This is a genomic window from Flavobacterium sp. B114r (assembly GCF_056824125.1).
Map to the genome: position 1 here is coordinate 3,460,285 of NZ_CP124858.1, position 57,671 is coordinate 3,517,955.

At 35.1% G+C, this 57,671-nt stretch carries 45 protein-coding genes (2 of these 45 only partly in view); 18 read left to right on the forward strand and 27 right to left on the reverse strand.

The window, feature by feature from the left end:
- The 4 genes from QLQ94_RS14850 to QLQ94_RS14865 all read left to right on the forward strand — a co-directional run.
- Nucleotides 1–127 carry the 3' portion of a RagB/SusD family nutrient uptake outer membrane protein gene (locus QLQ94_RS14850; RefSeq protein WP_427402818.1) on the forward strand. The gene continues 1,403 nt to the left of window position 1, outside the view, so the window shows 127 of its 1,530 coding nt (coding positions 1,404–1,530); its start codon lies off the left edge, out of view; its stop codon occupies nucleotides 125–127.
- Between the two features lie 195 nt (nucleotides 128–322).
- A complete protein-coding gene (locus tag QLQ94_RS14855; RefSeq protein WP_427402817.1) occupies nucleotides 323–3,262 on the forward strand; it encodes a discoidin domain-containing protein in 2,940 nt (979 codons plus the stop codon).
- 129 nt (nucleotides 3,263–3,391) lie between these two features.
- Complete coding sequence (locus QLQ94_RS14860) at nucleotides 3,392–5,731, forward strand: glycoside hydrolase family 95 protein (RefSeq protein ID WP_427402816.1); 2,340 nt, start codon at nucleotides 3,392–3,394, stop codon at nucleotides 5,729–5,731.
- 201 nt (nucleotides 5,732–5,932) lie between these two features.
- Nucleotides 5,933–8,200 carry a GH92 family glycosyl hydrolase gene (locus QLQ94_RS14865; protein WP_482497608.1) on the forward strand — a complete coding sequence of 756 codons (2,268 nt, stop codon included), beginning with the start codon at nucleotides 5,933–5,935 and terminating at the stop codon, nucleotides 8,198–8,200.
- 760 nt (nucleotides 8,201–8,960) lie between these two features.
- Here the strand turns inward: QLQ94_RS14865 and QLQ94_RS14870 are convergent.
- The 3 genes from QLQ94_RS14870 to QLQ94_RS14880 all read right to left on the reverse strand — a co-directional run bounded on the left by QLQ94_RS14870 (nucleotide 8,961) and on the right by QLQ94_RS14880 (nucleotide 14,758).
- Nucleotides 8,961–12,272: a DUF5107 domain-containing protein gene (locus QLQ94_RS14870; RefSeq protein WP_271337130.1), complete on the reverse strand. Its 3,312-nt coding sequence runs from the start codon at nucleotides 12,270–12,272 to the stop codon at nucleotides 8,961–8,963.
- A gap of 18 nt (nucleotides 12,273–12,290) precedes the next feature.
- Nucleotides 12,291–13,700: a sugar porter family MFS transporter gene (locus QLQ94_RS14875; protein ID WP_271337129.1), complete on the reverse strand. Its 1,410-nt coding sequence runs from the start codon at nucleotides 13,698–13,700 to the stop codon at nucleotides 12,291–12,293.
- 128 nt (nucleotides 13,701–13,828) lie between these two features.
- Complete coding sequence (locus tag QLQ94_RS14880; protein ID WP_271337128.1) at nucleotides 13,829–14,758, reverse strand: AraC family transcriptional regulator; 930 nt, start codon at nucleotides 14,756–14,758, stop codon at nucleotides 13,829–13,831.
- 319 nt (nucleotides 14,759–15,077) lie between these two features.
- Here QLQ94_RS14880 and QLQ94_RS14885 point away from each other — a divergent pair, with 319 nt between their 5' ends.
- Nucleotides 15,078–16,100: an aldose epimerase family protein gene (locus QLQ94_RS14885; protein ID WP_271337127.1), complete on the forward strand. Its 1,023-nt coding sequence runs from the start codon at nucleotides 15,078–15,080 to the stop codon at nucleotides 16,098–16,100.
- Between the two features lie 153 nt (nucleotides 16,101–16,253).
- Nucleotides 16,254–18,185 carry a glycoside hydrolase family 97 protein gene (locus QLQ94_RS14890; RefSeq protein WP_482497611.1) on the forward strand — a complete coding sequence of 644 codons (1,932 nt, stop codon included), beginning with the start codon at nucleotides 16,254–16,256 and terminating at the stop codon, nucleotides 18,183–18,185.
- A gap of 130 nt (nucleotides 18,186–18,315) precedes the next feature.
- Here the strand turns inward: QLQ94_RS14890 and QLQ94_RS14895 are convergent, their stop codons facing one another.
- The 5 genes from QLQ94_RS14895 to QLQ94_RS14915 form a co-directional block, all read right to left on the reverse strand.
- Nucleotides 18,316–19,680 (reverse strand): DUF3526 domain-containing protein, encoded by a 1,365-nt coding sequence (locus QLQ94_RS14895; RefSeq protein ID WP_482497613.1) that lies wholly within the window; start codon nucleotides 19,678–19,680, stop codon nucleotides 18,316–18,318.
- A gap of 1 nt (nucleotide 19,681) precedes the next feature.
- Entirely contained in the window at nucleotides 19,682–21,133 is a 1,452-nt protein-coding gene (locus tag QLQ94_RS14900) for an ABC transporter permease (RefSeq protein ID WP_482497615.1), read from the reverse strand.
- A 5-nt stretch (nucleotides 21,134–21,138) separates the two neighbouring features.
- Nucleotides 21,139–23,433, reverse strand: a complete 2,295-nt coding sequence (locus tag QLQ94_RS14905) for a TonB-dependent siderophore receptor (protein WP_271337123.1) — start codon at nucleotides 23,431–23,433, stop codon at nucleotides 21,139–21,141.
- Nucleotides 23,434–23,461: 28 nt separating this feature from the next.
- On the reverse strand, nucleotides 23,462–24,157 hold the full coding sequence (locus tag QLQ94_RS14910) for an ABC transporter ATP-binding protein (RefSeq protein ID WP_271337122.1): 696 nt from the start codon (nucleotides 24,155–24,157) through the stop codon (nucleotides 23,462–23,464).
- Between the two features lie 291 nt (nucleotides 24,158–24,448).
- Nucleotides 24,449–24,799 (reverse strand): hypothetical protein, encoded by a 351-nt coding sequence (locus tag QLQ94_RS14915; RefSeq protein WP_482497618.1) that lies wholly within the window; start codon nucleotides 24,797–24,799, stop codon nucleotides 24,449–24,451.
- 469 nt (nucleotides 24,800–25,268) lie between these two features.
- Here QLQ94_RS14915 and QLQ94_RS14920 point away from each other — a divergent pair, with 469 nt between their 5' ends.
- From QLQ94_RS14920 to QLQ94_RS14930, 3 genes are all read left to right on the forward strand, one after another.
- Nucleotides 25,269–26,018, forward strand: coding sequence for a 4-hydroxy-tetrahydrodipicolinate reductase (locus tag QLQ94_RS14920; protein WP_271337120.1), 750 nt, complete (start codon nucleotides 25,269–25,271; stop codon nucleotides 26,016–26,018).
- 253 nt (nucleotides 26,019–26,271) lie between these two features.
- A complete protein-coding gene (locus tag QLQ94_RS14925) occupies nucleotides 26,272–26,712 on the forward strand; it encodes a MarR family winged helix-turn-helix transcriptional regulator (RefSeq protein ID WP_271337119.1) in 441 nt (146 codons plus the stop codon).
- A 2-nt stretch (nucleotides 26,713–26,714) separates the two neighbouring features.
- Nucleotides 26,715–28,040, forward strand: a complete 1,326-nt coding sequence (locus QLQ94_RS14930) for a S41 family peptidase (protein ID WP_427402809.1) — start codon at nucleotides 26,715–26,717, stop codon at nucleotides 28,038–28,040.
- Between the two features lie 174 nt (nucleotides 28,041–28,214).
- Here the strand turns inward: QLQ94_RS14930 and QLQ94_RS14935 are convergent, their stop codons facing one another.
- The 3 genes from QLQ94_RS14935 to QLQ94_RS14945 all read right to left on the reverse strand — a co-directional run bounded on the left by QLQ94_RS14935 (nucleotide 28,215) and on the right by QLQ94_RS14945 (nucleotide 31,562).
- Nucleotides 28,215–28,961, reverse strand: a complete 747-nt coding sequence (locus QLQ94_RS14935; RefSeq protein ID WP_271337117.1) for a succinate dehydrogenase/fumarate reductase iron-sulfur subunit — start codon at nucleotides 28,959–28,961, stop codon at nucleotides 28,215–28,217.
- Nucleotides 28,962–28,977: 16 nt separating this feature from the next.
- Nucleotides 28,978–30,888 (reverse strand): fumarate reductase/succinate dehydrogenase flavoprotein subunit, encoded by a 1,911-nt coding sequence (locus QLQ94_RS14940; RefSeq protein ID WP_271337116.1) that lies wholly within the window; start codon nucleotides 30,886–30,888, stop codon nucleotides 28,978–28,980.
- Nucleotides 30,889–31,187: 299 nt separating this feature from the next.
- On the reverse strand, nucleotides 31,188–31,562 hold the full coding sequence (locus tag QLQ94_RS14945) for a winged helix-turn-helix transcriptional regulator (RefSeq protein WP_271337115.1): 375 nt from the start codon (nucleotides 31,560–31,562) through the stop codon (nucleotides 31,188–31,190).
- A gap of 176 nt (nucleotides 31,563–31,738) precedes the next feature.
- Here QLQ94_RS14945 and QLQ94_RS14950 point away from each other — a divergent pair, with 176 nt between their 5' ends.
- Nucleotides 31,739–32,350 (forward strand): FMN-dependent NADH-azoreductase, encoded by a 612-nt coding sequence (locus QLQ94_RS14950; protein ID WP_482497621.1) that lies wholly within the window; start codon nucleotides 31,739–31,741, stop codon nucleotides 32,348–32,350.
- Nucleotides 32,351–32,809: 459 nt separating this feature from the next.
- Here QLQ94_RS14950 and QLQ94_RS14955 read toward each other — a convergent pair whose 3' ends face one another.
- On the reverse strand, nucleotides 32,810–34,090 hold the full coding sequence (locus QLQ94_RS14955) for an acetyl-CoA C-acetyltransferase (RefSeq protein WP_271337113.1): 1,281 nt from the start codon (nucleotides 34,088–34,090) through the stop codon (nucleotides 32,810–32,812).
- A 201-nt stretch (nucleotides 34,091–34,291) separates the two neighbouring features.
- Between QLQ94_RS14955 and QLQ94_RS14960 the strand changes: the two genes are divergently transcribed.
- Nucleotides 34,292–36,706: a TonB-dependent siderophore receptor gene (locus tag QLQ94_RS14960; protein ID WP_482497623.1), complete on the forward strand. Its 2,415-nt coding sequence runs from the start codon at nucleotides 34,292–34,294 to the stop codon at nucleotides 36,704–36,706.
- Between the two features lie 257 nt (nucleotides 36,707–36,963).
- Here the strand turns inward: QLQ94_RS14960 and QLQ94_RS14965 are convergent, their stop codons facing one another.
- Both QLQ94_RS14965 and QLQ94_RS14970 read right to left on the reverse strand, forming a co-directional pair.
- A complete protein-coding gene (locus QLQ94_RS14965; RefSeq protein WP_271337146.1) occupies nucleotides 36,964–37,986 on the reverse strand; it encodes an LLM class flavin-dependent oxidoreductase in 1,023 nt (340 codons plus the stop codon).
- A gap of 74 nt (nucleotides 37,987–38,060) precedes the next feature.
- On the reverse strand, nucleotides 38,061–39,581 hold the full coding sequence (locus QLQ94_RS14970; protein ID WP_482497625.1) for an MBL fold metallo-hydrolase: 1,521 nt from the start codon (nucleotides 39,579–39,581) through the stop codon (nucleotides 38,061–38,063).
- A gap of 224 nt (nucleotides 39,582–39,805) precedes the next feature.
- Here QLQ94_RS14970 and QLQ94_RS14975 point away from each other — a divergent pair, with 224 nt between their 5' ends.
- Together QLQ94_RS14975 and QLQ94_RS14980 are read left to right on the forward strand one after the other, a co-directional pair.
- Complete coding sequence (locus tag QLQ94_RS14975; RefSeq protein ID WP_271337110.1) at nucleotides 39,806–40,198, forward strand: hypothetical protein; 393 nt, start codon at nucleotides 39,806–39,808, stop codon at nucleotides 40,196–40,198.
- A gap of 63 nt (nucleotides 40,199–40,261) precedes the next feature.
- Nucleotides 40,262–41,677 (forward strand): aminotransferase-like domain-containing protein, encoded by a 1,416-nt coding sequence (locus QLQ94_RS14980; protein ID WP_427402946.1) that lies wholly within the window; start codon nucleotides 40,262–40,264, stop codon nucleotides 41,675–41,677.
- 144 nt (nucleotides 41,678–41,821) lie between these two features.
- On the opposite strand, the gene QLQ94_RS14985 is transcribed toward QLQ94_RS14980, so the two are convergent.
- Together QLQ94_RS14985 and QLQ94_RS14990 are read right to left on the reverse strand one after the other, a co-directional pair.
- The gene (locus QLQ94_RS14985; RefSeq protein WP_271337108.1) at nucleotides 41,822–42,211 is read right to left on the reverse strand and encodes a DUF1634 domain-containing protein; all 390 of its coding nucleotides are present in this window, start codon (nucleotides 42,209–42,211) and stop codon (nucleotides 41,822–41,824) included.
- A 4-nt stretch (nucleotides 42,212–42,215) separates the two neighbouring features.
- The gene (locus tag QLQ94_RS14990; RefSeq protein WP_213301320.1) at nucleotides 42,216–43,052 is read right to left on the reverse strand and encodes a sulfite exporter TauE/SafE family protein; all 837 of its coding nucleotides are present in this window, start codon (nucleotides 43,050–43,052) and stop codon (nucleotides 42,216–42,218) included.
- Nucleotides 43,053–43,573: 521 nt separating this feature from the next.
- Between QLQ94_RS14990 and QLQ94_RS14995 the strand changes: the two genes are divergently transcribed.
- Nucleotides 43,574–45,286, forward strand: coding sequence for an IS1182 family transposase (locus tag QLQ94_RS14995; protein ID WP_482497628.1), 1,713 nt, complete (start codon nucleotides 43,574–43,576; stop codon nucleotides 45,284–45,286).
- 14 nt (nucleotides 45,287–45,300) lie between these two features.
- On the opposite strand, the gene QLQ94_RS15000 is transcribed toward QLQ94_RS14995, so the two are convergent.
- Both QLQ94_RS15000 and QLQ94_RS15005 read right to left on the reverse strand, forming a co-directional pair.
- Nucleotides 45,301–45,516, reverse strand: a complete 216-nt coding sequence (locus QLQ94_RS15000; RefSeq protein WP_271338453.1) for a hypothetical protein — start codon at nucleotides 45,514–45,516, stop codon at nucleotides 45,301–45,303.
- 169 nt (nucleotides 45,517–45,685) lie between these two features.
- Entirely contained in the window at nucleotides 45,686–46,117 is a 432-nt protein-coding gene (locus tag QLQ94_RS15005) for a DoxX family protein (RefSeq protein ID WP_271338454.1), read from the reverse strand.
- 77 nt (nucleotides 46,118–46,194) lie between these two features.
- On the opposite strand from QLQ94_RS15005, the gene pdxR reads away from it, so the two are divergent.
- Both pdxR and QLQ94_RS15015 read left to right on the forward strand, forming a co-directional pair.
- Nucleotides 46,195–47,664 carry a MocR-like pyridoxine biosynthesis transcription factor PdxR gene (pdxR, locus tag QLQ94_RS15010; protein WP_271338455.1) on the forward strand — a complete coding sequence of 490 codons (1,470 nt, stop codon included), beginning with the start codon at nucleotides 46,195–46,197 and terminating at the stop codon, nucleotides 47,662–47,664.
- 81 nt (nucleotides 47,665–47,745) lie between these two features.
- Nucleotides 47,746–48,183, forward strand: coding sequence for a GNAT family N-acetyltransferase (locus tag QLQ94_RS15015; protein ID WP_271338456.1), 438 nt, complete (start codon nucleotides 47,746–47,748; stop codon nucleotides 48,181–48,183).
- A gap of 65 nt (nucleotides 48,184–48,248) precedes the next feature.
- On the opposite strand, the gene QLQ94_RS15020 is transcribed toward QLQ94_RS15015, so the two are convergent.
- Complete coding sequence (locus QLQ94_RS15020; protein WP_271338457.1) at nucleotides 48,249–48,890, reverse strand: FMN-dependent NADH-azoreductase; 642 nt, start codon at nucleotides 48,888–48,890, stop codon at nucleotides 48,249–48,251.
- Between the two features lie 133 nt (nucleotides 48,891–49,023).
- Nucleotides 49,024–49,392, reverse strand: a complete 369-nt coding sequence (locus QLQ94_RS15025; RefSeq protein ID WP_271338458.1) for a winged helix-turn-helix transcriptional regulator — start codon at nucleotides 49,390–49,392, stop codon at nucleotides 49,024–49,026.
- Nucleotides 49,393–49,474: 82 nt separating this feature from the next.
- Between QLQ94_RS15025 and QLQ94_RS15030 the strand changes: the two genes are divergently transcribed.
- Both QLQ94_RS15030 and QLQ94_RS15035 read left to right on the forward strand, forming a co-directional pair.
- Nucleotides 49,475–50,353 (forward strand): NmrA family NAD(P)-binding protein, encoded by an 879-nt coding sequence (locus QLQ94_RS15030; protein ID WP_271338459.1) that lies wholly within the window; start codon nucleotides 49,475–49,477, stop codon nucleotides 50,351–50,353.
- 152 nt (nucleotides 50,354–50,505) lie between these two features.
- The gene (locus QLQ94_RS15035; protein ID WP_271338460.1) at nucleotides 50,506–51,519 is read left to right on the forward strand and encodes a zinc-binding alcohol dehydrogenase family protein; all 1,014 of its coding nucleotides are present in this window, start codon (nucleotides 50,506–50,508) and stop codon (nucleotides 51,517–51,519) included.
- Nucleotides 51,520–51,601: 82 nt separating this feature from the next.
- Here QLQ94_RS15035 and QLQ94_RS15040 read toward each other — a convergent pair whose 3' ends face one another.
- The 7 genes from QLQ94_RS15040 to QLQ94_RS15070 all read right to left on the reverse strand — a co-directional run.
- Nucleotides 51,602–52,003 (reverse strand): response regulator, encoded by a 402-nt coding sequence (locus tag QLQ94_RS15040; RefSeq protein WP_271338461.1) that lies wholly within the window; start codon nucleotides 52,001–52,003, stop codon nucleotides 51,602–51,604.
- Nucleotides 52,004–52,005: 2 nt separating this feature from the next.
- Nucleotides 52,006–53,262, reverse strand: a complete 1,257-nt coding sequence (locus QLQ94_RS15045) for a sensor histidine kinase (protein ID WP_271338462.1) — start codon at nucleotides 53,260–53,262, stop codon at nucleotides 52,006–52,008.
- Nucleotide 53,263: 1 nt separating this feature from the next.
- Entirely contained in the window at nucleotides 53,264–53,563 is a 300-nt protein-coding gene (locus QLQ94_RS15050; protein WP_271338463.1) for a circadian clock KaiB family protein, read from the reverse strand.
- 4 nt (nucleotides 53,564–53,567) lie between these two features.
- Nucleotides 53,568–53,864 carry a circadian clock KaiB family protein gene (locus tag QLQ94_RS15055; protein ID WP_072953993.1) on the reverse strand — a complete coding sequence of 99 codons (297 nt, stop codon included), beginning with the start codon at nucleotides 53,862–53,864 and terminating at the stop codon, nucleotides 53,568–53,570.
- A 1-nt stretch (nucleotide 53,865) separates the two neighbouring features.
- Entirely contained in the window at nucleotides 53,866–55,542 is a 1,677-nt protein-coding gene (gene kaiC / locus QLQ94_RS15060) for a circadian clock protein KaiC (RefSeq protein WP_271338464.1), read from the reverse strand.
- Nucleotides 55,543–55,955: 413 nt separating this feature from the next.
- Nucleotides 55,956–56,714 (reverse strand): LytR/AlgR family response regulator transcription factor, encoded by a 759-nt coding sequence (locus QLQ94_RS15065; protein ID WP_427402949.1) that lies wholly within the window; start codon nucleotides 56,712–56,714, stop codon nucleotides 55,956–55,958.
- A 59-nt stretch (nucleotides 56,715–56,773) separates the two neighbouring features.
- Nucleotides 56,774–57,671, reverse strand: the 3' portion of a protein-coding gene (locus tag QLQ94_RS15070; RefSeq protein ID WP_271338466.1) for a RagB/SusD family nutrient uptake outer membrane protein. It continues 422 nt past the right edge of the window; the window shows 898 of its 1,320 coding nt (coding positions 423–1,320); its start codon lies beyond the right edge, outside the window; its stop codon occupies nucleotides 56,774–56,776.

Below are 57,671 nucleotides of genomic sequence, written 5' to 3' on the forward strand. Positions count from 1 at the left end.
AGCACGCAACAAATGGACTGCTGAAAGCGGTACCATTGCAGAATTCCACAATAGATATCCAATTCCTTTGGTAGAGATTCAGCTAAACGATGACATAAGCGATGCTGATCAGAATCCAGGTTATTAATATCAATTAAGACAGTTTTAATGTAATTTTTTATTTTTTGGTCTTGTGATTTTGGTTAGTCACAGTTTTGATTTGTAATGCCATTTTGGATTTAGGTAATAACAGTACTTAGGGAGTTTTCTGTTAGAAAAAACTTATTCCAAAATGGCATTCATTTTTTAATGTTTACAATTCGTAAACCAAGCAAGTAACAATATGAAGTTTAACACTATTCAGATTTATATATTTTTATTGGTTTTTACTATTTTATCATTTAGTATTTATGCTCAAAACAAAGTGAGTCTAAACTCTACTGATATTGTTTGGAAAGTCAAACCACAAGTAGAAGTAGGGCAGGACAGTCTTAAAATGCTTACATCAAATTATGCAGCTACAAATTGGGTAAATGCTGTTGTTCCCGGTACAATTTTTAATTCATATGTAGTAAGCGGATTAGAGAAAGATCCCAACTTTGGAGATAATATCTATCAGGTTGATAAAGCAAAATACGATCGCAGTTTTTGGTATCGCACGGAATTTAGCATTCCTGAAAATTTTACGAAAGATATTATCTGGCTTAATTTTGAAGGAATCAATCGTGAAGGAGATATTTACCTTAACGGAAAAAAGCTGGCGACTTTAAGCGGCATGATGCAACGTGGGAAATTTGATATTACCAAATTGATACATCGCAAAGAAAAAAACGTATTGGCAGTTTTGGTAAGTATTCCAAAAACACCTTTGAATAATTACGGAAGTCCAACTTATATTTCAAGCGCAGGCTGGGATTGGATGCCTTATGTACCGGGATTAAATTCAGGAATTACAGATGATGTTTATCTTACTAATACAAACAAAATAACCATTGCAGATCCTTGGATTCATACTAATCTGCCTTCAAACGCACGTGCCGATTTGGAAGTAAAAGTAGATCTTAAAAACTCATCTGCACAAAATCAGGAAGGAGTCCTAACAGGCGTTATAATGCCGGGAAACATTACTTTTTCTAAAAAAATCAATTTAGAGGCTAATGGGATTACCAGTATAAATTTAAGCAAAGAACAGTTTCCTGAACTTTCGATTCAGAACCCTAAATTATGGTGGCCAAATGGCTACGGAGATCCTAATTTATATACCTGTCAGTTTACTTTTAAAATAGGCGATGTCGTTTCAGATGCTCAAAAAATAACCTTCGGAATCAAAAAATACACTTACGATACGGAAGGCGGCGTTTTGCATGTTTCGATCAACGGAAAACGCGTTTTTCTTAAAGGAGGAAACTGGGGAATGAGCGAATATATGCTTCGTTGCAGAGGAGATGAATACGATCTTAAAGTGAAGCTCCATAAAGAAATGAATTATAATATCATCCGTAACTGGTTAGGTTCTACTACAGATGATGAATTTTACCAGGCTTGCGATAAATACGGTATTATGGTTTGGGATGATTTTTGGCTCAATGCAAATCCTAACTTACCCTTAGATATTCACGTTTTTAACAGCAATGTTATTGAGAAAATAAAACGTGTTAGAAATCACGCCAGTATAGCAGTTTGGTGTGGTAATAACGAAGGTTTGCCACAGCCTCCGCTTAACGGCTGGATCGCTGAAAATATCAAAACTTTTGATAATGATGATCGTTATTACCAGCCTTGTTCCAACACAGGAAACCTAAGCGGTAGCGGACTTTGGGGGAATAAAGATCCGAGGTTTTATTTTACAAAATATCCTGCAGCTTACGTGGGCACGGGAGATGGACCAAGTTGGGGTTTAAGAACCGAAATTGGTACAGCCGTTTTTCCAAACATCGAAAGTTTTAAGAAATTTATTCCTGAAAAAGACTGGTGGCCAAGAAACGAGATGTGGGACAAACATTTCTTTGGAGAAAAAGCCTTTAATGCTTCGCCGGATAATTATGATAAAAGTATCAATGAACGTTACGGAAAACCAAATAATCTCGAAGAATATACCTCAAAAGCCCAATTACTAAATATCGAAACCAACAAAGCCATGTACGAAGGCTGGTTGGATCATATGTGGGAGGATGCTTCAGGGATTATGATCTGGATGAGTCAGTCTTCATACCCTAGTATGGTTTGGCAGACGTATGATTATTATTACGACTTGACAGGAGCGTATTGGGGCGTAAAATCAGCTTGTGAGCCCATGCACATTCAATGGAATTCGGTAAATAATTCGGTTAAAGTAATCAATACAACAGGAACTGATTTCAAGAATTTAAAAGCTGAGGCCGAAGTTTATAATATGGATGGAAAACCGGTATCAAAATTCAAACAAAATGCGATTGTAGATTCGTATTCGAATACTGCGACAGAAAGTTTTGTGATTCCGTTTTATTCAAATCAAAAAAATCTTGCTTTTCAGAAAAATACGACAGCTTCTTCGACAGATGGAGGAAATACGAGAGACATTACAGACGGAGATTCTAATAGCCGCTGGGCAAGTAAAGCAACAGATGACGAATGGGTTTACGTAGATCTTGAAAATGAATACACCGTAAATCGAGTAGTTTTGAATTGGGAAAATGCATATGGGAAAGAATATAAAATTCAGGTAAGCACAGACGCTAAAAACTGGATAGATGCAAGTGTGATAAAAGAAGGAAAGCAAGGACTGGAAACCATTTCTTTTGATGAAGTAAAAGCACGTTATGTTAGAATGTTAGGTATAAAACGCGGTTCAGGCTGGGGATATTCACTGTATGATTTCAAGGTTTTTGGTGCTGATGCCAACACATCAGATTTGAGTCCGGTACATTTTATCAGATTAAAATTAAAAGACGCCCAAAACAAATTAGTGAGTGAAAACTTTTATTGGAGAGGAATCAACATGAAAAATTTTACGGATTTGAATAAACTCCCAAAAGCAAACGTAAATGTTTCAAATAAAGTGGTAAAACAAAATGGGAAATATGTTATAAAATCAAAAGTTTCAAGTCCGTCAGGGATTGCTTTTGGAGTTCACATACAAGTATTGAATGATAAAACCGAAGCCCAGATTTTGCCGGCAATTATAAGCGATAGTTATTTTACTTTACTAAAAGGAGAAAGCAAAGAAGTAACTGTAGAATTTGATGAAACACTTTTGAAAAATGGTGAAAAACCAGTTATAAAAGCAATTCCATACAATAAATAATAAGATTTGTATCCTAACAGGTTTCCAAAACCTGTTAGGTATGATTATGAAGACTTAAGAACATAATTTTAAACCTACAAGGTTTTGAAAACCTTACAGGATGCATAAAAACAATAAAAAACGACAATTATGAATATCAGAAAATTAAAAACACTGCTTTTTATACTATTGCCTCTCTTAGGCTATTCGCAAACCAATCCGTTAGAATTGTGGTACAACAAACCCGCCTCACAATGGGAAGAAACATTGCCACTAGGAAATGGACGTCTAGGTATCATGCCTGATGGCGGGGTTACAACCGAAAAATTAGTTCTGAACGAAATTACCTTGTGGAGCGGATCTTCGCAAGATGCCAACAATTATAAAGCCTATTCTTTTTTACCTCAGATCAGAGAATTGTTATTAGCCAATAAAAACAAAGAAGCCCAAAAACTGATCGATGAGCATTTTATATGCACAGGAGCTGGTTCAGGAAGCGGAAATGGAGCTGATGTACCATTTGGAGCATATCAGGTTTTGGGAAATATGACACTGAAATTTGATTACAAAACCCAATCAAAACCGGTAAATTACAGCAGGAATCTGGATATTCAAACCGCAGTTGCCGGAACTCAGTTTACGATTGACGGCGTAACGTATAAACGTGAATATTTTACAGGATTTGGAGATGATGCAGGTTTTGTAAGATTGACAGCAAGCAAAAAAGGAAAATTGAATTTCACTGTTCAATTAGACCGTCCGGAGCGTTTTAAAACCGTAAACGGTACCGATAATTCTCTTGTAATGACAGGACAGTTAAACAACGGAACTGACGGAAAAGGAATGAAATATAAAGCTAAGATAAAATCGCAGCTAATTGATGGAAATGCATCCTATACCAATAACGCAATTGAAATAAAAAACGCAACCGAAGTAATATTGTTTATCTCTGCCGGAACAGATTATAAAGATAAAAACTTCGAATCATCTGTAGATAAAATTCTGGATGCAGCAATGCAGAAAAAGTATGCCGATCAGAAGAAAAAACATATTGAAAATTATCAAAAGCTGTTCAATCGTGTGGTGCTGAACATCGGAAAAACGGCAAAAAACACATTGCCTACAAATGAGCGTTTAGATACTTTTATAAAACAGCCAGATTCAGACACGGGACTTCCGGTTTTATTTTATCAATACGGACGTTATTTAAGTATTAGCAGCACTAGACTAGGATTGTTGCCTCCAAATTTGCAGGGATTATGGGCGAAAGATGTACAAACGCCATGGAACGCAGATTATCATTTAGACGTAAATGTTCAGATGAATCACTGGGCATTGGAAACAGCCAATTTATCAGAATTGAATCTTCCATTAAAAGATTTGACTAAAGATCTTGTACCAAATGGAGAAAAAACAGCAAAAGCTTATTACAATGCTGATGGTTGGGTAGCACATGTTATTACAAACGTTTGGGGTTTTACAGAACCGGGAGAAAGTGCTTCATGGGGAATCACAAAATCGGGTTCAGGCTGGTTGTGCAACAATTTGTGGAGCCATTATTTGTACACCAATGATCAGCCATATTTGGCTGAAATTTATCCTATTTTGAAAGGAGCTGCACAATTTTATAAAAATATGTTAGTAAAAGATCCTGAAACGGGCTGGTTAGTAACATCGCCATCTGTATCACCGGAGAACTCATTTTTGTTACCAAACGGAGATGCATCTCATGTTTGTATGGGACCTACAATCGACAATCAGATTATTCGCGAATTGTTTAATAACGTGATAATCGCCTCTAAAAAACTTGGTTTAGATAATGATTTGAGTCTTGAACTAGACAAACAATTAAAATTATTACCGCCCCCGGGAGTTGTTAGTCCTGACGGAAGAATTATGGAATGGTTGAAAGATTATAAAGAAGAAGATCCTCAACACCGTCATATTTCTCATTTATATGGTTTATACCCAGGATCTTTGATTACTCCTGAAAACAAACCAGAATTGGTTGACGCAATTAAAAAAACACTTGAAGTAAGAGGAGATGATGGAACAAGTTGGTCAATTGCATACAAAATGCTGTTTTGGGCTCGTTTAAAAGATGGAAACAGAGCTTACAAATTATTAAAGACAATACTTAGGCAAACACACGATACCAATATTAATTACGGACCAGGCGGAGGTGTATATCCTAATTTACTTTCTGCAGGACCACCATTTCAAATTGATGGTAATTTTGGAGCAGCAGCAGGAATTGGCGAAATGCTGATTCAAAGTCATGCAGGGTTTATTGAATTATTACCTGCAATGCCGGATGCTTGGTTAAACGAAGGTGAAGTAAAAGGACTAAAAGCCGAAGGAAACTTTACGATAAACATCAAATGGGAAAAAGGTAAAGTAACAAAGTATGAAGTTTTATCTCCTATACCTACAAAAGTAAAAGTGAAGGTGAATGGAGAAATGAAAGAAGTTACTTCTACAAAATTATAAAATACACTTTTTAGACAATTAAGATTAAAAAAAATCGCGCCAAGCCGTAAAGCCGTCAAGTTTACACACATTTTTCTTTGCGACTCTGCGACTTTGCGCGAGATTTATTTGGCAAAGTCCCAAAGTTTAGGGATAGATATTTCCTTAATTTAATGACATTGCAAAAATGAAATTATGTTTCATAAATTCCCATCTTAAATCATGAATTTTACTAAAATAATACTCTTTGGAACATTATTATGTTCGATAGTTCTGGGAGCGCAAACCACAGAAAAAATAACCTCGCACGTAAACCCGTTTATAGGTACAGGAGCAGCTCATGGATCACCACTTTCAGGAAATAATTATCCCGGAGCAACAGTTCCGTTTGGAATGGTACAATTGAGTCCTGATACCCGTAACACACCAGATTGGAGCGTTGCAAGCGGTTATAATTATAATGATAATACGATTGCAGGTTTCAGCCACACTCATTTAAGCGGAACTGGTGTAGCTGAATTATTCGACGTGATGTTAATGCCTTTTAGTGGTACAATAGTAAAAGAAGAAGCAGGACAAAATGCGTATCAATCTAAATTTTCTCATGAAAAAGAAACTGCAAAACCGGGTTATTACAGTGTCGAACTTTTAGATTATCAGATAAAAGCCGAGCTTACGGCAACGACACACGCAGGTTTTCATAAATACAGTTTTCCAAAAAACAAAGAAGCTCATATCGTGATTGATCTGGATCATTCGATGAAAAAGTCCGATTGGAATACGCGCATTATTGCATCGCAATTGTCATTTCCTAATGATCATACGGTCGAAGGTTATCGCATTATTACGGGTTGGGCGCCAATGCGAAAGGTGTTTTTTCATGCCGAATTTTCACAACCTATAATTCGTAATCATGTTACGGATGGCGGAAATGTTTATGATAATCCCAGAATAGTCAATGGGAATGCCATTCGTGCGATACTGGATTTTGATACTTCAAAACAACAAGAAGTTTTGGTAAAAGTGGGTATCTCGGCAACTAGTATCGAAAATGCACGTCTGAATGTACAATCTGAAATTCCTGCCTGGGATTTTGATGGAACTGTAAATACTGCTGATGCTGTTTGGGAAAAAGAACTCAGTAAAATAAAAATTGAAGGTACAGCAGAACAAAAACAAATTTTTTATACGGCTTTGTATCACACTTTTATTCAGCCCAATACTTTATCAGATGTAAGCGGAGATTATCCATCAGCTGATTTTACAACCAGAAAATCATCAAAACCCTATTATTCAACATTCTCTTTGTGGGATACGTACCGTGGTGCGCACCCTTTGTACACCATTTTGCAGCCGGAACGTTCTATTGATTTTGTAAATAGTATGTTGGAATACTACAAAGTCTTTGGTTATTTACCAATATGGCAATTATGGGGACAGGAAAATTACTGTATGATAGGCAATCATGCTATTCCGGTCGTGGTTGATGCTGTGCTGAAAAATTTACCTGGCATTGATTTAGATTTGGCATTCGAAGCCGTTAAAAATTCTGCAACTCGTGAACATCCCGGATCTCCGTTTGGTATTTGGGAAAAGTACGGATACATTCCTGAGAACTTAAAATCACAGTCGGTTTCATTGACGCTTGAAATGGCTTACGACGATTGGTGTGTGGCTGAATTAGCGAAGAAGTTAGGTAAAATGGAGGATTACAATCATTTTACAAAACGTTCTCAATTCTATAGAAATCTATATGACAAGGAAATAGGTTTCTTTAGGGCCAAAGATGACAAAGGCAATTGGATTGGTCCTTTCGATCCATTGAAATATGGCGCAAATGGAGGATATCCGTTTACAGAAGGAAATGGTTGGCAATACTTTTGGTATGTTCCACAAGACGTAAAAGCATTAGTAAATTTAGTAGGAGGAGATCATCTTTTTACCAAAAAACTAGATGCTTTTTTTACATTAGAAGACAAACCCGAAGAAGTAAATGACAATGCTTCAGGATTTATTGGACAATATGCTCACGGGAACGAACCAAGTCATCATATTGCGTATTTATATAATTACGCAGGTCAGCCTTGGAAAACCCAGCAATATGTCGCAGAGATTTTGAAGAAAATGTACAACACAACTTCGTCCGGTTATTCCGGTAATGATGATTGCGGAGAACTTTCGGCTTGGTATGTCTTTAGTGCTATTGGTTTTTATCCTGTTAATCCTGCGAGTAGTGTTTATGTTATTGGATCACCAATAGTTAAAGAAGCTTCTATTGAGTTAAAAGGAGGAAAGACATTTAAAGTTATCGCAAAAAATGTTTCTGATAAAAATATTTATATCCAAAGTGCCAAATTGAATGGTAAAACCTATACCAAAACTTTTATTCATCAATCAGATATTGATAATGGTGGAGTTTTAGAATTTATTATGGGATCAAAACCAAATAAAAAATGGGGAAGTAAATTAGAGGATAGACCAGTTAATTAGATTTAAAATTATAAAATTGCCCACGGATTATGCGGGTTGAACGGATTTTCGCAGATTTTAATTTTATTATTAGAAAGCAATCTTGTCATCTCGACAGAGGAGAGATCACACAAGAAACTCCACAACTAAAAGAGCTGATCTTTGTCGATCTGCTGGTGTGATCCTTCGTTCCTCAGGATGACAAGATTGCGGAAATTGTATTAGTATAAAACCTGCTAGGTCTAATACTTGAATTGCCTCCGCAAGAAGCTAACATGATCTTGTCATCTCGACAGAGGAGAGATCACACAAGAAACTCCGCAACTAAAAGAGCCAATCTTTGTCGATCTTATAGTGTGATCCTTCGTTCCGCAAGATGACAAGATTGTGTCAGTTTTATTGTTTTAAAACCTGTTAGGTATAATATTTGAATTGCTTCCGCAAGAAGCTAACACAATCTTGTCATCTCGACAGAGGAGAGATCACACAAGAAACTCCACAAAAAATAGAGCGAATCTTTGTCGATCTTCTATTGTGATCCTTCGTTCCTCAGGATGAAGATTGTGTTTATCCATTGTGAGCAAAATAAAAAAATCCGTTTTTATCCGCGTTTTCGTGAAGCGAATCAGTGCGATCCGCGTGCTATATTCAATTCTCAGGATGACAAGATTATGATAAAAAAAACAAAAAGGTTTGATGAAATTAATCATCAAACCTTTTTTTGTTACTGAAGAACCAAAGTTTTCAAAACCTGTCAGGACTACATATTTAAACTACTAACTTAAACAGAAACTGATTCCTCATTCTTCAATAAAGACAAATGAATCGTAACGCCTGAATGACTTTTTTCTTCAGATAAAACACTTTCAAAAATTTCCTCAGCTTCTGCTTTTTTATCCAGACCCAGAAGTCCTAATCCCTGCATATACAAACAGTGAATTTTATTACGTTTGTCTAGATCATCTTCCCAAATCATAAGATCCGGAAGCGATACAGCAAAATAATCGATGGTAACATGATCGTTCAGATGTTTTTTTGCGTAAGCGACTAACTTCTCAAAACGTTTATCAGCTTCAGATTGTTGGTTTAATTTTAAGAAAGCCAATCCCTGATAGAAAATTTTATCCGGTTGCTGATCGTTATAGAAAATAGCAGCCGTTGGTTTGTCTAATCCCTGAGTTGCTTTATGCCACCAACTATTCGCTTGTTCTAAGTTGTTTTTCTTTTCGAAAGCAACACCCAGCCAATAATGAATGTCATTTTCCTGCGCTCCGGGTAATTTTCCTTCGCCTAAATTATCAGGATAAAATTGAGCTTGTTCCAGATTTTCGATTGCGTTATCGTAATTTCCTTCTGAGATTTGTTGTTTGGCAATTTCTGTTAAACTCGTAAGATATTGCCCGCTTACTTTTCCTTCACCGCCTTCCCACGGGTGAAAAATTCGGTTTTGTAATAAGGTTAGCGCTTTATCGTGTTTACCTAAAAGGTTGTACAAAGACACTCTTTCTAAGTAAACATCATCACGCTGAATCACCAATTCTAAATGTTTTTCTAAGAAAGCCAGTCTGAAAACCAAATCTCTATTCAAACGTTTGTACAATTGATCCAATTCCATTAGAATTCTCGAATCTTGTAAATCCAATGAAAATGCTTTTTCTAAACTGGAGAGTGCTTTTTCCGGATTGTTTAATTTATTGTAATACGCCAAAGCCAAATTACGATGTACAGTTGGGAAAGTATCATCGATAGCGACAGATTGTTCCCAACAGGATATAGCATCATCATAAAATTTTGAAGCATACCAAAAGTTTCCTAAATAATACAATGCTTTTGCGTCATTGGTTTGTTTCTGAATTACATTTTGAAGTAATAAAGCAGCTTCAATCTGATTTGGGAAACAGTAATCTGGTTTTGCCTGAGACGCCATTTTGAAGCATTTTTCGGCTTGACCTAAATCATTTAATTTTTCATAAAAAGAACCTGCGTAATACCACGCCATAGGGTAGGTTTCTTCGTCCTTAAGACCTTCACTCAATAAACCAATAGCTTGATTATATAAACCAGCCAAAGCATAATCTAAGGCATATTCTATATACGTATGAATGTTATTTCTGATCAATGAATTGAAATAATCCAACTCTTTTTTGTCATTGCTTAAAAGATATTTCTCATAAAGCAATCCGAAGTTGAAACAATCATTTTCAAGATAAGTATTCGCCAGTTTTAAAGCTTTTTCCTGTTGTCCTAATTTTCTAAGGAATGCAACCTGCAAATGTAACGCTTTGTGATCTTCGGTATTTTTAGAAATTGCCTTTTTGATATGCGTTAATGCCAATTCATAATCGCCATTTAATGCATCCAGTTGTGCAACATAGAAATAACCCTGATTTTGCCAGGCCGCATTCCACGTTGATTTGTAGAAAGCGTCGTATGCTTCTTTATTTTTATTCTGATATTTAAGACATAATCCTAAATTAAAATAAGCTTCGCCTTCATACGGATTTGGGTTTCTTTGGGTGAGCGTTTTTATAGCAGCTCTAAAATAAGGCTCGGCTTCTTCAAACTTCGCTCTTCGCATCAACCATAACCCCATCGCATTATTCGAACGAATATCTCCGGCATCACGTCTAATAGCTTCTTCGTAATAGGGAATCGGACTATAAGTGGCGTGTCTGTATTGTTCAAGATGCTGTGCGGTCAGGAACAATTGTTCGTTGTTTTCGATATCTTCAGGAGCAAGGGCAGGTTTTGCAGCTTCCGGGATTTCGTCTTCATTTGGTCCTTCGTACGTCCAGTCTACCAAAACTTTATTATCACCATCGGTTACAGAAATCGATAATCCTTCTAAAGATGTAGTATCAAAATTAATAGTTTCTTCGAATGAATTGTACGGAGAAGCATCATATTGTTTTTGAAATAAAATAGTATCGTTATTCTTTAAAGTAACCGTTGTATTTGGATAAACACCCGTTGTATAAGCTTTAATCACTAATTTATTATCGATGCTTTCGAGATTTACCATTGCATTTTTAGTCGCATTTTTCACGATACCTAGATCACGATACGGCATAAAATACTGCGTAAAATCCTTTTGTTCCCCCGGCATAATCCACGAGAAATCAGGCTGATTATCGGTGTAAACGCCACACATTAATTCGATATAAGGACCATCTTCGTCGGTAAGGTTACGATCCCACGCACGACCAAAATCTCCGTGACCCCAAGTCCATTGTTTTTTTCCGGGCGAAACATGATGATTGGCTACGTGCAATAATCCGCCTTTTGAATCATTTTCGTATCCGCCCACAAAATTATATTTAGACGCAATTGCCATATACGATGTTGGAACAGGGATGTTTTTATAACGCGAAATATCAGTTCCCGGAGAATAATCTACTTTATAATACGTTCCTTTTGCAATAGGGAAAGACGATACATCACGTTTTCCATGATCAAAAACAGCATTTACATCCGGCGGAAAAACCGATTGATAATCGTCATTTACCTTCACAGCAGGATTTGCCCACCATAAAAATGTTTGAGGAAACGAAGTTCTGTTATACAATTGTGCTTTAATTTCCAGATACGCTTTATCAGGATATAAACGGAAACCTGCCATACCTTTGGTTCTGAACATGCGCTCGACTTCGCTGCACCAAACCGTTGCGCTTCCGTCTTCGTGTTCTTCTATGTTAAAATCAACGGGATCAAAAGTGGTTGGTCTGTGGTGTTGTGGCCAGTTAAATTCGATTCCGCCAGAAATCCACGGACCTGTAAGACCTACCAAAGCCGGTTTTACAACCTGATTGTAATACACAAAATGGCGTTCTTTAGTTTTATCATATGCCATATGAACGCGTCCGCCAAGTTCAGGTAAGATCATTATTTTAACAAACTCATTTTCAAGATAAACGGCCTGATATTCTTTGTCGACTTTTTCGTCTGCGATTTTTTCAATAACCGGATAAGGATATACAGATCCGTTACTTCCCTGATACACTCTTTTCTCAATAAATACAGGATTTTTTTCAGGTTTACCCACCTCATAGGTTGGCAGGATTATTTTTTCCTTCCAAACATTTACTTTTTGCATGATGTAATGAAATTTAAATTATTGAATATTCTTTGATTTTTTATCAGCAACCATTAGTTCCTCAATCTCTTCAAGACTTTTGTTTTTGGTTTCAGGAAGTTTTTTGAATACAAACACAAATCCTAAGGCGCAGATAATACCGTACAACCAGAAAGTGCCTGATGTACCTAAGTATTCGTTAAAAATAGGGAATGTTTGCACCAATAATGCAGAGGCGATCCAGAGCGCAAATGTGGCTACAGACATCGCAACACCTCTGATTCTGTTAGGAAAAATTTCAGATAAAATCACCCATGTTATTGGAGCAAGGGACATTGCATAGATTGCAATGGCTAATAATACCAATAATAATAAAGGCAATCCGGTAACATTGGTATAATAAAAATATCCTAATAAAGCATAAATTACGGCAAGTGCACCGGAACCAAAAAGCATTAGTTTTTTACGGCCAATTTTGTCTACAGTTCCCATCGCAACCAAAGTAAAAATAAGATTGATACTTCCGGTAATGACAATATTCATGAACAAATCATTGATACTATAACCCGCCGAAACGAAGATTTCCTGCGCATAATTGAAAATGATATTAATACCGCACCATTGCTGGAAGGCTGCCAACACAATCCCGATTGTTAGAATGGGTAAAGCTTTTTTGTCCAGCAACATTCTGAAATCGGTTTTCTCGGTTTCGTGTGAGAAGGTTTCTTTTATTTTTACAATGGCATCTTTGGCATAGACCAATCCACCGATTTTAGTAAGTGTTTCTTCAGCAGTAGAATGATTTCCTTTTTTAGCCAGATATCTAGGACTTTCAGGAATTAAAAACATTAGGATAAAGAAGAGAACTGCCGGAAAAAATCCTGCCCAAAACATCCATCTCCAGCCCATTTGCCCATTCCATGAAGCCAAAATTTCGGCATGAGAATAACCTGCCGGAATAACCTCTGTAATCACCATATTGGTAATTTGTGCGGCAAGAATACCAATAACCACAGTAAGTTGGTTGATTGAGACAAAAAGCCCTCGTGTTTCCTGCGGCGCGATTTCGGCAATATATAAAGGGGAAATAGTCGATGCGATCCCAATTCCGATTCCTCCAATAATGCGCCAGATGATGAATATCGTAAAAGTTTCTGACGCTCCTGTACCAAGTGCAGATATAGAGAATAATACTGCGGCAACGATTAACATAGGGCGTCTGCCATAAGTATCGGCCAGTTTTCCTGCAACGGCGGCACCCGCAACACAGCCAACAAGCGCGCTGCTCATTGCCCAGCCTTGTAAAGCGGGAGAATCTGAAATGCCAAAATAAATTTCGTAAAATGGTTTTGCACCACCTATTACAACCCAGTCGTATCCAAAGAGTAGACCACCCAATGCTGCAACAAGGCTAATTGATAGTAAAAAGGTATAATTATAGTTTTTCATAAAAAGGTTTTAATAGCTTTTGTAAAATTAGCGGAATAGGAACCTTTGATTTATGGATATTTTTTTTGAATAGATGGATTATAATCTGATTTTTTAGGCATATATACTAAAATACGAAAACAATTGCGTTACTGCTTGTATTCGGTGCGATATTGTATGGGCGAAGCACTCATTACTTTTTTGAAAAGACGAGAAAAATACAGTGGATCATTAAAGCCCAGTGCAAAGCTTATTTCCTTTATACTCATAGTGGTAAAGCTTAGATACTGACAGGCTTTTTGCATTTTTAAATAGTTGAAATAATGAATAGGAGAGTAGCCTGTTTGCTTCTTAAATAATGTAAAAAAGTGTGATGAAGAGTAATTAAAATAAGTTGCTACATCATTGATTTTTAAAGACAAATCAAGATGCTTTTTCATATAGTCAATAGCAGACTCTATAGTATTATCCTCTGAAAATATCCTGTTTTTTTTGATAAAAAATCGTTCATATAAAAAAGCATTCAGTAATTGCCACAAAGAGAGATTGGCATATTCAAGATTACTGGCACTATAACCGTCTTCCATAATATCTAGTATGTTTTCAAAAAGTTCGATACGTCTTTCTTCGAGTGATAATTGTGGAGCCGTTTCTGGATATTCAGTGATGAATTTTTCATAAAAATGTGGGGCTTGTGGTCCGGTAAAGTGGATCCAGTAAATACTCCACGGATTTTGTTTTAAAGCATAATAATCATGTGCCACTTCCGGCGGTATAATATAGAAGGTATTGGCTTTGAGTGTTATCGTTTTATTTTCTTTACTAATAATGCCTTCGCCTTTATAACAATAAATCAGGATGTATTGTTTACTTCCGTGTTTTCGTTTCATCGAGTGATGACTTGCATTTGGGAAAACACCAATATCAGTAAAATATAAACTGGATATAAGAGCATTCTTCTTAATGCTTGAAAGTATGTTTTTAGGAATCACAATCATGCGTTGGCCTAAAAAACCTTCTTTAACTTTTATTTTTTCCTTTTGTGATGCATTCTTCATTTTGATGATACTATTTTTCAAATATCGTAATTTAATCCATGCTTTTAAAAAAAATGTCCATTTTGATGATAATAATCAAAGGTACTTTTGAAATACTATTATAACCCGTTGGGTGTAATTATTTTTAACACATAGAAACATAGATTTTTTCTTAAATAGAATAAGACGTTTCACTTATTTAAAAGACACAAAGTTGGCTGTGTGATAGAAACGTGTTTCCTTTTGTATTCTTTGTTACACATAAATTCTATGTTTCTATGTGTTTAAGTGAATATTTACAAATTACGCTCAATGGGTTACTATAAAAATAGTGTTTTTTTAATCATTTTTTTTAAACAATATGAATCCTATTAATAAGATTACATACGAACCTTTTGGGGTTTGTAATGGAAAAGAAATCTTTAAATTTCAACTTACAAATAGTCACGGAAACTACGTTGAGCTTCTTAATTATGGTGCCATAGTAAAGTCCATAATAGTGCCGGATAAAAACGGAATTAAAGAGAATGTAGTTTTAGGATTTCCAACTTTAGAAGATTATCTAAAAGATACCTCTTATATAGGTGCAACAATTGGACGTTTTGCCAACAGAATCAATAATGCCGAATTTTCTATTGAAAATGAAACATATTATCTCGATAAAAACGATGGAAAAAACAACAATCATAGTGGGTCGGCAGGATTTAACAACAAAGTATTTGATTTTATAATAAAAGAAGATACTGTCATTTTTATACTTGAAAGTAAAAGTGGAGAAGGTGGTTTTCCCGGAAACCTAATGACCAAAGTCGTGTATAACTGGACGGATAAAAATGAACTGAAAATTAAATATTTGGCTTTAGCCGATGAACCAACTCCGTTAAATTTTACCAATCATTCTTATTTTAATTTATCGGCTTGTAAGGAAAAAATATACCAGCACAATCTTACGATTAAGGCAAAAAGTATAGTAGAAAGTTCTCAGGATTATATTCCGACAGGAAAAATTATAAATGCGGATTCTTATTTGTTTATAAACTACAAGTTAGCAGATGTTATGCATAATAGTGGACTTAACATCTATTACATCTTTAATAATGATAATATACATTCTGATTTTACATGTGAATTATTCGAAGAAAAATCAGGAAGAATTATGCGTGTGTTTACATCATATCCCGGCGTGCAATTATACACAGGAGACTTTTTAAACAGTACAACTATCGGAGAACATAGCAAGTTTTACGAACCTTTTGACGGACTTTGTTTAGAATGCCAATATTATCCGGATAGCCCCAATCACAGGCAATTTCCTAATACTATATTCGAAGCGGGGCAGGTTTATAATGAAACGATTACGTATGCTTTTGATGTTAAAAATTAAAAAAACATGCCACAGATTACACAGATAAAAAAGATTTTTTTAGCCACTAATTTCACAAATTTTCACAAATTAATTCGTGCTCATTCGTGCAATTTTTGGCTAAAAAACTTTGCGAACTAATAAAATTGAAACTAATCTCTAAAAACCATATAAATGAAAAAAATGTTTATTAATCGATCTTTAATTTTACTGATACCTGCAATGTTTTTTGTACAGGTCAGCAGTAAAGCACAAAATGAAGGACTTTTTCTAAAGTCTAAGGACAATCTAAACAAAATTGAATTGTCGTTAGCTAAAGATGGAAAGTTGTCTTATGAAGTTACGCGTCGCGATAAAAAGATAATTTTAGATTCTCCGCTTGGTCTAACTTTCGAAAATAATGATTTTACATCTGGTTTATCAGTTGTAAAAGTGTCGCCTGTTGAAGAAAAGCGTGAAAAGTATGAACTTAAAGTTGCTAATAATAAAGTCGCTGACCACGTTTTTAAAAGTAAAAGCATAATCTTTAAAAACAAACAAGGTGCTTTAATGACCATAGATTTAATTGCGGGAGAAGAAGGGGTTGCTTTTCGATATAAGTTTACTGAAAAAGAAAATCAATCCAGAGTTCTTAAAAATGAATTGACAGGATTTCATATTGAGCAAAATGCAAAAGGATGGTTACAGCCTTACAACAAAGCCGGAGATTATACTCCCGGTTATGAGGATTTTTATGTTGATGTAAAGTCTGGCGATCCAATAAGTGGGGCACGAAATGAATCAGTTGGTTGGTGTATGCCGGCTCTTTTTAATGTAAATGATACTAAAAACTGGGTTTTAATTGCAGAATCAGGAGCAGACGGAACATTTCCGGGTTGTCATTTACAACCTGACTCTAAGGGAGGAATTTACAGCATAGCATTTGCAAAAAAAGACGAGAAATTTACGTTGCCTTTACCGGATAAAGAAAACGCATATCCTGAGTCAAATTTACCATGGACAATGCCGTGGAGAGTGATTATGATAGGAGATAAAGCGGGAGATATATTATTGTCGACCATGATTACAGATTTGGCTCCGGCATCAAAAATCGCGGATGCTTCATGGATTGTTCCGGGAAAAGCAGCCTGGTCATGGTGGTCACATCCTGAGGATTTTACGCCTGAAATGTATAATAAATTTACAGATGTTTCAGCTTCATTTGGTTTTAGATATACGCTTTTTGATGCAGGATGGGAAAAAGCCAATAAAGAAGGCAAAATTATTGATTATGCTTTATCAAAACGAGTTCAGCCATTGGTGTGGGGTTATTCGGCAGAATATTATGATGCAGAAAAAAGAAAGAAGAGATTTAAGGAGTTGGCTGACATGGGAGTAAAAGGGGTTAAAATCGATTTTTGGTGCTCAGACAGACAAGAAGTTATAGCAGCACTTCAGGGAGTTTTTGAAGATGCAGCAAAAGAACATTTACTGGTAAATCTGCACGGTACAACAGTACCAAGAGGATGGCACAGAACATGGCCAAATTTTGTAACGGCAGAAGCTATTTTAGGAACAGAAAGTTATTTTTACGAACCAAGATTTCCTGAGAAAGCAGCAGAACAAAATACAGTACTGCCCTTTACAAGAAATGTGGCAGGACCTGCTGATTATACACCATTTGCGCTAACTTTTAGAAAATACACGCGTTTAAACACGGCAACGCATGAGTTGGCTATGGCTATGATTTACACATCAGGTATTATCCACTTTGCCGATTCAGAAGAGGTTTTTAATTCACTTCCTGATGCACTTAAAAATTTATTAAAAGAAATGCCGGCTACCTGGGATAAGACAGAATATGTGATTGCAGATCCGGGTAAAGCAATAGTTTTAGCGCGTCAAAAAGACAATCTTTCTTACATCGTAGGGATAAATGGTACTAATACAGCATTGCCAGTTGCAATAGATCTTAAAAAATACAGCAAAGGCTTTTCGAAATTCAGGATTATCTCCGAAGGCAAAGACCCATTAATGGAATTTAATGTGCAGACTTATCCTGTAACTTCAAACTGGAAGCATAATCTAGCTCCTAAAGGTGGGTTTATTATTCAGTTTATAAAGTAATAAGACTTTTAACCTGAGTGTCTTTTTAACCGTAAAGCACGAAAAAGTCTTGTTTTATAGGGTTTTATAAAAATAAAAGTTCGCAAAGCTATATGTTGAAATAGCTTTGCGAACTTTGCGCGCTTTTCGGTTAAAAAAACTTCGAGTTTAAATTATTTCTACTATTAAAATTCCTCCATCCAAAGCCAATTAGTAATAAATTTAAAATTAATAAAGGCAAGAATGCTTTTACAAAGTTTATTTTTGATGGATCGTTAAATGTTTGAACTTTAAATTTCGACCAGTTTTCTTTGCTAACATCTGCATTATCGAATATTTTTGGATAGAAATACAAACGCATTTTTTCGTGAAATAGCTTCGTTTCTTGCAAAAACAAAAGCTGGTTTTCTAAGTCAGATTGGGCAATTTCGTTCAACTTAATCTGAGTATGCAAAGTAGGAATAAATTGCGCGATCAATTGACTTGCTTGATTTCTTTGTTTTAGTTTGTTCTCTAGTTCATGAGATTGTTGTGCCGAATCATCATCACCTGCTTGTTGCATGGCATAATACCAAAGCCAGCTAAATTCAGTATTTGGCAAAGGATAATGCGCAAATTGCGGATAGTGCTGATAGAATGTATCCATTGTAATTTTTTTATCCATATCCCATTTTTCATGATAGGCATTTCGCTGTTTAACGGTCAATTCCAAAGCTTCGGGAATTGGATATTTATTTACTATATAGGTATTAATTGTTGCAGGTAAAATAATGATAAGAAATAGCCAGATTGTCAATAAAATAACAGCATTAAAGTTTGAATTTTTCTGTAATGAAACAATGAAAAAACTGATAGCAAACCAAAAAAGAATGTATAAAATTCCGAGCCCGTAAAAAGTAAAAAGTAACGAATTTAATGGAATATTCAGAAGCAATGCGGCGGCGAAAAGTACAATAGTTAATAATGCAATAAGACTTAGAATCCTGATGTAGAATAACTTCAGAATGTATAAAAAAGTGTTTTGACTTTGTGTTGCAACAATTTTCCAGGTACCGCTTTCTTTTTCTTTCGAAACCAAATTGTAAGAGAATGCAATAATTAAAAGCGGAAAAAGATAAATCAGTACAAAACTAAAATCCATATTTCCTGATAATAAATTATTAGGATTATTGAGTTCGGCATCGTATTTCTGAGCTTCCAGACCCCGAATTGTAACACTTTGTATCGACGGATTTACATCGCGCTGACCAATTGCCAAACTGTTTATGGGCAGTGTTTTATTTACCAATGAGAACTTGATGTAATAGAGCAGGAGTCCTATTTCATCTTTATGAAAAGCGGCATTTCTCGCAATGTGTTCCTTTTGATAAATTGCTGCTTCTTTAATATTATTTTGTTGTTTCTGCTGAAATTGCAGTCCAATTAAAAGACTTATAAAACAAATGATTAAAAGAAATAGCAATCCAATTTTGGTGCCCTTAGATCGTATGAAATTTTTAAAAAGTAATGCTAACATATTAGATGGCTTTAAGGTTTTTAGCTGCAATTCGAATAACAATAAACAGCATTATAATCCAGAGAGTTATAGAAATTACAGAGATAATTTCGGATTTTAAAACGTCCCAAATTCCTTTAGGTTCATAATGAAATTCGGCTACATCAGCCCAATGTTCTTTATTAATAGTCGAAGGTTTGTCGTTTGGTCCCGGTTTTTTATTACTAATGTATTTTACCTGCAATGCATTCATTTTTTGCGCCATAGTATAGCGATAAGCTTCGGCTTGTTTCTGGAAATCGATATATGAATCATAATCCGTATTCGATAATCCCATCGATAGGTTTTTGATTGCGATATACGGATTTATAAGAGAAATCATCTTAGAAAAACTGTTTTGTTTTTCATAGACATGAAGTAAGGTTTCTAAATGTTGATTGTATATTTTAGAACTTATTTTCTCGCCTTCGCTCATTATAAATCCTGAATAATTGAAAGGAAGTTTTTGTACGGAATCGACTTTGTGTACACTCAAAAGCGAATCTTTGATGGCTTTATAATGCAAATCATTTGGATTGTGACTATCTCCTTGTTTTAGAATGTCTTTTTCGATATCGCTCTGAAATTGAATTTTAGAGGGAGCTTCGTACATATATGCCCCAATTGCCTGCGTGGTTCTTGGGAGAATAATGGTGAAAACCAACCAAATTCCAATCAATGAAATCAAAGCTTTTTTAGATGTTTTGCTCGTGGTAGAAACTAAAACTGCAATCACACAAAAGAAAATCAGATAAATAAAATGAAACAGAATAAACAAAAACATTTTAATGGTTTCATCAGCAGAAATCGAGAAATTCTGAAGCAATAACCAGATAAAAACAAGTACAATAATGGTTGGGACAAAAAGAAGCATGATAACGCTGACGATTCCCAGTATTTTACCCCTTAATAATTGTTTCCAGCTAATTCCCTGACTCAAAAGCAGTTTTAAAGTTCCGTTTTCACTTTCGGCCGCGACCGCATTAAATCCCAGGAAAAAGATCAATAAAGGCAATAAAATTTGTAAAACCATCGCAATACTGATTTCACCAAACCGAAGCAGACTGTTCGAAAATCCGGCTTCAGAGAAATTGGCAGTATTTTGTTTGTGCGCTTCCAGAAAAATGGCATTCCCAAAAAACGGTTCCATTCCAAATTCAAAAATACTTAAAGGTGTACTTTTTCTGAATGCAAAATTTCCGTAATGCGCCATTCGGTGCGGGTTTTTGTCAGGATTTTTAAGCCAGTCTTCCCTGGATTCATGTTGGTATTTTTCGCTGGTTTCGTTTTGATTGGTATAATTCTCCCAGCCAGAAAACGCAGCATAAAGTAAAACAATCCCAATAAAAAGGGTAATGATAAAGACAGCCGTATTCTTAAAAACGGAATTCTTTAAATGTCCGGCGATTAAAATTTCAGTATGTAATGATTTCATCCCAATTAGAATTTATAAGTTACGGTCAGGCTAAAATTTCTGGGAGCTCCCGGAAATAGTCTCAAGTAATTCTGAGCACCTAACCAATAGGTTTTGTTGAATAAATTACCCGCATTTAGGGCAATTTGCATATTGCTTTTGTTTGGTTTGTAATACAATGCAGCATCAAAAATCATAAAATCAGGAAGTGTGAAAGCCCTTGTAAACCAAGGCACTTTGCTGCTTTGATATTGCATCCCGAAACCAACGCCCAAATCTTTTAAAGACGAATCAGAATTGAAATTATAACGGGTCCATAAATTGGCACTGTTTTTTGGCGTATTTTGTTTTCTGGCACCAATTAACGACACATCACGATCGTTGGTAATTTGAGCGTCAATATAACTGTACGAAGCGTTTATTTGCCAGTCTGCCGTGATATAACCTGCCAGATCACACTCAAAACCTCGGCTTCTTTCAGCACCTCTGGTTACCAATAAATCAGGATTTGCCGGATCATTGGCATTCATTAAAATATTACGCTGATTGATTTCGTAGATTGCCGCATTAAAACTCATCGAATTATTAAAGAAGGTCGCTTTTACACCCACTTCTTTCAAGTTACTTTTGAGAGGATCGAACAAACTTCCGGGAGATAAACTTCCTGTTTGCGGCATTAAGGTCACCGTATTTGATTGTGGCTGATAGCCTTCAAGATATGTCGTATAGACATTAATTTCATTGTTTACGGCATAAGTCAAACCTACACGAGGCAACAAAGCCGATTTTTTTACCGTTATTTCATTATTAGATTTGTAATTGGTAATGTCCTCAAACCATTCGTTACGCACACCCAGTAAAAAAGTAAATTTTTCCCACTGAACCTGATCCTGAATATATATAGCATTTGTAGTTGTCAATGCTGATGGTAATGCATTCCTGACGTTCAGTGTATAATCATTGGCAGTTGTTATGGTGTAAGTTGGGTTGTTTAAATTAAAATAATTGACGTTTGGTTTTGGCAAAACTACTCCTTCAATCGTTGTGGTTTGATAATTTACAGCATTTGCAGGAACAAAAGCACTAGCGACAGTTCCGTCTTTTAGTAAATAACCTCTTGCAGCATTTTGTCCTCCGCCTTTAGTTTTGTTCCAACTGCTTAAATCATAGCCAGCCAATAATTTATGCCTGATTTTTCCGGTTTTTAAATCGAAATTAAAATACGTACTTAAATTGTCAATGTCCCAATATTGCTGGCGTTGAACAAATTGCATCATCGCTAAATTTGTTACCGGCTGATTGTTCATATCAACAGCAAAACCATTTGTTGTTCTGTGTTCCTGAAGATTCTCTGTCCAGGTTTGTTTCATGTACTGCGCATTAAAACCAATTTTAGAGCTGAATTTATGAGCCAAACTGGTAGTGAAAATCATTTCTTTCGATTTAAAAAAGTCACCAGGAGCACCTAAATTCAAACTTATTGGTGTTTTATTTAAGCTCGTAACTCCGGCAACAGCACCAAATATAGGTTGACCGCGGTCCAGAATTCCTGTCATATCGCTCAAAATCAATTCAGTATTGATAGCGGTTTTTTCATTTGGGATATAACTGAAGGAAGGAGAAATCAAAAACGATTTATTACTAACGAGATCACGAAACGATTTCGCTTCCTGATACGCTCCGTTTACACGGTACAAAAGTGTTTTAGAATCATTTAAGGGTCCTGTAAAATCCAAAGTTCCACGTAAAGTGCTAAAACTTGCAACACTTAAACTGATTTCCTTTCGATCAACAGCCAAAGGTTTTTTGGTAACAAGATTAATACTCCCGCCAGGATCTACAGATGAAAATGTCGCACTCGACGGACCTTTTATTACTTCTATCCGTTCGATATTATTAGTCAAAGGCTGTAGAAAATAATATTGACGTGTTCGCATTCCGTTGATAATCTGACCTTCTTCGTTTTGACTAATGCCCCGAATTGTGTATTGATTGTAGTAACTGGACGGAATTACGCCACTTGCCATTTTTACTGCATCGGCAAGATAAAATGCGCCTTTATCAGCAATTAATTCTTTTGTTATTGTCGATATTGATTGCGGAATATCTTTGTTGAGTGCTGCAGTTTTTGTGGCTGCAAATGAATAATCGCTATTGTATTTTTTTGATGAACGGCCAACAATTTCTACGGTTTGCAATTCGTTTTTTGCTATTTTAGTGGAATCCTGTGTAATAGTGTCCGTTGTTTTTTTATTAATTGTTTGAGATTTCACGCAGTGCGTCCCAATTATTAAAAATAAAAAAGGATATATATGTTTCATTTTAATGAGGATGGAATTATTCTTCCTTTTATACTGTTTGTAAATACAAATTCTCGAGTTCATTTGCTGATATCTTGTTAGCTTCGATTACCGTTACTAAGTTTCCTTCTTTCATGATGCCAATATGCGAAGCCACTTCTCTTGCTCTGAAAATATCGTGCGTAGCCATTAAAATTGCAGTTCCATCTGCGGAAAGTTCTTTTAAAATTTGAGAGAATTCATTTGAAGCTTTTGGATCTAATCCGCTTGTCGGTTCATCAAGCAGCAGTACTTTTGCCTTTTTGGCAATTGCAATGGCAATACCTACTTTTTGTCGCATTCCTTTAGAATATCCACCAAGATTTTGATCATGTGCGGCAACCTGCAAACCGGCTTTTGATAGAAAATAAGCCAGTTCTCCTTTAGAATATTTAAATCCGGCAAGAGAAGAGAAGAATTTTAAGTTTTCTAAACCAGTAAGATTGGGGTATAACATTACTGTTTCAGGAATATACGCGACATATTTTTTAGTTTCCTGAGCATTTTCTACAACTGATATATCATTGATTTTGAGATCTCCGCCAGTTGGTTCTATAAAACCTAAGAAAAGATTGATAGTCGTTGTTTTTCCGGCACCATTCTGACCTAAAAGCGCAAAGATTTCGCCTTTATTAATGGTTAGATTTAATTTATTTAAAGCGATAGTATTGCCATATTTCTTGGTCAGATTTTCAGCTATAAGCATAGTTTTTATGTATTTGGAATGATTATTAATTTTTAGTCGCAGTCGCATTGACAGTCATAGTCGTAGTGACAGTCGCTGTTAGAGAATTAAATTGTGAGGACAGGGATAGTTTACTACTGTTTCTGTAGAAAGAAATTAATTAGTATTTGAAAATAAGAATGACATTTTGCCTCTTTTTCAACACGATTTCTTGTGGGAATAGAATGCGTCAAATGAAAATGCAGTCATTTTCCTTTTACCAATTGAGAACAGGTAAGAGGGAGTAATTTTCGAAAATAAAAATGTAGTAAGCTAAATTAGGACAGGAGGTGCTCTAAGAGCAAAAAGGCTGCCTTTAAAAAATGTAGATGTATCTCTTGTATAAAAGTATACATAAGATGTTTCAGGATTTACTTTATGAAAGTATAAAGTCTCAAATGAATTTGGAATAAAAGTACTAAAAGCAAAGTGACAAACGTGACAATGAATATCAACAGAATGGGTGTGTGTTATTTGCTTTTGACCATCAACATATTGATGATCACAAGGTTTATCCGTTAATTGTTTGTAAATGTGTTCGTAAGAATGTATCGTCTGAAACAGCATTGCGAACAATACGGTTAAAGACATAAAAAGATTAATTAGGAGAATTTTCTTTTTCATTCTTGTTTTGGAAATCCTTTGTTTATTGCGAATATGTGGGTTATTAACTAACGCAACTTAGTTGCAAATATAAGTATCTTAATTAAAAAAATACTGGAATTGAATAATAATTTAAAATTATGAATAGAAAATTTTACAATATGAAACATCAAATTACTTATCTAATACTTCTTGAAATGTAGGTTTTGAAGTTTTTTTTTTTTTTAAACTTAACGTATAATCCTCAACGTATAGAAAAAAAATCTTTTTCTGATGCTTCGGTTCGAGAAATTGACACTATTATTCCTGTTAACAAGGTTCTTTTTTGTTACAAATCTCAATAATCTTTAGTGTGACCGTTATAATATTTCTATTTTTACTAATAGAGTATCATTATCAGCTTAGATAATAATTGAATTTTTGATTTGGCATTAGCTTCATAAAATGCCAATTTTCGCTAACGGGCTTTCTGCTCAATAAAAAATAAATTATGAAAATAGGATTAATCGGATTTGGAAAGACTGGAAAATCAGTAGCATCAATACTACTTGAAAATAAAAAATTTTGTTTAGAATGGGTTTTAAGACAAAGTACTGTTTTAGAACACAGATCTGTTCCCGAATTTTTTGGAATTCAGTCAGACGAACCCGGATTAATTTATTCAAGCTCTAAAACTACTATGGAAGAATTACTGGATAAACATCCAGTTGATGTGATTATCGATTTTTCGTCTAATGAAGGTATTTATACTTATGGTGAACTTGCTGCAAGCAGAAACATTAAAATTATCTCAGCAATTTCCCATTATAAAGATAAAGAATTGCAGTTATTAAAGAAATTAGCACATAAAACGACTGTATTTTGGTCTCCAAATATTACACTTGGGGTGAATTATCTACTTTTTGCGGCTAAGTTTTTAAAGAAAATTGCACCGTGGGTTGATATTGAAGTCAATGAGGAGCATTTTAAAACAAAACAAGGAACTTCCGGAACAGCTGTAAAAATTGCCGAAGCTTTAGATATCGATAAAGAAAACATCAATTCAGTCAGGGCAGGAGGAATCGTTGGAAAACATGAAGTTATATTTGGATTCCCATATCAAACAGTACGTTTAATTCATGAATCGATTTCAAGAGAAGCTTTTGGAAATGGAGTTGTTTTTGTAGCTGAGAACTTAGAACACAAACAAAAAGGATTATATAATTTTGAAGATATATTGACGCCTTATTTTGCTGTTTAGCTTACTTTGTGGTTTACCACGAAGACGCTAAGGCACAAAGTTTTTCTTTTTTAAGTTTTTAACCTTAGCGTCTTTGCGATTTTGCGCGAAATTCTCGTTGAAATAACAAAAAAACAATACCCGACAAGTTTTTAAAACCTGTCGGGTTTATTTGTATGCGCTAATTTTATATAATTAATTTAAATATACTTGATATATCAAATAAATAATTATATTTGACATATCAAATACATTTAAAGATAAAGAGTTTAATATGATTCAGAAAACCCCAACAGGAACAGTTTTATATACCATAGAACAGACCATTAAAGAATATCGGAAAATTTGCCAAAGGAATATACAGAAGATCGCAGATGACATTACAGTTGATCAATGTTTAGTACTTATTATTCTAAATGATAATACGACGATTTCTCAGATAGATATTGCAAAATTAATATTTAAGGATAATGCATCGGTTACAAGGATAATTGAGTTAATGGTTAAAAAAGATTACTTGACCAGAGAAACGGATGAATTAGATAAAAGGAAATCTAAACTGATCATAACTGAAAAAGGTAAAAAAACAATTGTCTTATTGGCACCTGTTTTTAAACTTAACCGCAAAACAGCTCTTAACGGATTATCGCTTGATGAAATCGAATTACTGGACAAAATCCTCCACAAAATAATTTCAAACTGTAAAACTTCGTAAATATGAAACACCTTTTAACTTTACTATTGCTGTCAATATCAATGATTTCGGTTGCACAAAATGATATAAAAGAAGAACATAATCTTACTGAATTAAGTAAAAAACAAATTATCGATTCGCTGACCAAACAACTTGAGGAGTTTTATATACGACCAAATGCAGTTGGAGAGATTAAAAAGAAACTGAATGAGAAATATAAAAAAGGTGTTTACAGAGATATTGTAAAACCAAATGAATTTGCGGGTAAACTAAGCTCAGATCTTATAGAGGCTAGCAAAGATTTACATTTTGGAGTTGTGTATGATCCGGAATGGACGGAAAATCATCTAAGAAAAGAGAATAAAGAGGTACAGAAAAAAATTAAGGCCGAGGAATTAGCAGAAGCTAAAAAGAAAAATTTCGGTTTTCAACAAACACGAATTTTAGAAGGAAATATAGGCTATCTAAAGTTCGATTATTTTGAAGATCCTGCAATAGCAAGTGAAACTGCAGCATCGGCGATGCAATTTTTAAGCAGTACAGATGCGCTAATTATCGATTTACGCCAAAATAATGGAGGGGCTATGGAGATGGGACAGTTTTTAAGCAGTTATTTTTATTCAGGGAAAGAGTTACCTCTTTATAAATATTATTATACCGAAAAAAACAGAAAAAAAGTCGAAAGAGAAATGTGGTTATTACCGTCTGTACCAGGAAAACGTATGGAGGATGTTGATATTTATATTTTGACAAGCAACACTACTTTTTCTGCTGCTGAATGGATGAGTTACTCGCTTCAAAATTTAAAACGTGTTACTATAGTTGGTGAAAGAACGGCTGGAGGTGCGCATCCAATTGATAGAAAGGTATTACCAAATGGTTTTTTTGTAAATATCCCTTTTGGAGAAGTCAACGACCCTATTACAAATACAGATTTTGAAGGAAAAGGCGTGATGCCCGATGTTTTGTGCAAAAGCGAAGAAGCTATAAATACATCTCATATACTGGCTTTGCAAAAGCTTTCATCAAAAAGCAAAGATTTAGAAAACAATCTCGATTGGTATATTCCTATCATTAAAAACAGACAAAAAAAGGCAAGTGTTACTGATGAAATTTTAAAATCTTACCAAGGAAAGTATGGGAAAGTCGAACTGAAATTTGAAAACAACAATTTGTATTACAAATGGAATAATATAGCAACTTTATTACTGATTCCTTTGGATCAGGATTTATTTCTGCTGGATGGAATAGATGATTTCCGTATACAAATTGTTTCTGAAAATGGTGTAGTAACAGGGTTTAAAAGAATTTATCAGGTTGGGCAGGATAAGTTCTATAAAAAAGAGTAGCGATTAGTGTCTATTGACTAGTAATTATAATAATTATAGAAAAAGGCTTTAGCCAAAAAACGACATTTGGCTAAAGCCTTTCCAATGACCTTTATTAAACTCCAGCTAAAGCTGGAGTCTATTCAAAACTTTGCGACTTTTCGACTTTGCTAGATTCTTTTTTTTAAGTACAAATCACTTTCTAAAAATCAAAGCCTTAGTATATTCCGCATTCATTTTGGCGATCGAAAGGATAGAAATTCCTTGCGGACATTCGATTTCGCATGCCCTTGTATCAGAACAATTTCCAAAACCTTCAGCATCCATTTGCTGAACCATTGTTAAAACCCGTTTTGATGCTTCTATTTTTCCTTGCGGAAGTAAAGCCAAGTGTGTTATTTTAGCACCAACAAACAAGGCAGCACTGGCATTTTTACAAGTTGCCACGCAAGCACCACAACCAATACAAGCCGCAGCATCAAAAGAAGCTTCAGCAGTTTCGTAAGAGATAGGAATACTATTTGCTTCCGGTGCCTGACCAGTTGAAGCGCCAATAAAACCTCCGGATTCAATAATAGAATCAAAAGCAGAACGATCAATTTTTAAATCTCTTAAAATAGGAAATGCTTTTGCACGAAAGGGTTCAATATAAATAGTATCTCCATCTTTAAAACTCCGCATATGAAGCTGGCATGTTGTTGTGTTCTTTAATGGTCCGTGAGCTCTTCCGTCAATCATAACGCCACATTGTCCGCAAATACCTTCTCTGCAATCATGATCAAATTCAATGACACGTTCTTTTTTCTGAATGAGCGATTCGTTCAAAAGATCGAGCATTTCCAGAAAAGACATATGTTCAGAAACCCCGTCAATTTCGTAGTTTACCATTTCTCCTTTAGAAGAAGTATTGAGTTGTCGCCATATTTTAAGATATAGTTTCATATTCTTAAGCTTTTGATTATTTGTAACTTCTAACTGCCAGTTCAACCGATTCGAATACGAGCGGTTCTTTGTGTAATTCAGGTTTTTGTGCAGCGCCTTTCCATTCCCAAGCCGATACGTAACAAAAATCAGCATCATTTCGAACAGCCTCACCATCCGGAGTTTGATATTCTTCTCTAAAATGGGCACCACAGGATTCTTCTCTTTGCAGAGCGTCATGGCACATTAGTGCAGCCAATTCGATATAATCAGCAATGCGTCCGGCTTTTTCAAGTTCACTGTTTAAAGTATCATCTCCTGTTATGAGCAAGTCTTTTTCAAAAGAAGTTTTTAGAAGTTTGATTTCATCTAACGCTTCTTCGAGTTTTTCCTTACTTCTCGAAAGTCCACATTTTTCATAAAGCAATCGTCCTATTTTTTTATGAAAGTGATCTGTTGAAAGTGTTCCTTTACTGTTCAGGAATTTATCTAATTGTGCTCTTACAGCTTTTTCGGCTTCATCAAAAGCAGGATGGGCAATTGTATTTTTAGGAGCATTTAATTCTCCTGCCAGATAATTCGGAATCGTGTAAGGAGCAATAAAATAGCCATCTACACAAGCCTGAAGCAATGAGTTGGCACCCAGTCGATTTGCGCCATGATCAGCAAAGTTTGCTTCTCCCAAAGCAAATAAACCCGGAATTGTAGTCATTAATTCATAATCTACCCAAAGTCCGCCCATTGTAAAATGTGCCGATGGAGATATTAACATGGGTTCTTTGTAAGCATTGATCCCTGTAATTTTTTCGTACATCGCAAAAAGATTACTGTATTTAGCTTCAATATTATCTTTTCCCTGGGTTTTAATGGCATCCGAAAAATCAAGATAAATAGCATTTTTCATTGGTCCAACGCCATGTCCGGCATCAATTTGTTCTTTTGCCGCTCTTGACGAAATATCGCGTGGAGCCAGATTGCCAAAAGAAGGATATTTACGTTCTAAATAATAATCTCTTTCTTCTTCAGGAATTGTATTTGGGTTTCTGTCGTCTGCGGCGGCTTTTGGCACCCAAATTCGCCCGTCGTTACGAAGCGATTCTGACATTAAGGTAAGTTTTGATTGATTTTCTCCATGTTGCGGAAGCGAAGTAGGGTGAAACTGAATCCAGCTTACACCTGCCATATAAGCGCCTTTTTTATGTGCCCGCCAAATTGCTGAACTATTACAGCCCATGGCAAGTGTAGAAAGATAATATACTTTTCCGTAACCTCCTGAAGCTAAAACCACAGCATCTGCAATATGACGTTCGAGTTCTCCGGTTTCAAGATTTCGGGCAATAATACCTTTAGCTTTCCCGTCTATAACTACCAATTCCAGCATTTCGTGACGTGTATGCATAGTCACTTTTCCTAAAGAAACCTGACGCAATAAACCTTGATAAGCACCCAGTAAAAGTTGTTGTCCGGTTTGTCCACGTGCGTAGAACGTTCTTGAAACCTGAACACCACCAAACGACCTGTTATTAAGATATCCGGCATATTCCCTGGCAAAAGGAACACCCTGAGCAACAGCATGATCGATTAAAGCGGCAGAGCATTCCGCCAGACGGTAAACATTTGCTTCACGAGATCTGAAATCGCCGCCTTTTATAGTATCATAAAACATTCTGTACGTGCTGTCACCATCATTTTTGTAGTTTTTTGCAGCATTGACTCCACCTTGTGCAGCTACAGAATGTGCTCTTCTTGCAGAATCCTGAAAACAAAATGACTGAATATTATAGCCTTGTTCAGCCAATGATGCGGCACAAGAAGCTCCTGCAAGACCAGTTCCTACAACTATAATGTTCAGTTTTTTTCTGTTGGCAGGATTTACAAGTTTAGCTTTTGCCTTATAATTATTCCATTTTTCTGCAAGCGGGCCTTCAGGTATTTTTGAGTCTGTCATTTTTGTTTGTTTAAAATGAAACTTATCTTAAGAAGCTGTAATTTACTACAAAAAAATGAATGAAATCAGAGTGAATGTCTTTAAATTCAAGGATAAATGAAAAAAAAGTTAACAAATAGATGCATAGATTTAAAATTGAAAGAGGAAGCAGGTTGCTGCAAAATCATCATTTCTTAAACCTGGGCTTCATAATAGCGAATATAGATTTCGAACTCCGTGGTTCTCTATCGTTAAAAATTAAATCCAACTGTCCCAAACCTTCAGGATAAAAACCAGGATTTTAATTTGAACATAATTATCTAATGCCCAATGATTTCTTTTCTGTGCAAAGTTCCCCATTCATTTAATGCTCCGATAACATTGTATAAAGTGTGGCTGTGTTCTGTTCTTGCATATTCAACAGTTGGCGGAAACGTGTCATAAACAGTTCTGGTAACCAGTTTATTTACCTCAAGATCTTTAAGTTCTTTTGAAAGCATTTTATCAGTAATTCCGTTTACATCTTTAGAAATTTCCTTAAATCGTTTTGGCCTGTTTGATAATGCAATCAAAATTGGCAGCTTCCATCTGCCGCTTAAAACTTCCAGAGCATCCCTTACAGGCAGTAATGCTGCCAGACATTCCTCTGGTTCGCCACAGCGTACTTTTTTTGTGAATTGGTTCTTTGTTTCCATAAGTTGATGTTGAAATTGATTTCACGCAGATTGATTTAAAAATCTGTGTAAACCTCTTATTTAAATGTCATTTTGTCTAATACTATCCTCAAGGATAGCGCTATCCTTGAGGATAGTACTATAAAAGAGATAGCAAATGTAGATAAGTTTGTATCATAAAACAAAATAGTAATAAAATGAGCAAAAAGATTCTGAATATAGTAACAAGCATCAAAGGAGATGCTTCATTTAGTAACCAATTATCCACTGCAGTTCTGGAAAAATTGTCAAGAGAATATCCGGGAAGTAACGTACAAACTTTTGATCTTTCTAAAACACCTTTACCTTATTTAAACGAATTGCAGCTTAATGCATTTTATACTCCTGAAGAAGCGTATACAGAAGCTCAGGTAGATTTTGTTAAACTTTCTGATGAAGCTATAAACGATTTATTGGAAGCTGATATTATCGTTATCGGAGTTCCTATATACAATTTTGGAATTCCGGCATTATTAAAAGGATGGATTGATCAGGTGGCAAGGCCAGGAAAGACTTTTAGTTATGGTGAGAGTGGACCAAAAGGATTGATAACGGGTAAAAAAGTATTCTTGTCTGTTGCGTCCGGTGCTGTATTTTCTGACGGTCCCTATAAAAGTTATGATTTTGCGGAACCGTATTTGCGTGTAGTTTTAAGTTTTTTAGGAATTACTGATGTAACGACTTTTAGGGTAGAAGGGACTGCAATTCCTGATTTTGCAGAAAGCGCCTTGCCAAATGCTTTGGCTGCCGTAGAAGAATTCACTTTTTAAATTGAAAATAAAAGTACGATAGTTGGACATTTTCGTATTTAGTAAACGCGACAGGTTTTTGAAACCTGTCACGTTTGTCGTAAAATATCTTAAGATTTAAAATAAGATAAACATTTATAGCCAGCTCCATAGGAGCGACATATTTATAGATATTGAGAACAGGTTATTGAAATAAAGCTCCAGAGGAGCGATATAGCCATTTTTATTGACAACTTAATATACCACCCCGTTGGGTTCTATTGTATGAATTTTTAATTTTCTATAATTATATCGTCCCGCCGGGACTTAATATAAATTACATCAGATTAGTAAACCCGAAAGGTTTTGAAACCTGTCTAGTTTGTCTTAAAACGAGAATTTTGATCGTTGAATCTTTGTCAAAGTTTTTAAATTTTGACAAAGATAGTTGCGCATAATAAACCTATTTGGTTTGATGTAGTTAAGAATTGCGTTTAATTATTATTTCTCAATAATCATTGTAATTCCTTGTCCACCGGCAGCGCAAATGGATATAAATCCTCTTCCTGAGCCTTTTTGGTTTAATAATTTTGCCATAACACCAATTATTCTTCCTCCGGTAGCGGCAAATGGATGTGCTGCGGCTAAACTGCTTCCTTTTACGTTTAATTTTTCCCTGTCAATTGCCCCTAAGGCTTTCTTTAAGCCCAATTGTGTGCTTAATTCCGGACTTTCCCAAATTTTTAAGGTGGCTAAAACCTGAGCGGCAAAAGCTTCGTGAATTTCATAATAATCAAAATCCTGCAAAGTCAATCCTGCTTTATCGAGCATTCTGCTTGCAGCAAATAGTGGCGCTAACAAGAGGTTTTGCTGATTTTTGACGTATTCTATAGCTGCAACTTCGGCAAAAGTAATATAAGCCAAAACAGGGAGATTATTTTCTTTTGCCCATTCTTCGCTTGCCAAAAGTATACATGAGGCACCATCTGTAAGTGGCGTTGAATTTCCGGCGGTAAGTGTGCCGTTTGTTTTGTCGAAGGCAGGATTTAATTTAGCTAATTTTTCAAGAGTGCTGTCTTTTCTAAGATTATTATCTTTGTCAAGTCCGTTAAAAGGAGTAATCATATCATCAAAAAAACCTTCATCATAAGCTTTTGCCATGTTCAAATGACTTTTTAGCGCTAAGTTATCCTGATCTTCGCGAGAGATTTTATAATGTTTTGCCGTAATTTCTGTATGTCCTCCCATCGAAAGTCCGGTTTGGGATTCTTCGTTACGCGGAACTAAAGGCGTCAGATCTTTTGGACGTAATTTTAGAAATAGTTTTATTTTCTCGCCCAATGATTTTGCTTTTCTGGCATTGAGCAAAATCTTTCTCAGTTTTTCGCTCACGGCAATTGGCATATCACTTATTGAATCGACACCGCCGGCAATTCCGGATTCTATTTGTCCAAGAGCAATTTTATTGGCAATATATATAGCGCTTTCTATTCCGGTGTCACAAGCTTGTTGCAAATCACACGCAGGAGTTGCCGGATCAAGAGACGTTTTCATAACACATTCCCTAATCAAATTACTGTCATAAGTATGTTTGATTACAGCTCCTCCGGCAACTTCGCCTAATAATTTTCCTGTTAGATTGTATTTGTTTATCAGGCCGTTTAAGGCAGCAGTCATCATTTCTGTATTTCCAACTTCGGCATATGCGGTATTGGCTCTCGCAAACGGAATCCGATTATAGCCAACGATGGCAACTTTTCTAATTGTGGTGGTATTGTTCATAACTAGTTGTTTTCGAAAGATTTTAGACTTAAAGATAAGCAGACTTTTGTAATTAGATATTTTCAGATGATGATATTTTATTTTTTTAGGATGTTTATCATAATTAATATTAAATGTTATATTTATTTAGAATGATTAAAAATAATTTGGATTACAGGTTTTTAGCTATTACTTTTGCCAGCGAAATCAAAACCAAATAAAATGAATAACATGACCATAAAAAAAGTTTTATTTAGCCTGATGTTTTTAAGTTCACTATCTATGATGAGCCAGGAACTGGGAAAAATAACGGGAAAAGTCTCTTTAAGCGGTAACGTATCTGCAGAGAATGTTTCTGTCGTTCTTAAAGGAACAAAATATACCGCAATTACAAATGAACATGGACAATATGAGATTAAAAATGTTAAAACCGCGAGTTATATCATTAGTATTAGTGCTGTAGGGATTCATCCAGTCGAGGATAGGATTACGGTTACAGCGAAACAAACTACAATTAAAAACTTTATGCTTTCTGAAAGCCAGGAAGATCTTGATGAAGTGGTGATTACCAAAAACAAGTACAAGCAAGATAAGCCTTCGTTGTCATTGCGTCTTCAGACTCCTATCCTTGAGATTCCTCAGAACATCCAGATTGTTAGTGCTCAGACTTTGAAAGACCAACAAATTATTAGTATGAGTGACGGTGTGATCAGAAACGTGAGTGGTGCGGTACGTTCAGAGCATTGGGGAGATTTGTATACGAATATTAAAATGCGTGGTTCTCAAATTCAGGCTTTCCGTAATGGTTTTAATGTGGTTTCATCTTTTTGGGGACCTCTTACTGAAGATATGAGTTTTGTAGATCATATCGAGTTTGTAAAAGGACCGGCAGGATTCATGCTTTCAAGTGGGGATTCAAGCGGACTTTATAATGTGGTGACTAAAAAACCAACGGGAATTACTAAAGGTGAAGCTACTGTGATGGCAGGAAGTTATGACTTTTACAGAGCAAGTGTTGATCTTGACGGGAAACTGGATAAAAAAGGGAAATTATTGTACCGTTTTAATGCGGCAGCACAGAAAAAAGGTTCACATCGCCCTTTTGAACACAATGACCGTTATGTAATTGCTCCTGTGATCAGTTACCAATTTGATGACAAAACAAAAATTACGGCTGAATATAATTTTCAGTATGCTAATATGACTGAGATTGGTTCTTTCTACGTATTTGGTCCCGGATCTGACGGATATGCAACATTGCCTGTTGGATTTACGATGACGCAGCCAGGATTGCCGGATACGAATATACAGGATCACAGCGGATACTTGACTTTTGAGCATAAGTTTGATGATAACTGGAAATTGACGGCACAAACGTCTTATTTTAAGTATCTGCAAGAAGGATATAGTTCATGGCCAAGCGCAGTGGGTCCGGATGATAATATCGCAAAAGGAAAAGTGATTAGAAGAGTTGGTATTTGGGATGCAGATAGTAATATGTATTTAGGTCAAATATTTTTGAACGGAAAATTCAATACCGGATCAGTTACTCATAAAATATTGGCGGGTGTAGATTTAGGAAGCAAAGATTATATGGCAGATTGGGGACAAGGACATAATCTTGATACCGTAGACAGTCCATTTGATTTATACAACCCAAATTACGGAACACCATCTAATGGATTGCCTAATTTTGACCATACAACACCACTTTCTATAAGAGCAAAAGCTGCCGGTGGTTTAATGAATACGAATTATGCTGCAGGATATATTCAGGATGAACTTGGTTTTTTCGAAAACAAATTAAGATTGACTCTTGCTGCAAGATATACCTGGATTAGTCAGGCGAGTTGGGGTGATCCTGCAATAGCAGACAGCCATATTACGCCACGTGTAGGTTTAAGTTATTCTATTACAGATAGTTTTGCTGTTTACGGATTATACGATCAGGCTTTTATACCACAATCCGGTGTGATTTTAAGTGGAGAAAAAGTAAAACCTCTTACTGGTAATAATACGGAATTAGGTATTAAAAAAGATTGGTTTGACGGAGCCTGGAGTACTACATTTTCTGCTTACAGTATCTTAAAACAAAACGAACTTACATCTGATCCTCTAAACCAGCCCGGACAAATGTATAGTGTGGTTTTAGGCGAAAAAAGAGCAAGAGGTGTTGAACTTGATTTGCGAGGAAAGATTTTTGACGGCCTTAATATAATTGCTAATTATGCTTTTACAGAATCTGTGGTGTTAGAAATTGATCCTTTAGTTTCTGAGACCAGTAAAATATATAAAGGCGATATAGTTCCCGGATATGCTAAACATACAGCAAATGCATGGTTGAATTATAGTATTCAATACGGTACTTTCAAAGGTTTTGGCGCTTCTATTGGAGGGACTTATCTTGCAGGGCGTCTAACAGATAACTGGGGTACAGGTCTTGAAAAATTACCAAATTATTTTAAATTAGACGGAGGTTTATCTTATGATACTAAAAAGTTCAAAATTACTGCAAACGTATTTAATATCTTAAACGAATATCTTTACAGCGGTTCTTATGCTACTTTTCTTAAATCATATTACTGGCAAACAGAACAACCTATAAATTTTAGAGTAGGTGTAACGTATAAATTCTAATTGTTTTATACCCCAGATGACGCAGATATAAACGGTTTTTACTGGTTTTTTATTGTAGTAATTTGTAGGTCAAAAAAAAGCATCCGTCGATATGGCGGATGCTTTTTTATTTAAGGTTAAAATCCTTTTTTTACTGAGTTTTTAGCCGGCGGATTTTAACGGATTAAACTGGTATTTGCAGGTTTTTTATTAGAAAATTTTAAAAATCCGTGTTAATCCATTTAACCCGCATCATCCGTGGGCTAAATTCGCGTATTTTATCCTTGATGAATCAACGGGATTACTTTTGAGCCTATAAGTTCTATAGCATTCATTAACTGAGTGTGCGTTAATCCTGCATTATCCATTTGGAATGTAAATCTCGAAATTCCGCCAAGAGATTCACTGTGGCGTAAAATTTTCTCAGCAATTCGTTCCGGATCACCAACAACAAGAACACCCTGATCATCGATAAGCCCGTCAAACTTGTCCTTTGTTACCGGTGGCCAACCACGTTCCCTGCCTAATTTAGTCCAAAGTTCTGCATATCCCGGATAATATTCTTCTATCGCTTTTTGAGTTGTGCTTCCTACAAAACCTGGTGAATGCAAACCTACTTTAAGTTCTTCGGGTTGGTAACCAGCAGCTTTTCCGGCTTCACGATACAGATCGACTAATGGTTTAAAACGATGTGTTTGTCCGCCAATAACGGCAACCATCAAAGGCAAGCCTAAAGATCCTGCGCGAACGAAGGATTCAGGAGTTCCGCCAACGCCTAACCAGATAGGGAGTTTTTCCTGTAATGCTCTTGGGTATATTGGGAGATTGTTTAAAGCCGGACGAAATTTCCCTGACCAGGTTACAAATTCATTGTCTCTAATTTGTAATAGCAGATCTAATTTTTCACTAAAAAGGGCATCATAATCATTCAGATTAAATCCGAAAAGGGGATATGCTTCAATAGAAGATCCACGGCCTACAACAATTTCAGCCCTTCCTTTCGAAATCAGGTCGAGTGTAGCAAAACTTTGATATACCCTGACAGGATCAGCAGCGCTTAAAACCGAAACGGCACTCGATAATCGAATACGCTTGGTTCGTGCTGCGGCAGCGCTTAAAATAACGACCGTAGCCGAATCTAAAAACTCTTTTTTATGATGTTCTCCAATTCCAAAAACGTCAAGTCCGGCTTGATCTGCCAGCTCAATTCTTTGCAGTAATTGTTCCATCGCATCGACACTACTCAAAGTGTTGTTGTCTCCGTACATCGCCGAAGCAAAACTGTCAATCCCTATTTCTATCATATAGTAAAGATATTAAATTTTATTTTTGCTCTTTCTTAAATAAAATCTAATTCAGTAAATGCAACGCGAGTTTAGTTTTTAATATTCAAATAGGCAGTGGTGAAGAATAATGGATTCACTAGAAAAATATCGGTTCTGTTTTTTTGGATTACAGGCATATCATGACCCGGAAATACAATTAATTCAGGACTTTTTAGTTCCAGATTTCTAATATTATTTCTGTTTTGTGCCGCTTTTTCAGGTTGGGTTGGCAATCTTTCAACATCAGTCGATTGAAGCCAGTCAGCATGTACAACCGCATCTCCTGTTAGTAAAACAGGACCTTTGTCTAAATTTACAAGAATCATTAAATCACTATCTGTATGTCCCGGTTTTTCTATTAATTGCAGGGTTCCGTCACCAAACAAATCGTACGACTTTCCTACTACCGAGGCACTTTCTTTGAACGCGGAAGCAGCTTTAAATTCAGGAAGACTTCCTTCTTTTGGTTTTGATTCGCCATTCATGATCAATTGCGCATTTTTAAAAGCATCAACAGTTCCTATATGGTCATCATGAAGATGCGAAATAGCCAGATATTTAATTTCATCAGGATTTACACCAAACCTTTTCAGCTGATTAAAAGACAGCATTTCTGGTTTTGATTTACTTTCAAACAAAAAAGACATTGGAAATCCTAAACCACTTTGACCTTCAAGAGCTACTTTTTCTGATATTCCGGAATCAAATAAAATATAACCAAACTTAGGATGTTTAATCAGATAGATAGGGCAGGGCCTCCATTTTTTGTAAGTAGGACTCAATGCTTTTGCCATTCGGTTGAATCCGGTATTAAAAACATACAATTCGATACCGGAATTTTTAGCAAAATCTTCATTTTGAATCTCCGGATTTTCGCCTACAATATTTGTTGGCTGGTATTTGATTGCAAACGAAATTGCAAACGAAATAAGAATCAAAACAATTGCAATTATTTTTACAGTGATAGAATACCATTTGGTTTTAGAATCAGTTTTTTCAGTTTGCTGATTATTCGAACTTAATATCAAAATACAAATAAGAAGTGTTATTACAGCAGCAAGCGGAATGTCTTGACACAGAATTAGAAAGAATAAGGTTAATGGTATTGGAACCAAATAAAAGTATTTTTTAAAGTTTGAAGAACTTTGTTCTTTTGATTTATAGACCATCAAAGTAAAGAATAGAAGTAAAATTACTATTGCCGGAACTTCAATATAATCAAAGAATATTTTTCGGGCGTAAATCGTTAAATATTCGCTTGTCCAATAAATTAATACATTGCCACTTAAAGCAATCGCAATAAATAGTATTGCACCATTTTTAAAAAATTGTTGACGAACAAAACGACTGCTCCAAATTGCTATCAGTAAAGAAAAATAAATAATTACAAAATAATGCCCATACTTTACGGGTTGATCCGGCACTGCATCTTCAGCCATAAATTTTGCTATTTCAGAACCCTGATTGTTCCAAATTGGGATTAAAAATAAATATAAAAGAATTCCAATCGCGCTTGCAGCAATTGCGATCCTATCCGGGCTTTTTTTTAAGAACTTAAATAATCGTTTCATCTTTTTGTCATTTTAATTTTAAAATTATTAGACAAAATAACAATGATAAAAGAACCCTTGCATTTACATATGTAAAGGATTATGTACTATTTGCAAATATGTAATTTCAGGTTCTTAAAAAATATACACAATAGGAAACTGTACCCTTAAATTAAATGATTTTTGTATCTGTGTCTCATCTCTTTTACCCATTAATTTTGTTAAAAAATTAAATAAGTATAAAGATGAAAACTAATAATACCACCAACATTCAGTTTGATCAGATCAATATATCGTCTTTAAAATCAATTGTAAATATGTATCAAAATAAAATTAATGATACTGTTAATTCTGAAGCAAGATCCTTGCAATTAGAAAATAATTTTGGGCTTCCTTTGAGCGTCGCTTCTTTTGAAAACCGTGTAGTTGGTTATGCTTTTGTTGTAATTAATAAAGTGGGAGAAACTGAAATAAATTCCTATTGGGAAAAGGATTTTTATAGTATCGAAGTAGAAAAGGATTTAAAGTTTCATGCGGAAAATACTTTTAATACGACTTTTAAAGATCCGGAATTTCGAAATATAAAACTTCAAAATGCGACGCAAAGATTATTCAATTGGTTGAATTATTGTAATTAATATTATAAAGGATACAGATTAAATTTTTGTAAATTTATCAGGTACAGATAAAGCTTAAAAAAAATGGCTAAAGAGATTTTATATTTAAAAATCGCAAATACTATTCAGGAACAAATTTTCTCTGAAACTTTAAAAATAGGAGATAAACTTCCGTCGATTCGTGCTTTGCAAAAACTGCATAATGTAAGTCTGAATACTATAAAACAGGCATTTTTAGAATTAGAAAGTAAATCGTTGATTGAGTCACGACCAAAATCTGGTTTTTATATCAGTAAAACATCAAACAGAAAGTTATCGATTCCTACTATGAACAAGTTCAAATTATCAGGAAAACAAATTACCTCTGATGATTTGATTACGAAGGTTTTTGAGAGTTTGAAAGATAAAAGCGTCACGAGATTTTCGATAGGAGTTCCTGACCCGAGTTTGTTGCCTATTGCAAAACTCAATAAGGGACTTATGAAAGTGGTACGAAATCTGGAAGAAAGCGGTACCAGTTATGAACCGGTTCAGGGAAATGTAAATTTGAGACGAAATGTTGCAAAATGGGCTCTTGTATTAGAAGGAAAACTTACAGAAGATGATCTTGTAACAACTTTGGGCGCGATGAACGCTATTTACAATTGTTTGCTTGCAGTTACTAAAAGAGGGGACACGATTGCGATAGAAAGTCCGGTTTATTTTGGAATCATTCAGATTGCACAAAATATGGGACTTAATATTATCGAATTGCCTACGCATCCTACAACGGGTGTAGATTTAGAAGCTTTAAAAAAGGTTATTCATAAAATTGATGTTTGCTGCTTCATGAGTAATTTCAGTAATCCTTTGGGAAGTCTGATGCCGGATGAAAATAAAATGGAACTGGTAAAAATGCTGACGTATCATAATATTCCTTTAATTGAAGATGATTTGTATGGCAACTTGTACTTTGGTGCAACAAGGCCTAAACCCTGTAAATATTATGACGAAGCCGGTATCGTAATGTGGTGCGGATCAGTATCTAAAACTCTTGCACCGGGATATCGTGTGGGATGGGTTGCACCGGGAAAATTTAAAGATAAAATTATTAAGCAAAAATTAGCTCAGACAATTTGTTTGCCTTCTTTATATCAGGAAGTTATTGCTGATTTTTTGGAACATGGCAGATACGATCACCATTTACGAAATTTCAGAAGTACATTGTATACTAATTCACTTCATTTTCAGCGTACGATTGAAGACCATTTTCCTGAAAATACTAAGATTTCGCAACCACAAGGTGGTTCTTTTCTTTGGTTGGAATTAGATAAAAAGATCGATACAGCAGTTTTATATGATAAAGCAATCAATCAGAAAATAGGTTTCGCTCCAGGCAAAATTTTTACGCAACACGATCAATATAACAATTGTATGCGTCTTAATTTTGGTTTAGAATGGAAAGAAAAAGTAGAACTTGATCTAAAACGTTTAGGGCAACTGGTAAAAAACAATCTTTAAATCGCATTGTATTTTATACAATGTAAATTTTTCTTAAAAGCAAAGAAACATAGATTTTTTTAAAGACAAAATCTATGTTTCTGTGTATTGTATAGCTATAAGGAACAGTTTATAATTGTTTGAAGATGAAATCTTATTATTTTTTTAATGCGAAAACCCAAAGGAAACACTTATCAGGATAATCACAATAACGATTAGTGTAATTACTACATAGAGATAATCTTTCTCTAAAAGAAAAGAAAATAAGGATAGTAAAACACGCAATACAGGCGTTAGAAAAAGTAAAATAATCCCAACGAATATTAAAGATTCTCCATTTCCCTGAATCGCACCATTATATATAGCTGAAATTACTTCGAAGATATTGCGGTCATTTTCTTTAAAAACAGAATAGTTTTCGATATCGTTGCTATGTCCCATTAAGTACACAATTCCGCCAATAAAAGCAACAGATAATGAGATCCAGACACCGTAGCGCAATAAATTACCAATGATGGTTTGAAAATCTTTTTCACCAAATTTTTCGTGTTGCATAGCTTTAGATTTTTCCATTAAGTCCGTTATATATCATGTTAACAGCAAGCACAAAAATTAGGCATGCAAAAAAGATTCTTAGTTTTTTAGGATTTGTTTTTACCAGTACTTTTGCTCCGGCCATAGCGCCAAACAAAACACCAATAACAACCGGCATACAAATTCCCGGTTCGATATATCCTTTTTGAATATAGATTACAGAACTTGCCATTGCTGTAACACCCATCATAAAATTACTGGTTGTAGTAGAAACCTTAAACGGGATTCTCATAATATTGTCCATCGCAATAACTTTAAAAGCACCGGAACCAATACCGAGTAATCCTGACATCATTCCTGCGATTCCCATCATGCTGAATCCACCAATAACATTTTTGGTTCCGTAGCTAATAACCTCTCCGTCGTGCGAAGGATAAGTTCCTGCTAATCGAAGTTTTTTGGCTAAAGGAGATGATTCCAAAACAATATGTTCTTCTTTTTTTCGAAGCGAATTTATAGCCGAGAAAATTAAGGTAAGTCCAAATAATACAGCAATGAATGAAGTAGGAGCAATGGTAGAAAGTAAAGCTCCGCAAACAGCTCCTATAGTTGTGGCAATTTCGAGAAAGATACCCAGTCGCATATTTGTGATTCCTTCCCTGACGTATGCTGCAGCTGAACCTGAGGAAGTTGCGATTACAGAAACTAAAGCCGCACCAATTGCATAATGAATATCAACGCCAAGAATGACTGTTAAAAGGGGAATTATGATAATTCCGCCGCCTAGACCTGATAATGAACCAATAAAACCTGCTAAAAAAGCACCAAGAATCATAATCAGGGTAAATGTAAGTACTGTCATTCGGATAAATTTTGTTGGTGCTAATTTACGAATTGATATTTATTCGGGAAGATTTTAGGAGCTTAAATAAAGCTTAAAAAAGCGAAAACGTTATTTTGGTAAGATTTTGGTTTCTTAATAAAGTGATTTTCTTTCCTGAACCTTCAACCTCATTTTAGTAGGCAGATGACCAAAAATCCTTTACAGCAATACTAAAATTCGACACATTGGTACCCAGAAAGAAAGCTGATTTCCTGAATAGAAAGCGTTGTATATAGTACCCAAGAGAAATCTCCTGTAAGGACTATATATAGTTTTTAAGTGTCTTATATTTATTTGGTAACAAACTATATAAAATTGGTTTTGCTCTTAATGAAGTTCCAGATACTCTGGTTTTTTTATTTTGACTCAGGTTTTATTTGTGTTGTTTACAAAGTTATCTGCAAATTAAGCCCATAAAAAGAGGCTGTCCGAAAAGTAATTTCGGGCAGTTTTTTTTTGTTTTACACATTGATTTTTCTTATATTTAAGTACTAAAATCAATGATTATGCAGCCAGTTTTTAAGCCTCATTCGGTTCACCAGCAAGATCTTTTTCCATTGAATTTAAATGATCTGATCCCAGAGAATCATTCTGCCCGATTAATAGACAGTGTTGTTGAACAGTTGGAAATTTCCGAGATTATATCACAGTTTAAAGGCGGTGGAAGATCCAGCTACCATCCTAAGATGTTATTGAAAATATTGTTTTACGGATATCTCAATAATACCTATTCCAGCCGAAAGCTGGCTAGAGCCGTGAAGGAGAATATATATTTTATGTGGCTCTCGGGAGGACTTCAGCCGGATTTTAGAACTATCAATGACTTTAGAGGAAAAAAATTAAAAGGGAATATCGAAAAACTTTTCAGCCAGGTCGTTCTGATGATGGTAGATTTAGAGCTCATTAGCCTGGAGAGACAATTTATTGATGGTACTAAAATAGAAGCCAACGCACATAAATACAGCTTTGTGTGGAAGAAAGCAGTTGAAAAACATAAAGACAGGCTTCAGGGAAAAATCGATGCTGTTCTGGCAGATATTGGTCAGGCTATCGAGTCAGACATTATGCATACTGATAACCAAACTGATACCAAGGTAGATAGTAAGAAATTAGAAGAAAAAATACACGAGATCAACCAAAGTGAAAAAAAGCAGAAGCTGAGTAAACAGCAGAACAAATCACTTCAAAAACTCGAGAAAGAACAGCTTGTAAAACTTAAAGAATATGAGAAACATCTCGAAATTCTGGGGGATAGAAACAGTTATTCGAAAACCGATACCGATGCTACTTTTATGCGCATGAAAGAAGATCATATGGGCAACGGACAATTAAAAGCGGGTTATAATATTCAGATTTCTACAGAAAATCAAATTATTACACATTACTCCACCCACCAGACTTCTACTGATTTTACCACATTAAAGACTCACTTAGAAGGATTCAAAAGCAACTACGGCAAACAATCTGCAAAAGTTATAGCCGATGCGGGCTATGGAAGTGAGGAAAATTATCAACTCCTTGAAGACAAAGAAATTGATTTTTTTGTTCCCTACAACATGTACCGTATCGAAGAGACCCGTAAGCATAAAAACAATTTATTCCACGCACAAAACCTGTTTCATAATAATGAGCAAGACTTTTTGGTTTGTCCAATGGGGCAGCAAATGCCTCGTATCTTTACTAAGAAATCAAAAACTACAACTGGTTTTGAACAGTATCATTCGGTATATGAGGCTTTAAATTGCGCAGGATGTCCTCTGCGGGGGCAATGCTTTAAAGCTAAGGGGAACAGACGGATAGAAATTAATCACAATCTTCAAAGACTGAAATTCAAGGCAAGAGAGAATTTAGAAAGTGAATTGGGCAGGGAAATTTATAGTAAAAGATGTATTGAACCAGAGCCGGTTTTTGGTAACATCAAGCAAAACAAAGGATTTAAAAGATTTACACTTACCAAAACAGCCACAGTAAATACTGAATTTGGCCTGATTGCTATTGCTCACAACTTTTCTAAATGGATCGCTAAAATCCGTTTGGGCAATTTTAACCTCATTTTTGATCTCGTAGAAGCTTTAGAAAAGTTTATAGAAGACCCCATTTTAGCCCAAATTTACATTTTTCAAGAAACACTCTGTAAATCTACTAGTATAATAAAAGAAAGAGGTCGTCTTTTCAGACAACCTCTTTATAAAAATAAGGATTACCATTCCTGAATTAGAATCACAATCTATTTTTTAGTTTTCGTGGCTGTGTCTCTTTTTACAGTTGCTGTATCAACAATTGCAGATGTAGTATCTACAGTGGCATCTACACTATCAACGGCTGTTTCTGTTGAATCAACATAAGTACTATCGGCTGGAATCGTGTCATTTTTCTTGCATGAAAATGAAAGTCCGATTAAAATAAAAAGAAATGCCATTTTTGATTTGAATGATGTTTTCATAATTTTATTTATTTCGTTAATAATTTAATTATTTCAAATTTAAACCTTCAGGATTTCAATCACTTACATGATTTGTTCTTTTAATTTATAAAATATTCATTATTAGGATTTTAAATCTGTTTTTCTCTTTGTTTAAATGAGACAAAACTTTTTATGAAAAGAAGGGATTCTATTTATTGTCAACTGCAAATAAAGTTTTGTCAATGGCAGAAAGCAATAAAGCTGCTGCGGCACTTGTTAATACAGAATAATCAAATGGTGCTTTTACCGAAACTGAAATCGCCATGCTAATCGCAAAAAGTAACATTAAACCTGATGTTCCCAAAGCTACAAGTCGCGTTTTGAATCCGATGATTAAAGATATACCAAATCCGATTTCGCAGATAGTGGCTATTGCGCCCAATATTCCGGCTACAGATTTGCTGGCAAAAGAATTTAAGGTTTGCGTATAAGCGATAAAGTTTTCCCAGTTTCCCCATGCAATTCCCGGTGCACCGGGAGCGCCCCAAAGTCCAAAGCGATCTGCAACTGCAGATAACATTGTGATTCCTAAAACAACTCGTAGTATTAAACCCGCTTGTGGTATTGTTATATTTTTCATTTGGATAAATTTTTATGTAAAAGTATAAAGATGTTGGGTAACTTTGTGTACCAATTTTTATAAAAACCACAGCCCAGATGTTACCCTATAAATCTCTAATACAAATTGACCGCGAATCTTCGGTAACACTTTATATACAAGTGTGTAATATTTTTATCTCGCTGATTACCAACGGAACCTTAAAATCGTCTGATGCATTGCCCAGTTCGCGAATTCTGGCCGAACTAATTGGTGTAAACAGAAACACGGTAAAACTGGCCTATGAAGAATTAATGAGTCAGGGATGGGCTGAATCTGTCGATAGAAAGGGGATCTTTGTACTCTCAAAATTGCCTTTAATTATTAGAACTACTGCTCCGGAATCTATTAAAAGTATTAAATCTCAGATAGGTTTTGAGTGGACGAATAAATTGGGCACTGAAATTATTCATTCAGGCAGGAGCAATCACAAACAGCCAATTGTGATGGATGACGGTTTTCCGGATGTTCGTTTGGCGCCTATAGATCAGCTAATGCGCGAATATCGAAGTTTGTCGAGAAAATTTTACGGAAAAAACTTTCTGAAATATGGCAGCACGATGGGATCTGAAAATCTGCGAATTGCAATTAGCAGTTATCTTTCCAATACCAGAGGTTTGACGGTTTTGCCCGATAATATTATTATTACAAAAGGAAGTCAAATGGGGATTTATCTGGCGGCACAATTGCTGCTGAATCCGAATGATACAATTGCGGTTGGAAACTCTAATTTTTTTTCTGCAGATGATACTTTTAAATATGCTGGTGCTAACTTAGAAAGAATTCCTGTGGATTGTAACGGAATGGACGTTGATTATCTGGAAGAAATCCTGAAGCACAAAAAGATAAAAGTAGTATATATAATTCCGCATCATCATTGCCCAACTGGTGTAACAATGACTATGGAGCGCCGGTTAAAACTCTTACATCTGGCAAAAGAATTTCGCTTTGCTATTATTGAAGACGATTATGATTTTGATTTTCATTATGATAACAAGCCTTATTTGCCTCTGGCAAGTATCGATCATAACCAGAATGTGATTTATATTGGCTCTATTTCTAAAACTTTTGCACCTGCTTTGCGAATTGGTTTTATGGTGGGACCTGCAAAATTTATTGAAGCTGCTGCGTCTTTGCGAAAGTTAATAGACAGGCAGGGCGATACTCTTTTAGAAGAAGCTTTTGCACTGATGTTTGAAAATGGGGAAATGGAAAGGCATTTTAGAAAATCATTGAAAATATACAAACAGCGCAGAAATCACTTTTGCGAAATCCTGAAAACTGATTTTAAAGATGAAATAGAATTTAGAACTCCGGAAGGCGGACTGGCAGTTTGGGCCAATTTTAATGAAAGGATCAATTTGATTAAAATGTCTGATGAAGCTTCGAAAAATGGTCTTTATATAGGAAACGGCAATTTTTATAAAAATGAAGCTTTTTCATCAAACGGGCAACGAATGGGATTTGCTTCGCTGGATGAAAATGAAATCGAAAAGGCTTTGGGAATTCTAAAAAAGATTTTGCAGTAAAAGTTTCTGGACTACTATTGATTTTAAAATTGGGTCGTTTTGACTACTGGTGAATATCATAATTTTGAAAAAAAAAGAATTATGGAAACTGTTTATGAAATCAAAAAAATTGAAACCGAATTAGAAATTGAGCAATGCTGGGATGTTGCTTTTTTGCTAAGACCACATTTGGATAAAAATAAATGGAATGCTACTATTGCCGAAATGATGCAAAATGAAAAGTATAGCATCGCCGGAATTATCGACAATAATAAGGTTGTCGCTTTTGCAGGATATCGCAAAATGACGTCCTTGCATAGCGGAAACATTATTTACATAGACGATTTATGTACGCTTGAATTGTACAGAGGCAAAGGTTTTGCTACTCAATTATTAGATCATGTCAAAGAAATTGCCCTTTTATTGCATAAGGATGCTGTTGTGCTTGACACGGCTTTTACTAACAATACAGCGCAAAAAGTATATCTGAAAAACGGATTTGAATTGGTTGCCGTTCACTTGACAAAGCGATTAAAATAGAAGTTTTTAAAACGCTTAAAACATAAAAAGTCTTCGAACAGAAGACTTTTTTATGTTTTATAAAATTAATTTAATTCCTTTTCGATCAGGTCTTTTATTGCCTGATGTGAAGATTTTATAGATTCCTGATATTTTTCGGGATCAAAGCTTTCTCCGTTTACCGCAACCACATGAATATTGGTAACGCCTATAATATTGAAAACGGTTTTTAGATAATTGCTCTGAAAATTCATATGTTCATTGTATTCTCCTTTTTCATAACCCTGCGCACCTCTTGAAAGTAAAAGAAACAACGTTTTGTTTTTGAGTAAACCAAAATATGGATTCTCAAAATTATCCGGATTAAGTTTCCAGGTTTCGTTAACCCTTAAAATTTGATCTATATAAGCTTTGAATGTACTTGGTATTGACCAATTGTACATGGGCGCACCAATTACAATAACATCAGCTTCCTGTAACTCTGCGATGTAAGTATTGCTTGTTGTTAATGCTTCTATTTCTTCTGGAGATCTTGAAGCTTTCGGCTTAAAAGCTGCGGCTATCCATGCTTCATCAATGTGAGGAACTTGGCTATCCGCTAAATCACGATAATGAATAACGGGATTATTATGGATGTTTTTCCAATGATCTGTAAATACCTCTGTAAGTTTTCTGCTTTTAGAGTTAAGCTTTCTTGCACTTGAATTCAGGACTAATACTTTCTTCATTTTGATAAATTTTTATACAAAAGTATTGTTGTCATGGACTCATTTTCTATACCAATTTTGATAAAAACCACAGCCCAGATTCAGCAGGAATTAATTCAATTATAACCATTGCTTTTTATGGTACCATAAAGAATTAATGTTTTTGAAAACCATTGTCTTTATCCTTAAAAGCCCAACTTGCCATAGCTTCAATAACAGGCATTAAACCATTTCCTGAATCGCTGAGTCTGTAAGTTACGAAAGGCGGCACAACAGGTTTTGCTTCTCTAATGACAAGATTATCAGCTTCTAACTGTTTTAAATGCTGAATGAGCATTTTTTCGGTTACGGCAGGAATTGCCCTTTTTAGTTCGCTGTAACGCAAAGCCCCGCTCGAAAGATGATAAATAATAATGGGTTTCCAATAGCCACCTATTTTCTCCATTACATACGTTACAGGACATTTTTCTAAGGCATATTGCTTATTTTCCTGAATTGTCGACGATTCTTTAATTGCTGTCATTGTGCATACTTTAGGGTAAGTACTTGTATAAAAGTAAGTACAAATATACCTTTGTTACAGATAATAAAAAAATAATTTAGATATGAAAATTACAATTTCAGGTTCATTAGGAAATATAGGAAAACCTTTAACCACAAAATTAGTTGCTGCAGGGCACGAAGTAACTGTAATTACGAGTAATAATGACAGAGTTGAAGCTATTGAAAATTTAGGAGCAAAAGCGGCAATAGGATCTGTAAGCGATGCAAAATTTCTTAAAAATACGTTTGTAGATGCTGATGCGGTTTTTGCCATGACACCGCCAAATATGGGAAGAGTTAATATTATTGCCAATACTACGGCTGCCGGACAGGCTTTTGCTACAGCAATTAAAGAAACAGGAGTAAAGCGCGTTGTGATGCTGAGCAGTATTGGTGCTGACTTATCACACGGAAATGGTCCCATTGCAGGGCTTCACAATATCGAAAAAATATACAAAACACTAGAAAACGTGTCACTAACTTTTTTGCGCGCCGGATTTTTCTATACTAATTTGTATAATGATGTTCCTATGATTAAAGGAGCGGGAATTATTGGATCGAATTATGGAGCGACAACAAAAATTCCGTTTGTACATCCGGAGGATATTGCAATTGCCGTTGCTGAAGAATTACAAAAAATCGAATCAGGTATCAATATTAGATATATTGTTAGCGATGTTCGCACCCCAAACGATGTGGCTCAAACTTTGGGTCTTGCAATTGGTAAACCTGAATTGCCGTGGATTGAATTTACAGATGAACAAGCTCTTGTTGGAATGAAGGAAGCGGGTTTGCCATTAGAAATGGCTGAGTTATATGCAGAAATGGGTTCAGGTTTAAGAAGTGGAAAAATTCAGGAAGATTTTTTAAGTAATAAAATTGCTATTGACGGAAAGATTAAGTTGGAGGATTTTGCAAAAGAATTTGCTGTAAAATTTTAAGTCATATAAGGAGAGCTGATTTTAGGATCAGCTTTTTTTTAACAAAAATAAATTTTGATAAACATGTACAAATATACTATCAAGTTATACCATTCTTAGAATTCAGTATGCTATTATCTTTGTAATACTATTACAATTTAAAAAATATAAAGATGAAAGCTATAGGATTTAAAACATCATTACCCATAACTGAAAAAGAGAGTTTTATAGAATTTGAAACTCCAAAACCAATTCCGGGAGCACGAGATTTATTAGTAAAAATTAGTGCTGTATCCGTGAATCCGGTTGATTTTAAAATACGCCAGAATAGTGCAAAAGATACGGTATTAGAAACGCCTAAAATTATTGGTTGGGATGCTGTTGGTATTGTGGAAGCAATTGGAGAAAAAGTTTCTTTATTTAATATTGGCGATGAAGTATTTTATGCGGGTGATATAACGAGACAAGGAAGCAATGCCGAATATCAGATTATTGATGAACGAATTGTGGGTAGAAAACCAAAATCACTGAGCATTGAAGAAGCTGTTGTTATGCCTTTGACTGGTGTAACAGCGTGGGAAATATTGTTTGACCGTATTAGAATAAATCCTGAGAAAGATAAGGGAAAATCTATTTTAATAATAGGTGGTGCCGGCGGAGTAGGTTCGATTGCGATTCAACTGGCTAAAAAAATTGCTGGTTTAACGGTTATTGCAACGGCATCAAGACCGGAAACTATTGCATGGTGCAAAGAACAAGGTGCTGATTTTGTGGTAAACCATAAAGATTTAATAGCTTCGGTTCACGAAGCGGGATTTCAATATGTAGATTTTATTTTAGATTTTGTAGATACTAATTCATATTGGGATATCATGGTCGAGTTGATTAAGCCGCAAGGTCATATCGCTTCGATTACAGGAAGTAATGATCCTGTTGCCCTGAATAAATTAAAAAACAAAAGTGTCTCATTTTCATGGGAGTTAATGTACACTCGTTCTATGTTTGAAACGGAAGATATGCAGGAACAACACAATATCCTGAATAAAATAGCTGATCTGCTGGATAATGGAACTATAAAATCAACGCTTAATGAAACTCTTACGGGACTAACAGCGGATAATTTCAAGAAAGCACACAAATTATTGGAATCGGGTAAAACAATTGGAAAAATTGCGATTAAATATTAAATAATATAGTGTATTAAGCTGTTCTGTAATGTAAAATAGCTTCTTGATTTTTTATCAGGAAGCTATTTTTTTTCTTTTATATTTATTCAATCAATGAAAGGATACTTTTAGGAATTTCATCAAAACCTTCTATCGAATATGGTTTAATGAGGTATGCTTTTATACCAAGCAAATCACATTTTTCTTTATAGACAGGATTGATGCTTGTTGAATAAACAAAGCAGGGTATTTTTTTTAGTTCAGTAGTATTCAGGATTTCCTGTAGTGCTTCGATACCATCTACGATAGGCATGTTGATATCAGTCAGGATGACGTCCGGAATTTTGTTTGAAGAATTTTTTAAGTAATTCAAAAGTTCTTCACCATTGGTGACAAGGTTTACTTTTTCGAAATTAGTATTTTTAGTAAAAGCTTCAAAAATAATGTCTGCATCATCACTGTCGTCTTCGGCAATAAGAATATGTAAATTGTTTAAGTTTTGCATTTTTATGAGAGTGGGAAAAAAAGGTTAAAGATGGTGCCTTCATTCGGTTTACTTTCAACAGTAATATTTCCTGAATGATTTTCCATGATTTTTTTGCAAATTGCAAGACCAATTCCGTTTCCGGAATATTCATTTTTGGCGTGCAATCTCTGAAATATAGTAAAAATTTTGATAAGATGGGTTGTTTCCATTCCAATACCATTGTCTTTTATCTGAATTTTTATGAATTGCTCTGTTTGGTTTGGAATTTTAGATTCAGCATTGTCGATTTGGGAAATCTGAATAAGTGGAGAAAAATCTGTTTTGCTATATTTTATGGCATTTGAAATAAGATTAGAAAAAAGTTGACGCATTTGTACTTTAGAGGCATATATTGTAGGCAATTGACCAATTTGTATCCTGGCTTTTTTGTCATTAATTATAATTTCCAAATCATCGGTTACTTCAGAGATTATTTCAACTAAATTGACTTCGGTACGTTCTTCCTGTGCGGTATGAGATGAATATTTTACCAAATCATCAACAAGTGAGTTGAGCCGCAATGCAGATACTTTCATGACATTCATTGACTTATTATCTGCCTCTGAAAGATGAGCAGCATCTATTCTGCCATTGTACATTACGATTTTTCTTAATGGTTCTTTCAGATCGTGCGATATCACATGAATAAATTCTTCGAGATTAGCATTCGTTTTGTTTAATTCGTTGATTTTTTCCTCGAGATCTTTTTGATGTTTTATTAAGGCGTCTTCATGTTTTTTCTTCTCTGTAAGGTCCGTAATGATGATACCTATTCCCTGAACGGCAGGTTCAAGGTCTGTGAGGGAAATATAGGCGGGAAAAGTTTTGTTTTCATCCTCAGTATTAAAAAGAATCTCATGTGTAGCAACTCCATATTTTAGCGCTTCAATGACAGGAACAAAATGTTCTGCATTATTAAAGTATTCGTAGAGATAGTTACCAATTATTTTCTCGGATGGAATCCCTACTAGTTTAGAAAAATAATCATTGCAATAGAGTATGAGCCCATTTCTTGAAATACTCAAGGCACCTTGTCTGAATTTCTCAATGAGAAGTCTAAAAGTATAGTCAGCAGTTTCTAGTGAGTACAGCTGCGGAACTCCGTTATTATTTACTACTAATGCATCGACATCCCCGTCTTTTATAGCATTGACAATACTATTAGATTCATAAAGTTTTTCCTTTAATGATGCTATTTCGGCTAATAAGAATTCGATATTTGTATTGTTGTCCTGCAAATTATTCTCTTATATTTAATATTCTCAATACCTTTTCTTTGTCTGACAGATCACCTAAGATAATTCTTCTTGGTGCAGGATTTACTTTGATCAATGTAGGGATTGCTACAATTTGATGAATTACGGCCTGTTCGCTATCGCGACTGATATCAATAATTTCTAGTTCGTAGTTATTTTCGAGATATTTATCGCATATCTTGCGTAGATTTTCGATTGCATGCCCTGATTTTACAGACATACCCGAAACAAAAAGCATAAACTTATGTTTGGTTGTACTTGTTTCATCAGATGAAATATCCATTTTTTTAAGAGTTTAAGGGTTTGATATTAAGCCCCACAAGTACTCTTTCTTCATTAGAAAGATCGCCAATAATTTTGCGAATAGGTTCAGGAAATTTTCTCACCAATGTAGGTACAGCAAATATCTGATCGCCTTCTGCCAATTGAGGATTTTTTAGCAAATCGACAATTTCAATGCTGTAAATCCCTTTCAGATGTTCCTCGGCGTATTTTTTTATATTTTCAAGCGCAGTAATAGACTTGGGGGTTTGACCCGCTATATAAAGTCTTAATTGCCACTCTGCTACAACTTCTTTTTTCATTTTATTTTGTTTTTTTAGAAGTTAGTTTTTCCTGCAATTCTTCTGTTGCTTTAAGGATACTTAACTCTTCTTCGGCAGATTCAAATTCATTTTTGAGTGCCTCAATATTGGCTTCCAGAACACGGCGTTTACGCTCAATTTCTCTGTCTTTTCTATTAATCTCATTTTGAAGTTTAATATCCGAGATTGTTTTCTTGAACTGATGAGATTTTCTGGCGGCACCCGTAAGTATTCCTTGTGGTCCTAATTCTACATCAAGCAATTCTATACCGTTGTTTGTAATAACAAATTCCCTTACCTGGTTAGAATGTCCCATTCCTCTGGATTTTACAATAAAAATCCCGCGGTTTCTTTCGCCAATTCCCTCCATATCCCGTACGGTAATCCAGGTATCTACTAATGATGACACAGACTCTTCGGCAAGATCAGGCCTGAAATTATCCGTTTGTTTGTTTAACGAGGTAAAAAGTGCTGTAATATTATTCGCTTTCAGCATGTCTATAAGCCTTACCAGCATTGAGCGTACTTCATGTTCGCTTCCTACAGAAATTAAATTACTAATAGGATCTATAATAATCGTAGTAGGTTTAAATTCCTTAATAAATTTTCTAAGTGTAAGCAAATGCAGTTCAAGACCATTTAAAGAAGGTCGTGATGAATGAATTAGCAAATTACCATTATCAATATGTTTTTGAAGGTCGACACCTATTGATTTCATATTACGAACCAATTGTTGTGGCGATTCCTCAAAAGCAAAATAGATTGTTTTTTCGTTGTTCTCGCATTGTTGACTGGCAAAATAACATGCCAAAGTTGTTTTAGCCGTACCAGCCGTTCCTGAAACCAATATATTGCTTCCGCGATAAAAACCTCCACCCTCAAACATTTCATTTAATCCCGATAATCCCGTAGGAACAATATCTGAAGAAACTTCGTTGTTTAGTTTTAAAGAAGTAATAGGAAGTACCGAAATACCGTCTTCATCAATAAGAAACGGATATTCGTTTGTACCATGTGTTGATCCTCTGTATTTTACAATACGAAGTCTTCTTGTAGAAACCTGCTCGATTACACGATGATCCAGCACAATGACACAATCAGAAACATATTCTTCTAATCCCTGACGTGTTAAAGTAGCTTCGCCGCGTTCTCCTGTAATAATCGCTGTTACACCTTTGGTTTTGAGCCAATGAAATAATCTGCGTAATTCTGCCCTGAGAATCGCCTGATTGTCGAGTCCTGCAAAAAGTGATTCTATGGTATCAAGTACAACACGTTTCGCTTTTATTGAATCTATGGCATGTCCCAACCTGATGAACAAACCATCAAGATCATATTCGCCGGCTTCTTCAATCTCAGATCTTTCAACCCTGACATGATCGACTACGAGCTTTTTATCAGCTTTGAGCTGCTCCAGATCGAAACCAAGTGATTTTACATTTAAAGTAAGATCATCCGAAGGTTCTTCAAAAGACATGAAAACTCCGGGTTCGTTATATTCTGTAATACCTTTAATAAGGAATTGCATGGATAACAATGTTTTTCCGCAGCCGGCACCACCGCAGATTAAAGTTGGTCGCCCTTGAGGGAATCCACCATCAGTAATCTCATCAAGGCCGTCAACTCCTGTAGGAGTTTTGGGAAATATAAAACTATGTGATTTTGTTTGTTCTTGCACGATATTTAAATTCTATTGACTCAAATATACGTTTTCCTAGAATATTAACAATTAATATTTATTAAAGATTTAACAGCTGTTTAGTAATAATTCAAACATATCAAAAACGCTTTACGGTAAAACATGGGAATAATGTAAAATAATAGTAAAATTGTAGAAAAAATATTTTATTGTATTTTATGACCAATATTTTTAAGTGCTCATTTTTGTATTGCAAATAATCTTTTGGAGGTTTCTTTCTTTGTCAGAATGAGAAGATTACGCAGATAAATAAACAAAGTCTGTATAAAGTTTGCTTTCTTGAGAAAAGGCAAAAATCAGGTTGCTGCTTTAACGAATGATAAAGAGATTACTGCGGTTTTTTATCTGTAGCTTTTTTTCTATGTATTTTAAATAAAAGGAAGCGCAAAGTATTAAGAGTCCAGCCAGTTCTTGAAATTGTTGATTTCTTTTTTGCTTAGAATAATTGGTTCTGTATCAGGAACGGCAACATTTAAAAGGATTTCTATTTTCTGGCTGGAATGTTTGATAATTTCCTGAATATGATGGCGATTGATGATGTATTTTCGATTTATTTTAAAGAAAATTACAGGATTAAGTTTACCAATAAGATCCTTGAGATTGCTATTGTACAAATAACTACTGCCGGAATTGGTGTAGATAAACATATGTTTGCCCGTGGCGTAAAAATAGGAAATAGAGGTATCGTTTATAGAAATTAGCTTATCTCTGTGATTCACCAAAAAGTGATGCTGGACTGTGCTTTGATTTTCAATTTCGACCAAAGATTCAACAATTAAATTGGTGTTAAACGTTTCTTTGATGTTTTTGTATTTGAGTAAAGCTTCGTGTAATTCGTCTTCTTCGTAAGGTTTTAGAAGATAATCTATAGTAAAATGTTTGAACACTTTTACGGCATAAGAGTCATAAGCGGTAATAAAAATAACGGGACATGAAACAGGTGCCTGCTCAAAAATGTCAAGACTTTTGCCATCTCCTAAATGAATATCCATAAAGGCAAGATCAACAGTATTTACTTTAAAAAAAGCAACGGCATCTTTTACAGATTTTACTACCGTTATTTCGCTGATCGAAATGATACTTTGCTGTTCTAAAATGGATTTGAGATAGCTTGAAGCCAAATGTTCGTCTTCAATAATAACTATTTTCATTACGTTTAATTTTCTGTAAAGTTAAAAAAAAAGCTCCGTTAAAAACGGAGCTAATTTTATTACAATTCAGGATTATTTAAACGGGCATCCAGAGGAAATGGAAGCGTATAACGCGGATCATTTTCTATTAGTGTATAATTTTGACCGGCAAATGTATGTATGATTTGTTTTTGAGTAGTTCTTCGCAAATCAAACCAGCGGTGACCTTCTACAGCAAACTCACGTTGTCTTTCCTGAGCTATAAAATCAAGAATCTGAGTTTGTGTCATGGCAGCAATCGATGTACTTAATGCGTTAAAAGCGGTAGCAGTATATCTGTTTTTGATAAAAGCGATTACAGTTGTTCTTGCCGTTGGAAGATCGTTTAATTGTGCCGATGCTTCTGCTTTTGTCAAGTATAATTCTGATGTTCTAAAAGTGCATTTTTGAGCAATATCACCACCTTTTCTAAACCTGAACCTGCTTCCGCTTGCCTGATAATACAAAGCAAAACGTAAGTCGTTTGTTTTATCATAAGCACCTGTTAAGGTTGGCGAAGCATATGACGTACCTTTTAAAAGATTGATAAAAGGATCCTCCAGCGCTAATATAGATTCCGGTCCGTTGTAAAGGTTCGGTAAAGCAGCTGTAGTGTTCAGGTTGATTAAAGCACTTTTATAAGTCATTGCTTTATCTGCAGCTTCAATGGCTTTGGCCCATTCTTTTCTGTAAAGAAAAATACGAGATTCCATAGCATATAATGCAGCCTTAGAAAAACGGTAGTTTATACCTGCTGTCTGAGTGTCTAAATTCAATAATTTTCGGGCCTCTTCATTATCAGATAAAATCTGATCGTAAATAACAGCGACACTTTGAGGAATATAAGCTTGTTCTAAATCTATTTTTAGAGCCAACGGAACACCTCTGTCTGTTGCAGCTGTTGCAGCATTAAAAGGTTTACTGAAGATGTTCAGTAAG

Coding starts and splice junctions, on each gene's coding strand:
- QLQ94_RS14855 (WP_427402817.1), top strand. CDS start 323: ATGAAGTTTAACACTATTCAGATTTATATATTTTTATTGGTTTTTACT.
- QLQ94_RS14860 (WP_427402816.1), top strand. CDS start 3,392: ATGAATATCAGAAAATTAAAAACACTGCTTTTTATACTATTGCCTCTC.
- QLQ94_RS14865 (WP_482497608.1), top strand. CDS start 5,933: ATGAATTTTACTAAAATAATACTCTTTGGAACATTATTATGTTCGATA.
- QLQ94_RS14870 (WP_271337130.1), bottom strand. CDS start 12,272: ATGCAAAAAGTAAATGTTTGGAAGGAAAAAATAATCCTGCCAACCTAT.
- QLQ94_RS14875 (WP_271337129.1), bottom strand. CDS start 13,700: ATGAAAAACTATAATTATACCTTTTTACTATCAATTAGCCTTGTTGCA.
- QLQ94_RS14885 (WP_271337127.1), top strand. CDS start 15,078: ATGAATCCTATTAATAAGATTACATACGAACCTTTTGGGGTTTGTAAT.
- QLQ94_RS14890 (WP_482497611.1), top strand. CDS start 16,254: ATGAAAAAAATGTTTATTAATCGATCTTTAATTTTACTGATACCTGCA.
- QLQ94_RS14895 (WP_482497613.1), bottom strand. CDS start 19,680: ATGTTAGCATTACTTTTTAAAAATTTCATACGATCTAAGGGCACCAAA.
- QLQ94_RS14900 (WP_482497615.1), bottom strand. CDS start 21,133: ATGAAATCATTACATACTGAAATTTTAATCGCCGGACATTTAAAGAAT.
- QLQ94_RS14905 (WP_271337123.1), bottom strand. CDS start 23,433: ATGAAACATATATATCCTTTTTTATTTTTAATAATTGGGACGCACTGC.
- QLQ94_RS14910 (WP_271337122.1), bottom strand. CDS start 24,157: ATGCTTATAGCTGAAAATCTGACCAAGAAATATGGCAATACTATCGCT.
- QLQ94_RS14915 (WP_482497618.1), bottom strand. CDS start 24,799: ATGAAAAAGAAAATTCTCCTAATTAATCTTTTTATGTCTTTAACCGTA.
- QLQ94_RS14920 (WP_271337120.1), top strand. CDS start 25,269: ATGAAAATAGGATTAATCGGATTTGGAAAGACTGGAAAATCAGTAGCA.
- QLQ94_RS14925 (WP_271337119.1), top strand. CDS start 26,272: ATGATTCAGAAAACCCCAACAGGAACAGTTTTATATACCATAGAACAG.
- QLQ94_RS14930 (WP_427402809.1), top strand. CDS start 26,715: ATGAAACACCTTTTAACTTTACTATTGCTGTCAATATCAATGATTTCG.
- QLQ94_RS14935 (WP_271337117.1), bottom strand. CDS start 28,961: ATGAAACTATATCTTAAAATATGGCGACAACTCAATACTTCTTCTAAA.
- QLQ94_RS14940 (WP_271337116.1), bottom strand. CDS start 30,888: ATGACAGACTCAAAAATACCTGAAGGCCCGCTTGCAGAAAAATGGAAT.
- QLQ94_RS14945 (WP_271337115.1), bottom strand. CDS start 31,562: ATGGAAACAAAGAACCAATTCACAAAAAAAGTACGCTGTGGCGAACCA.
- QLQ94_RS14950 (WP_482497621.1), top strand. CDS start 31,739: ATGAGCAAAAAGATTCTGAATATAGTAACAAGCATCAAAGGAGATGCT.
- QLQ94_RS14955 (WP_271337113.1), bottom strand. CDS start 34,090: ATGAACAATACCACCACAATTAGAAAAGTTGCCATCGTTGGCTATAAT.
- QLQ94_RS14960 (WP_482497623.1), top strand. CDS start 34,292: ATGAATAACATGACCATAAAAAAAGTTTTATTTAGCCTGATGTTTTTA.
- QLQ94_RS14970 (WP_482497625.1), bottom strand. CDS start 39,581: ATGAAACGATTATTTAAGTTCTTAAAAAAAAGCCCGGATAGGATCGCA.
- QLQ94_RS14975 (WP_271337110.1), top strand. CDS start 39,806: ATGAAAACTAATAATACCACCAACATTCAGTTTGATCAGATCAATATA.
- QLQ94_RS14980 (WP_427402946.1), top strand. CDS start 40,262: ATGGCTAAAGAGATTTTATATTTAAAAATCGCAAATACTATTCAGGAA.
- QLQ94_RS14985 (WP_271337108.1), bottom strand. CDS start 42,211: ATGCAACACGAAAAATTTGGTGAAAAAGATTTTCAAACCATCATTGGT.
- QLQ94_RS14990 (WP_213301320.1), bottom strand. CDS start 43,052: ATGACAGTACTTACATTTACCCTGATTATGATTCTTGGTGCTTTTTTA.
- QLQ94_RS14995 (WP_482497628.1), top strand. CDS start 43,574: ATGATTATGCAGCCAGTTTTTAAGCCTCATTCGGTTCACCAGCAAGAT.
- QLQ94_RS15000 (WP_271338453.1), bottom strand. CDS start 45,516: ATGAAAACATCATTCAAATCAAAAATGGCATTTCTTTTTATTTTAATC.
- QLQ94_RS15005 (WP_271338454.1), bottom strand. CDS start 46,117: ATGAAAAATATAACAATACCACAAGCGGGTTTAATACTACGAGTTGTT.
- pdxR (WP_271338455.1), top strand. CDS start 46,195: ATGTTACCCTATAAATCTCTAATACAAATTGACCGCGAATCTTCGGTA.
- QLQ94_RS15015 (WP_271338456.1), top strand. CDS start 47,746: ATGGAAACTGTTTATGAAATCAAAAAAATTGAAACCGAATTAGAAATT.
- QLQ94_RS15020 (WP_271338457.1), bottom strand. CDS start 48,890: ATGAAGAAAGTATTAGTCCTGAATTCAAGTGCAAGAAAGCTTAACTCT.
- QLQ94_RS15025 (WP_271338458.1), bottom strand. CDS start 49,392: ATGACAGCAATTAAAGAATCGTCGACAATTCAGGAAAATAAGCAATAT.
- QLQ94_RS15030 (WP_271338459.1), top strand. CDS start 49,475: ATGAAAATTACAATTTCAGGTTCATTAGGAAATATAGGAAAACCTTTA.
- QLQ94_RS15035 (WP_271338460.1), top strand. CDS start 50,506: ATGAAAGCTATAGGATTTAAAACATCATTACCCATAACTGAAAAAGAG.
- QLQ94_RS15040 (WP_271338461.1), bottom strand. CDS start 52,003: ATGCAAAACTTAAACAATTTACATATTCTTATTGCCGAAGACGACAGT.
- QLQ94_RS15050 (WP_271338463.1), bottom strand. CDS start 53,563: ATGGATATTTCATCTGATGAAACAAGTACAACCAAACATAAGTTTATG.
- QLQ94_RS15055 (WP_072953993.1), bottom strand. CDS start 53,864: ATGAAAAAAGAAGTTGTAGCAGAGTGGCAATTAAGACTTTATATAGCG.
- QLQ94_RS15065 (WP_427402949.1), bottom strand. CDS start 56,714: ATGAAAATAGTTATTATTGAAGACGAACATTTGGCTTCAAGCTATCTC.